Raw genomic sequence first — 47522 nt, forward strand, 5'->3', positions numbered from 1 at the left:
CTCCTCGACCGCCCAGGCCGCCGCCCAGTCGGCGACCCGGACCATCGCGGTCGGGCAGGTCAACCGGTTGGCGATGAGGACCTCGATGACCTGGCCGTGGGTCAGCCGGGCGTCCTCGCGGACCGGGCAGAGTCGGTCGACGACGCTGGCCACCCCAAGCCGGCGCAGGAAGTCCCGCACGACCGGCAGCGCGCCGAGCATCTTCTCCACGCTCGGAGGTCCATAACCCGCCACGACCGTCACAGGCGGGAACCGTGCCAGGCCCACCACTCCACCCCNCGGCAAACCCGACACGGAACAACCAAAAGATCACGGAACTGTCACATCGCACGAACGTGCGAAGGACAGGGCTAGCCGCCGCGGCCACAGCCCCCTCCGCCAACCCGAGAACGGGAACGACGCGCGCAGGGGGCTGCAGGGGCAAGGGTCCAGGCGGGTCTCTCTGTGGAGACAAACCGGACGCGATGCCCACCAGAAGGACCCCTGTAGCCGGCTTCCCACGCAGCCTCCCGCAAACGCCAAACGCCGCCCCGACCGTGGGAGCGGTCGGGGCGGCGTTTCGTCGTGCAGGCTGTACGGCGGCGGGAGGGCCGCCGCCGGGTCAGACCGTCAGACCTGGCGGACGGCGCGGATGGACTCCTTCAGCGAGCCCATCGTCGCCAGCACGGCCGAGGTCTCGTAGCCGCAGTGCGCCATGCAGTTCGCGCACCGCGGGTCCTTGCCGCGACCGTAGGAGTCCCAGTCGGTGGTCTCGACGAGCTCCTTGTAGGAGGAGACGTACCCGTCGCTCATCAGGTAGCAGGGCTTCTGCCAGCCGAACAGCGAGTAGCTCGGGATGCCCCAGGCGGTGCAGTCGAGCTCCTTCTTCCCCTCGAGGAAGTCCAGGAAGATCGGCGAGTGGTTGAGCCGGAACTTCTTGCGCCGGCCCTCCGCGAAGACCTTCCCGAACATCTCGCGGGTCTCCTGGACGGCGAGGAAGTGCTCCTGGTCCGGAGCCTTCTCGTACGCGTAACCCGGCGAGAGCTGGATCTGGTCGACCTTGAGGTCGTCGTTGAGGAAGGTCAGGATGTCGATGACGTCCTGCGGGCTGTCGTTGTTGAAGAACGTGGAGTTGGTGCCGACCCGGAAGCCGGCCGCCTTCGCCGCGTGGAAGGCCCGCACGCACTCGTCGAACGTGCCCTCCTTCTCCACCACCGAGTCGTGCCGCTCGCGCAGCCCGTCGATGTGCAGCACGAAGGTGAAGTAGGGCGACGGGGTGAAGTTCTTGAGCTTCTTCTGCAGCAGCAGGCCGTTCGTGCACAGGATCACGAACTTCTTGCGCTTCACCAGCTCGTTCACGATCTCGTGAATCTGCGGGTGCATGAGCGGCTCACCGCCCGCGATCGCCACGACCGGAGCGCCACACTCCTTGACCGCGGCAAGCGCGTCCTCGGGGCTCATCCGCTGCTTCAGGACGGACGCCGGATGCTGGATCTTCCCACAGCCCGTGCAGGACAGGTTGCAGGCAAACAGTGGCTCCAGCTCCAACACGAGCGGGAAGTGCTTGCGGCGCCGCAGTTTCTGCTTCGCCAGGTAGGTACCGATACGGAGCTGGTACCGCCACTCGACCGCCACGGCGTAGCTCCCCTCTCCTCAGGTCGCCGGTGGGATGACCGATGATCTCTGCACTGACCATACAGGCTGTACGTACAGCCTGCATGTGGATCGAGCGATGAACTGTCGCACAGCCGTGTCCCGTAGCCGACCCGACCGTCCGAGCAGCCGGTCGCGGAACGTATTCGGCCAGGTCAGAGCCCTCGCTCGACGGCTCAATGACGCCGATGACGGCCTCCACCGGCCTCGCATCGTCAACCTTCGACGAGGCGTCGGAGGTGTGGGGACAACCTCCAACTCGCCCGCAGGTTCCACTGGCCGGACGACGGGATGCCGGCGACGACACTGACCCGTCACGCAGCGTCACACACCTTGGGGTTCCCGGCGACCGGAGCCGTCTCAGGCGAGGATCAGGCAGCTACTGCTGGCCGTGGCAACAATCTTGCCGTCGTCGTCGCGGACGTCCCCCTCGGCGAAGGCCACCCGGCGCCCCGGCCTCGTGGTCCAGCCGTGCGCCGTCAGCCGGTTGGGCCGGCCCGCCGCGATCCGCACCGGCCGCAGGTAGTTCACCTTGATCTCGATCGAGGTGTAGGCGACGCCGGCGTCGAGCGTGGTCTGCACCGCGCAGGCGGCCGCGGTGTCGAGGATCGTGCAGAGCAGGCCGCCGTGGACCAGGCCGATCGGGTTGTACGCCGACTCGTCAGGCTGGCAGGTAAACACCACGTCGCCGCGCGCGACCTCGACCGGCCGGAAGTCGAACAGCCGGGAGATGGGCGGCGGCGGGATATGGCCGTCGCGCATCGCGGTCAGGAACTCCAGGCCGCTCAGGGTGGCTGCGGCCGACGCGACCCGGATCGGGTCGTACCAGGTGACGGACTTGCTACGCGGCTCGCCCCACAGCGCGGGGTCGGGCTCGGGAACGGCGGGCGCGGATTCCATCGCGGTCATGGTCAGCAGCCTAGGGAGACGCCGGGGGCGGGGATCGCGCACGGCGATCCCCGCCGAGCGGTCGGGCAACCGGCGGTCGGGACCGCGAGTCGGATTACGACGAGCCGGGTACGTGCGCCGGCGAGGCGGCGCCGGCCGCAGTGGCGCCGGCCGCAGTGGCGCCGGCGCGGCGCAGCTCCTTGGGCAGGTGGAAGGCGACCGTCTCGGTACCGACGGATCGGGTGGTCACGTCCGTCGTGCCGAGACCGGACAGCGCGGCGGTGAGTTCCTCCACCAGTGACGGCGGGGCCGAGGCGCCGGCGGAGATGCCGACCGTCTCCACCCCGTCCAGCCAGGACAGCTCCACGTCGCCGACGTTCTCGACGAGGTGGGAGGCCACCCCGTCGCGCCGGCTGACCTCCACCAGCCGCACCGAGTTCGCGCTGTTGGCCGACCCGACGACGAGGACGAGCTGCGCCTCCTGGGCGACCTTGCGCACCGCGTTCTGCCGGTTGGACGTGGCGTAGCAGATGTCGGCGGACCCGGGGCCGACGATCGCCGGGTAGCGCTCCTTGAGCGCGTCGACGACCTCCTCGGCCTCGTCCATCGCCAGCGTGGTCTGCATGAGGTAGGTGACCCGCTCGGGGTCGGGGACGTCGAGGGAGTCGACCTCCTCGGGCGACTGCACCAGCCGGATGCGCCCGGGCGCCTCGCCCAGCGTGCCGTCGACCTCTTCGTGACCGGAGTGGCCGATGAGCAGCACGGTGTCGCCTCGGGAGGTGAACCTGCGGGCCTCGGCGTGCACCTTCTCGACCAGCGGGCAGGTCGCGTCGATGACGGAGAGCTGGCGCCCGTCGGCCTGGTTCCACACCGCCGGGGCCACTCCGTGCGCGGAGAAGACCACGGTCGCGCCGGCGGGCACCTCGTCGAGCTCCTCGACGAAGATTGCTCCGCGGGCGGCGAGGTCGGCCACCACGTGGGAGTTGTGCACGATCTGCTTGCGGACGTAGACCGGCGCGCCGTGGAGCTCCAGGGCGCGCTCGACGACCTCGATGGCGCGCTCGACCCCGGCGCAGAACGCCCGCGGCTCGGCGAGCAGCACGGTGCGCCGGCCCACCGCCGCTGCCCAGGCGCCGATCGGCAGGCCGAGCCGGCGCATCGTGCGCAGGCCCAGCACGCCGCGGCGGACCAGGTCGAGGCGGCCAAGCGGCTCGTCGGCGGTGTCGACGATGACCCGCACCGCGGCGAACGGGACGTCCCCGACCCCCGCGGCGATCGGGGCGCTCTCCATGTCGACCGCGATGGCGCCGGTGGCGGCGAGCCGCGTGCGCTCGTCGCCGGTGGCGACCTTCGCCACGGTGACGATCGGGCCGACGTGGACGGTCAGGCCGAGCCGGCGCAGGTCACCGGCCAGCAGCGGGGCGGACGCGCAGCGGGCGGCGACCGAACCGTCGGCGGCGCGGACCTCGCTGGCGACGACGATGTCCCCGGGCTTGATCCCGGGGGCGAGGCCGCCGGACAGGCCCACGATGGCGGCGGCGTCGGGGCGCGCCTGACGGACCACCCGGGCGGCTCGGCCCGCCTTGTCGGGGCCCATCCCGGTGCGCACCATGACGGTGTCCGAGGGCAGGCCGGACCGGCCGGCCGCCATCGCCTCGAAGCGCAGCGCCGTCGCGACCACGAGCCGCCCGCGGCGGCGGGGCCGGGCCACGGGCGCGGCCGGCTCGGCGGGCCGCGGCGGCGCCTGCACGCCGCCGGCCGGCGCCCCGGCGGACGAGCCCACCGCGGCGGACGGGCCCACCGCGGCCGGGCCTGCGCCCGCCGGTGCCGGCGCGGTCGCGACGCTCGCCGAGCCGCCGCGGCCCGCCGCGGCGACGAGCGGCAACGCGGCCGGCGCGCCCGGCCGGCGCGCCCCGGCGGACGAGGGGACCGACGGCGACGCCGGGTCCTGGTTGGGGATCACGGCGGGTCCCCCCGCCGCGGCCGCCGGGGCCGTGCGGTCGGCGGGGGTCACGACAGCGTCGGGAGCGGTCCCGTCGCCGCCCGGGGAGGTGGAGGTGCTCATGGTGTGGCCACCCCGGTCAGGCCCACGTACCGGCCGAGCGCGGTCAGCGGGAAGACCAGCCGGTACAGGTGGTAGTTCAGGGAGAAGTCGCCGGGGAAACCGGTGCCGGTGAAGTAGGGCTCGTCCCAGGTGCCGTCCGGCCGCTGGGTCTCGCACAACCAGCGCACCCCGCGCTTCACGGCCAGGCTGTGCGGGTCCACCGCCAGCAGCGCGAGCAGCGCCCACGCCGTCTGCGACGCGGTGAGCTCGCCCCGGCCGATCCAGGCGGGGTCGGTGTAGGAGCGCAGGTCCTCGCCCCAGCCGCCCTCGGGCGACTGGTGCTCGAGCAGCCACCGCACCGCGGCGGTGATCGCCGGGTGGTCGGTGGGCACCCCGGCGCCGATCAGCGCCGGCACGACCGCCCCGGTGCCGTAGAGGTGGTTGACGCCCCACCGGCCGAACCAGGAGCCGCCCGGCTCCTGGTTGTCCAGCAGCCACTGCACCGCCCGCTGGGTGATCGGGTGGTCGGAGCGGCCGAGGTCGGCCAGCATCTCCACGATGTGCGCGGTGACGTCCGCCGACGGCGGGTCGACCACCTCGCCGAAGTCGCAGAACGGGATCTTCGTGGTGAGCGTCCGGACGTTGTCCGCGTCGAAGGCACCCCAGGCGCCGTTCGACGAGCGCATCCCGACGCTCCAGTCGACCCCGCGGGCCGCCGCCGCGCGCATCGCCGCGGCCAGCCGCGGGTCCGCGTCCTCGACGGTGTTCACCGAGGGGGCCTCGGCGCGGCCCTGCCGGGATGCCGGCGGGGCGACGTGCCCCGCGCCGAGCAGCCGCCGCAGCGCCAGCACCACCTCGGCGGTGTCGTCGACGTCCGGGTAGAAGTCGTTGTCGAACTCGAACGCCCAGCCGCCGGGGGCGAGCTCGGGGCGGCGCACCGCCCAGTCCCCGGCGACCCGGACCTCCTCGTCGACCAGCCACCGGCCGGCCTTCACCATCGCCGGATGGTCGCCGGGGACGCCGGCGTCGGCCAGCGCGACGACCGCGAGCGCGGTGTCCCAGACCGGCGACTGGCAGGCCTCGATCTGGCGGATCGGACCCTCCGGGGTGTCCCGGCGGATCACGTACCGCTCCATTCCGCGAAACGCGGTGGCGATCACCGGGTGGTTCAGCGGGTACCCCATCAGGTGCAGCGCCATGACGGAGTAGACCCAGGGCGGCTGGATGCCGCCCCAGCACCCGTCGGCCTCCTGCCGGGCGACGACCCACTCGGTGGCCCGCCGCAGCGCCAGGGTGCGCAGGAGCTTGATCGGCCGGCGCTCGTAGCGGTGCAGCAGCTTGTCGAGTCGCTCGAAGGCGCCCTCCCAGCTTCGCAGCGGGGCCGGCTTGCGCCCCGCCGCCGGCACCTTGAGCTCGTCGATGGTGAAGCCGAGGTCGTGCGACGGCCGCAGGGAACCGACGATCGTCAGCGCGACGATCGTCTGGCGCGCCCAGCAGGCGAAGTCGTAGACGTTCAGCGGGATCCACGACGGCAGGAAGATCAGCTCCGGCGGGATGACCGGCACGTCGTCCCAGGACCACTGGCCGAGCGCCGCCAGCCAGATCCGGGTGAACACCCGGGAGGCGGCCACCCCGCCCTGCGCGCGCACGAGCTCCGCGGCCCGCGCCATGTGCGGGGCGTCGACCGCGTCGCCGGCGAGGCGCAGCGCGATGTACGCCTCGATGGTGGTGGACAGGTCGGCCGGGCCGCCGTAGAAAGTGGGCCAGCCGCCGTCCGCGAGCTGCTGGGAACGGATCCAGCGGGCGGTCTGCTCGGTCTCGTCGTCGCCGCGAATGCCGAGGAACTGCTTCATGAACAGGTCCTCGGCGTCCATCGTGACGTTCGTCTCGAGGTCGCCCTTCCACCAGCCCTCATCCGACTGCAGCGCGAGGAGATGGTCCCGCGCGCGGGCCGCGGCGACGCCCGCGTTGATCGGGCCGGCCGTGTGCGGCCTGCCGGTACCGGCGGGCAGCGGNGGTGAGGACCGGGAGATCCCGTAGGCGTCGGCCGTGGCGGGCACCGGGATGGTGGGCCGCTTCGGGCTCTTCTCGGCAGTCGGAGCAGCCGGGGACGGGTCCGAGGTCAGGCTCATCGACGACTCCCCTCGTCGTACGTGCGATGGTCAAGCGGGCGATCACCAGGCTGATCGCCGGTCTGTCCGGCGTCGCGGCGGCCCGGTGGGGCCGCCCGCCGGTCGAGCCGTGGCGGGGCGCCGCCCGGCCTCCCGGCATCACCCCGGCCTGGTACGGGGCGGCGGGTGGACCAGGCGGCATGGGCGCCTGTGCTCACCTGCGGCCTCCTCAGCGATCGCGCTCGGTCACGAAGCGGGCGAGGGCGAGCAGCTCCGCCTCGACCGCGGCCGGCATCGACAGCGAGCGCAGCACGTTCTCGCACGCCTTGAGCTGCCGGTCGGCCTCGGCGGTGGTCCAGTCCCGCCCGCCCGCCTGTTCGACCAGTTCGGCGATGTGCGCGAGTTCCGCCTCACTCGACTCCCCGGTGCCGACGAGGAAGGCACGCAGTTCCTCGGCGGCGCCGCCGCCGGCCTCCAGCGCGACCACCACCGGCACGGACTTCTTGCGGGAACGCAGGTCCGACAGCACCGGCTTGCCGGTGACCGCCGGGTCGCCCCAGATGCCGAGCAGGTCGTCGATGAGCTGGAAGGCCGTGCCGAGGCGGGAGCCGTACTCGGCGAGCGCGTCGACCATCTCGTCGGCGGCGCCGGCGAGCACGGCGCCGAGCGACGCCGAACAGGCCAGCAGCGCGCCGGTCTTGCCGTCCTCCATCCGCAGCGTGTCGGCCACGGTGACGTCGGACCGGCTTTCGAACATCAGGTCCTCGGCCTGGCCGCGAACCAGGTCCTGGACGCCGGCGCCGAGGATCAGCGCCGCGCGCCGCGCGGCGTCCCCCTCGACCTCCAGCAGGACCTGGGTGGCGAGCCCCAGCAGGGCGTCGCCCGCCAGGATCGCGCCGTCGGCACCGAAGACCGTCCAGGCCGTGGGCCGGTGGCGGCGCTCGGTGTCGCCGTCCATCAGGTCGTCGTGCAGCAGCGAGAAGTCGTGCACGAGCTCGACGGCAACCGCGGCCGGCAGGCCGACCTCCGCCGGCGCGCCGGCCGCCTCGGCGGACAGCAGCGCCAACGCCGGGCGCACGAGCTTGCCGCCGCCACCGGGCAGCGGTTCGCCGGCGGCGTCCACCCAGCCGCGGTGGTAGGCGACGACGTGGCGAAGGCGCGGGTGCAGGCGGTCCACCACGGCGCGCAGCGCCGGCACGGTGAGGGTCCGCCCCCGCTCGATCGCATCCGGAACCGTCATGGTCATACCGGGAATCCCCCTGTGGATGAGTGCCCTGGCTGGCCGGTGGGCACCGGCCCGGTGACCGCCTTCGTTGCGGCGGTCACCNTGTTCTCCCCCCGTGGATCCGGAGAATCCGACGAATCCGATGCATTCGGTGCAACCGCTGTATCCAGCACAAGCGATGGGTCTGATGAAGGTGTGGTGCTCGTGGCGGACGCCCCGTCGGCGCCCTGCCGCGGAAGGGCGCGAGCCGATGTCGGTGATGGTCCGGCGGCCCCCCGGTCTCCCCCGGCGGACCCGGCCAACCCGTTGACGACGACCCCCATGCCGGCCAGGCTCTCACGGGTTGCAGCGAGTCCGCTACGCACAGCAGATTCCATGGTCGCTGGCCACCCGGTGTCGGTCCAGGTGCCGGCCAGAGCAAAGCCGGGCAGTCCGGTCGAGGTACCCGGACGCAATGCGAGCGAACCGGGCGCCTGCCGGAAGGTGGCCGTGCGCTCCCGGGTCACGAAGACCTCGAGCGGCGCGGCCGCGCGGGCGGCCGGGAACAGCCGGGCCATCTCGTCGACGAACAACGTGCGCAGCTCGTTCGCCGACCGGTCGATCCACGGCTCGGCAGCCGACTGGGACAGCGCCAGGTACTGGGCACCCGGCGGGCCCGAGGCGGCCAGGCCGGAGGAAATCGTCCGGTCGAAGATCCACTGGATCGGCGAGTCGACGACGGCCAGGAACGGCCCCTCGATCACCTGCCGTGGATAGATCATGTGCACGTTGATGATCGGCGAGTCGCCCAGCTCGCGCAGCCGCTCGGGCCGCGGGCCGGCGCCGGCCGGCAGCAGGTCCGCCGCCGCCGGTGGCGGCACCGCGAGGACCACGGCGTCGGCGCGCAGCCTGCCCGCGGCGTCGGTGCCGGGCACCGCCTCGCCGCGGTTGGTGCCGCCGGCGGTGACCGCGAGCTCCCAGCCGCCGCCCGCGGCGGTGATGGCGCGGACCTTGGCCCCCAGGTGCACGTCGGCGCCGGCTGCGGCCAGGGCGGCCATCGCCGCGTCGCCGTGCAGCCGGGCCAGCGGGACCTCCGCCCAGCCGAGGTCGCCGGCGTCGGCGCCGTCCAGCAGGCCCGTGCGCACGACCTTCGCCGCCAGGCCCAGCGAGGCCTCGGCGGCCGGCGCGTTCAGCGTCGCCACGGTCAGCAGCTCCCACAGCGCCTTCGTCGCTGCCGGGCCCTGGCCGTGGCTGGTCAGCCACGCACCGAACGACCGCTCGTCCACCGCCGCGGAGCGCTGGTCGAGGCGGCCGAGCTGGAAGGCCGCGAGCCCGGCACGCAGCCGCTCGGCGAGCGGCAGTGCCCGGTAGCCCAGCAGCGCCGGGGCCAGGTGCAGCGGCGCGGGCAGGCGCACGCTGGTGCGCCGCAGCCGGGTCCGGGTGAGCGAGTCCCCGAGGAGCACCGGGACGTCCAGGCGGGGCTGCAGGGTGGTCAGGTGCTCCACCCCGAGGCGCGCCAGCAGCCCGCGATAGGCGGTGCAGCAGCGCATGAACACGTGCTGACCGGTGTCGATCCACAGGTCTCCCCGCCGGAACGACGTCGTCTGGCCGCCCAGGCGCGGCCGGGCCTCCAGCAGCGTCACCCGCGCGCCGCTGTCCACGGCGAGCAGCGCCGCGGCCATCCCGGCGAGACCGCCGCCGACGACGACCAGGTGTGGTCGGGACTCGTCCCGACCCGCCGCCACAGCCGCGCCGGCCACCCCGGCCGCCTCGCCCATCCCGCGTGCCCCGGAAGTCATGCGGCGCTCGTCTCCGGTCGCCCGGCGAGGCTGCGGGCGGCGACGACCGCCTTCTGCCACCCCGGCAGCGCCAGCCGACGGTCCAGCACAGCAGCCGGTTCGTTCTTGATCCGCCGGTTGAGCCGCAGGTAGATGCCGGCCATCGCGCCGCAACAGGCCGCGCTGCGCCGGTCGAGCAGGTCGAGTAGCACCATGCCGCGGTCGTACCATTCCTCGGCCCGCTGCGCCGAGGACCGCAGGTAGCCCAGCAGTGCCGTCGGCGGCCCGCCGAGACGACCGCTGGCGTCCACGGCGAGCTCGATCCCGGCGGCCTTGAGCTCCTGCGCCGGCAGGTAGATACGCCCGCCGAGCAGGTCCTCGCGGACGTCGCGCAGGATGTTCGTCTGCTGCAGGGCCACCCCGAGGGCGTCGGCGATGGCCGGGGCGGAGCGGTCGGAGGCCGCCTGCTCGGTGCCGAAGATGCCCAGCGAGAGCCGGCCGATCGTGCCGGCGACGAGCCGGCAGTAGCCGACCATGTCGTCGAACGTGTCGTACGTGGTGCCGTGCACGTCACTCTCGACGCCGTCGGCAAGCTCGATGAACGCCTCCAGCGGGATCGGGAAGCGCCGGGCGGCGTCGTCGAGGGCGACGTACATCGGGTCGGAGCTACCCGCGCCCAGGTTGTTGACCTCGGCCCGGACCTGGGCCAGCCCGGCGAGCTTCTCCTCGGCCGGCAGGTCCCCGTCACCGATGTCGTCCAGGTGGCGGGCCAGCGCGTAGACGGCGCTGAGCGCGCCCCGTTTCTCCGGGGGCAGCAGCCGGATGCCGTACGAGAAGTTCCGCGCCGCCTCCTTGGTCAGAGCCTCGCAGGCGGCGTACGCCTCGGCCACGGTCGGCCGGCGCGCCGAGTTCGACGCCGGGCTGTTCATCGACCCTCCTCCGAGCCGCGTCGGGCCGCGACGCCGGTCGCGCTGGTCGCGGTCGCCACCGCCGCGGCGGTGCGGGCCGCCGCCGGCGCTCCCGGAGCCACCGACTGCGCGAGCGCCACCAGAGCGAAGCGTGCCATCCGCGGCTTGGGTGCCTTGGGCGGGCCGCCGAGCACGTCGTAGCCAGCGCGGCGGATCGCGTCGAGCGCCGCGCGGCCGCCGCCGACGAAGCCGGCCAGCGCCAGCCTCAGTCTGCCCGGCACCATCGAGACCAGCGGCGCGCCCTGGTCGATCACGGTGCGGGCGCGGCTGACCTCGAAGGCCATCAGATGGCGCACCGCCGGGCTCGCCACCTTCGCCCGCAGGTCGTCCTCGGTGACCCCGAAGGTGTCGAGGTCCTCCTGCGGCAGGTAGATGCGCCCGGCGGCGAGATCCTCGGCGACGTCCTGCCAGTGCTCGGCGAGCTGCAGCGCGGTGCACACCCGGTCGGAGAGCACGACCCGGTCGGGGGTGGCGAGCCCGAACACGCCGAGCACCATCCGGCCGACCGGATCGGCCGACAGGGTGCAGTAGCGGACCAGGTCGTCGAACGTCTCGTAGCGGGTGACCCGCTGGTCCTGGCGGTTGGCCTCGACGAGCCGCTCGAAGGGCTCGGCGGGCAGGTCGCAGGTGTGCACCGTGCGCGCGAGCAGGCGCAGGACGGGGAGCTCCGGCTCACCGCCGGCCCAGATCACCGACAGATCGTCGGCGAGGCGGTCGAGCAGGATCAGCCGATCGCCCGCGGCCTCGTCGCCGATGTTGTCGACGAACCGACTGAAGGCGTACAGGGCGTTGAAGTGGGCGCGCACGGCCGCGGGCAGCACGATCGGCGAGACCGGGAAGTTCTCCGCCGGCGCGGCGCGCAGGAGGTGTTCGGCGGGAGTGGACAGGCCCGTCGCGCCCGACAGCGCAGGCGTGCGTGGTGGGCCGGTTGGGGCGTCGATGGCGGTCATACGCCTCTCCTTCGATGACGGTCTGCACTCCGGGCGCGGTGTGCCGGGATGGGGGTCCCCGCGGAGGCCGCGGCCGGCGCCAGAAACCTGGACAGCGCCGGGACCTTGGTCGGCGCCAGGACCTTGGGGCAGCGCCGAGGCTCGGCGGGTTCTGCGCTGGCGACGACCCGGTCCGCCGACGGGACCAGGGCGCCCGTTCGCACCGGAGGTCATGGGCGCGCCTCACGCGGACCTGCTCCGCAGGTCCGGACGGACCGGCTCAGGCGACCGGTCCTGGCAGGCGCGCCATGGTGCCACCCGGGGTTCCGGCGGCGCGGGGCCGACGGCGCCATGCGCCGCCGGCCCCACCCGGCGCGTCTGCCGCCGACGGCCCGAAGGCCGCCGGAGCTGTGGTCGGTGTCACTCACCCCCAATTGGCGACACAGGCCAGCCGGCAGCACGCTCCCGGTACCGGATCATCCGAAGACACCCGCCAACCTGCGGTACAGCGACGGCACCGCGCCGTGGATCCGCACCGCGCCGAGCAGCCAACCTGGCACCCAGACCTCCGCGCTGCCCCGTCCCGCCGCCGCCAGCATGCGCTCGGCGACCAGCGCGGCCGGGATCGGCCGCGGCCATCGCCGAACGTACGGCGCCCCGCGGCGGTGGAAGAACGGGGTGTCTACGACGCCAGGTAAACACAACGTCACCGTGATGCCACGTCCGGCGACTTCGGCCCGCAACGCGTCCGCGAAGCCGACCATCGCCGCCTTCGTCGCGGAGTAGGCCACCTCGCCGCGCACGCCGAGCGCACCGGCGATGCTGCCGACGATCAGGATGCGCCCCTGCCCACGATCGAGCATGGCCGGCAGCATGGCCCTGACCAGCGCCATCGGCGACAGGACGTTGACCGCGACGAGTTCCGCGATCGCCTCCGGCGACATCACGTCGAACGGGCCGGCGGCGCCGAGCCCCGCCGAGCACACCAGCAGATCGACGTCGCCGAGCAGCTCACTGGCCCGGGAGGCGACCGCCACCTCCGAGCCGGCGGCCGACAGGTCGACGGAGATGCGGTGACCCTCCGTGGCGGCGGCGACCTCATCCAGCGCCGCGCCGTTACGGCCGACCAACAGCGAGCGGCAGCCGCCGGCGGCCAGCAGCAGGGCGGCCTCCCGGCCGATGCCGCTGGATGCGCCGGTCACGACGGCCGTTCGAGGCGGCCAGGTGGCGGGGGCTGTGCCCGTTCGCGCGGTCCGGTTGGTGAGGACGGTCAACCCTCCCTCACGGAAAGCAGGCCGGGACCGTGTGCTCATGACACACCACTTCCGGTCGTTCCTTTCACGCAGTTCTCCCCCGCGGGCACTGGTTGCACGTCACCTGCTGCTTTCCCCACTCATCTCGCCCCGCGTCGCGAGGTGGCCCGACCGAGCATGATCGGCATGGTCCGATGGCACGAGCTCTCCCGTCGGACCACCGCTTCGACCACACTCGATGGCCGTGCCGATCCGGACAGCTACTGCTTCTCAAGCGTCGGACTCCAGGACCCCGGGCGCGCGAGCGCCACCAGGTCCACGACTCCCACCATTTCACCGTCCCGCAGTCGGATCGTCCATGGTCAGATGGGCGACATCGGGGCGGGCGGATCACATGCGCGGCTCCGGACTCCCTATCACACTCCCTCTATCGTCACGACCCCCGCTATCGGAGCCGTCCCGCTATCGCCGACCGCGGGTGCGGTCCGATTTGGCGGTCGTACGATGGATTCGGGATCTTCTGCTGGGACGTGCGAACCGCTTCCCACGGCCGGCCCGGGTATTGGGGTGATTTCCCACCGCATTGCCCACGCCGGAATTGCCCGGCGACGACCCGCGGCAGGGCCGTCACCACGACATCACAACCGGCGGGCACAGGCCCGCCACCTCCGCCGTCAGTACCCTGCCGTCAGTCCGATCGGGTCGCCACCAGAGCAGCCCCGTCGGCGCCCAGGTTCATCCGTGGATCGTTCCCGCGCCGGGTCGGGCCGGTCTGTGACGTACGCCGGACAGGCTGGTGGGGCATCGTCCGAGCACTGATCCATCCTCCACACGACGACCACCCTACCGCCTTCGACAAACGTGATCGAAAGCGGCATTTCTCCGAACCTAATGGACGGACCACCGGGCGGGGATATCACCCGCCACGGTGACATCCGACACATGGGCCCCGAAGATGCATCACGGGAGGTCCGACAGTGGTCGCCGGCACGACGACGGAGGCACGTTCGGTGGCTACCGGGGGTGCCGACTACCCCAATCGGACACTCAACCGCACCAGTCGATCACCCGTACGAATGCCGGTTCAATCCACCCATCCATCCAGCGGATGGACTACCCCGGGTGGATGCCCGAGGGATTCACCCCACCGATCCGGGTGATCCCAACTCCGCGCACACCGGGAAGCGCGGATGGGGAAGAAACCGACGGCACGGACAGCGCCCCGGATGTCGCGGATTCCACGCACGATCCGGTGGCCCCGGGGGACCGGGCACCCTCGCCCGCACCGGGGCAGCAGACGGATCCCGACGACCAGGGCGCCGGTTCCTCGGCGCCGAGAGCGGCGAGCGCGGCGGCCACGATCTCGCGCCGCTCGGTGGCGGAGACCAGCGGGCGCATGCTCTGCGGCAGCCGGGCCGCCACGGTGCGCAGCGCCGCCGAGCAGAGCGGCTCCCCGCGGCCGGGCGCACCGGTCAGATCGGACCCGCCGAAGGCGACCCGCGCGTCACCGGGAACCGCCCCGGCGCCGTCGGCGTCCTCAGCCCGGGCCTGGGCGTGGGCGCGCTCGAACGCCATCCCGAGAATCCCCGCGCGCAGCGCGCCGACCGCGCAGTGCGCCCGCAGCAGCCGCAGGTCCGACGGCGCCGGACCGGCGAGCGCCCCGACCAGGGCCTGCTGCAGGGAGAGCATGTCGCTCTTGCCGATCTTGCGATGGATCACCGAGGGATCGTTCACGAAGGCGAGCAGGACGCCGCCGGGGCCGGCCATGATGTCCACCAGCCGCTCCAGCAGGACCCGGGCGCTCGGCGGCGGCGACTGCCGGACCAGTTCGACCAGCCGGCCCAGTTCGGAGACGAAGGGCTCCAACAGCGCGTCGAGGATCGTCTCCTTCGACGGAAAGTGGTAATAGAGTGCTGCCTTCGTCACGCCGAGTCGCTCGGAGATGTCCCTCACAGAAGTGCCGGCATACCCTTGCTCTCCGAAGAGGCTCACCGCGGCGGCAAGGATCCGCGACCTGGTATCGCTCGCTGACCCGGGTGACGTCGACTCGACCATGGCAGCCCTGCACCCCTCCGATCGAGTCCGCGACGAATGTTACCCTCAAGCTTACCTACTAAACGACCGGTAAGTTCCCAGGTAGCAAGCAACGGACCGCTGCCGATCAAGACGTCGCAGGTGACGACACCGACCGATCATCAACGCTCGAGGGGAAACCGTGGCTTCGCTCGCCCGATGGTGCTTCAGGCACCGCCGGCTCGTACTGCTCCTGTGGATCGCCGCGATTGCCGTCCTCGGAGGGGTCAGCCAGGCGGCCGGAAGCGACTACAAGGACGCCTTCTCCCTGCCCGGCACCGACTCGCAGAAGGCGATCGACCTGCTGCAGCGCGACTTCCCGGCGGCTTCGGGAGACAGCGCCACCATCGTGCTGCACAGCAAGAACGGCGTCGCCGTCACCGACCCGGCCCTGAAGGCGCCGGCGACGGAGATGCTCGACAAGCTGGCCAAGGTCCCGCACGTCTCGGACGTCGGCAGCCCCTACGGCCCGCGCGGGGCCTCGCAGATCAGCTCCGACGGGCACACCGCCTTCGCCACGATCGACTTCGACGAGCAGGGCATCGACCTGCCCAAGGACGACATCCAGCAGCTCGTCGACACCGCCCGCGGCTACGACTCCAGCACCCTGCAGGTCGAGGCCACCGGTCAGGTCGTGTCGATCACCGAGCAGCAGCAGCAGAGCTACAGCGAGTTCATCGGCATCGCCGCCGCGGCGATCATCCTGTTCATCGCCTTCGGCTCGCTGCTTGCCATGACGCTGCCGCTGATCACCGCTATCGTCGCGCTCGGCGTCGGCAGCCTGCTGATCATCCTGCTCTCGCACGTGCTCACCATCGCCGAGTTCAGCCCGATCCTGGCGACCCTGATCGGCCTCGGCGTCGGGATCGACTACGCGCTGTTCATCGTCAACCGGCACCGCATCGGCCTGCGGGCCGGCAAGTCTCCCGAGGAGGCCGCGGTCACCGCGGTGAACACCTCGGGCCGCGCCGTGCTGTTCGCCGGCATCACGGTCTGCATCGCGCTGCTCGGCATGTTCGCCCTCGGGGTGAGCTTCCTGTACGGCGTGGCGATCTCGGCGGCGGTGGCCGTCGCGATGACCATGGCGGCGGCCGTCACGCTGCTGCCCGCCCTGCTGGGCTTCTACGGCATGCGGGTGCTCAGCAAGCGCGATCGGCGCAAGCTCGCCGACAGCGGCCCGGAGCATGAGAACACCGGAGGCTTCTGGTGGCGCTGGGCCAAGGGCATCGAGCGCCGGCCCCAGTTGTTCGCCGTCATCAGCGCCGTGGTGATCCTCATCATCGCGATCCCGTTCTTCTCGCTGCGGCTCGGCTCCTCCGACCTCGGCAACGGCGACAGCTCGAAGACCACCAAGCGCGGGTACGACCTGCTCGCCGACGGGTTCGGCCCCGGCTTCAACGGCCCGTTCACGATCGTCGCGGAGATCAAGTCGCCGCAGGACACGGCCAACCTGAACGCCGTGGTGAAGGCGGCCCGCGCCACTCCGGGCGTCGCGTCGGTGTCGGAGCCGCGGCCGAGCCCGAACGGCCAGGCGGCGATCGTCTCCCTGTACCCGACGACCAGTCCCCAGGCCGAGGACACCTCGAAGCTGCTGAAGAAGCTGCGCGACGACGTGGTCCCACAGGCCAACCCGTCCCACACCGGGATCTACGTCGGCGGCATCACGGCCATCTTCGAGGACTTCTCCAGCACGCTGTCGAGCAAGCTGCCACTGTTCATCGGCGTCGTGGTCGTGCTCGCCTTCCTGCTGCTGGTGGCGGTCTTCCGCAGCCTGCTGGTGCCCTTGACCGCCTCCGTGATGAACCTGCTCGCGGTCGGCGCCGCCTTCGGCGTCGTCGTCGCGGTGTTCCAGTGGGGCTGGGGTTCGTCGCTGTTCAGCATCACCGGCGGCCCGGTCGAGGCGTTCATCCCGGTCATCCTGTTCGCGATCCTGTTCGGCCTGTCCATGGACTACGAGGTGTTCCTGGTCAGCCGGATGCACGAGGAGTGGACCGCGCGCCGGGACAACCGGCTCGCCGTCTCGCTCGGGCAGGCCGAGACCGGCCGGGTCATCTCCGCCGCCGGCGCCATCATGACCCTGGTGTTCGCCTCGTTCATCCTCGGCGACGAACGCGTGATCAAGCTGATGGGCCTCGGGCTCGCAAGCGCGATCGTGATCGACGCGTTCATCATCCGGACCGTGCTCGTGCCCTCGCTCATGCACGTCTTCGGCAAGGCGAACTGGTGGGTGCCGGCCTGGCTCGACCGGATCCTGCCGCGGATCTCCGTCGAGTCCGCCGAGGACATCGAGGAGCTGCAGCACACCCCGCTGCCCCCGGACGCGCTGACCTCCGCCGGCCAGCCGGTCGGCACCGGCGGTCACGTCCGCCAGGTCCCCGGCCAGCCGGGACGGGAGGAGGGCAGCCCCCGCGCGGGGGAACCCACCCACTGAGGCGACCCGCCAGGTCCGCCCGCGAACAGGGGGCGTCCCCACGCGGACCGCTGAACTGACGAACCGGGGCCCCGGCAGGCACGTGCCTGTCGGGGCCCCGGCGCGTGCGGTCAGCCCGTGGTGAAGCCGTCGGCGACCGTCAGCGCCTCGTCGAGGATCGCCAGCCCGGTGCGCGCGTCCGCCTCGGAGATGGTGCACGGCGGTACCACGTGCACCCGGTTGAAGTGGGTGAACGGCCACAGGCCGCGCTCGCGGCAGGCCGCGGCGACCGCACCCATCGGGGCCGCGGCCGGGCCGGCGGCGTTGAACGGCACGAGCGGTTCGCGGGTGGCGCCGTCGCGGACCAGCTCCAGTGCCCAGAACACACCGAGCCCGCGGACCTCGCCGACCGAGGGATGGTTGGCTGCCAGCTTCGCCAGCTCCGGCCCGATCACCTCGGTGCCGAGCCTCCGCACATGGTCGAGAATCCCCTCCGCCTCGAACGCCTCGATCGAGGCGACCGCGGCGGCGCAGCCCAGCAGGTGCCCGGAGTAGGTCAGCCCGCCCGGGTAGGGGCGCTCGGCGAAGGCGTCGGCGAGGTGCGGGGCGAGGATCACCCCGCCGAGCGGGACGTACCCGGAGTTCACGCCCTTGGCGAAGCAGATCAGATCCGGGACGACCCCCCAGTGGTCGACGGCGAACCACTCGCCGCACCGGCCGAAGCCGGACATCACCTCGTCGGCGATGAACACGATGCCGTGGGTGTCGCACAGCTCACGCACCCCGGCGAGGTACCCCGGCGGCGGTACCAGGATCCCGTTGGTGCCGACGACCGGCTCGACGATGATCGCCGCGATCGTCGCCGGGCCCTCCAGCGTGATCACCTCCGCGAGGTGGGCGAGCGCGCGGTCGGACTCCTGGGCGGCGTCGGCGGCGTGGAACGGCGAGCGGTACGGGTAGGGCCCGAAGAAGTGCACCACGCCGGGGATCCCCGGCTCGCTGGGCCAGCGCCGCGGCTCCCCGGTCAGGGTGATCGAGCCGCCGGTCGCCCCGTGGTAGGAGCGGTAGGCGGCGAGGATCTTGTGGCGGCCGGTGGCGAGCCGGGCGATACGCACCGCGTTCTCGGTGGCCTCGGCCCCGCCGCTCGTGAAGAAGACGCGGTCGAGGTCGCCCGGCGCGCGCTCGGCGATGAGGCGCGCGGCGCGGGAGCGCACCTCGTGGGCGTGGAACGGCGCGACGGTCGTCAGCGAGCGGGCCTGCGCGACGATCGCCTCGACCACCGCCGGGTGCTGGTGGCCGATGTTGGCGTTGACGAGCTGCGAGGAGAAGTCCAGGTAGCGCCGGCCGGACTCGTCCCAGAACCAGCTCCCCTCGGCGCCGGCGACGACCACCGGGTCGAGGCTGGCCTGGGCCGACCAGGAGTGGAACATGTGCCGACGATCGTCGAGGTACGCCTCGCTGCGGCCGGCGACGCCCGGGGTGCCGGGGGTGGCGGAGGTGGCGGGGGTGGCGGGGGTGGCGGGGGTGGTCGTCAAGGGATCGGGTCCTCTCCTCGTCGTCGGCGTCCCGCGGGTGGGACCGCCCGGTCCGGGCGGACGCGCCGCGCGCCACCGACCCACGGTCGGGCCGGCGGGCGCGCGGCGGCGCCACGGACCATCGGATCTCACCGGCGCCGGGAGCGGGGGCGCCGTCGGTGTGACGGCGGAGACGGGGGGACGGGTCAGCCGCCGCCCGGGTTCAGGGTGACGGTCAGCGGCTTGAAGCTCGACCCCGTGACGTCGACGCCGTCACCCTTGAGCGCCGACAGCGCCTGCTCGACGTACTGATTGGTGTAGGCGAGCCCCTCGGGGGCCTTGGTGAGGACGGTCTGGCCGTCGGCGTTCTTCGTCGCCCTGGCGATCTGGACGGTCCGGTCCCAGGCCGCCTTGTCGACCATGCCGATGCCCTCCGGCGACGGCCAGACCAGCTTGTTGACCTCGTTGGTCTGCCAGAGCTGGTGGCTGGCGCCGAGCTTGGAGCCGGCGGCGACGACCAGGTCACGGCACTCCTGGGCATGGTCGCGGCAGTAGATCCAGCCACGCAGCGAGCCGGTCAGGAACTTCGTCGCGGTCTGCTGGTACGCCCGGTCGTTCTGGAGCTTGTCGGTGGAGGCCCACACCGCGTCCTGGAGCATGGCGGTGCCGACGTCGTTCCAGTCGACGACGGTGAAGTCCGACGGCTTGTACAGCTCGCCGGTCTTCGGGTTCTTCGCCTCCAGCACCTGGGCGTACTCGTTGTAGCTCATCGCCTGGGCGGCGTCGATGTCGCCGGAGAGCAGCGCGTTCATGTCGAACTGCTGCTGGACGAGGGTGACGTCCTTGCCGGGGTCGAGACCGGCCTTGGTCATGCCGGCGAACAGCTCGTACTCGTTGCCGAAGCCCCAGTTGCCGACCTTCTTGCCCTTGAGGTCGGCCGGCCCGCTGATGCCGGCGTCGGCGAAGCTGACCTGCCGGGTGCCGGAACGCTGGAAGATCTGCGCGATGTCGGTGATCTGCGCGCCCTGCTCGCGGGAGGCCAGCGCCTTCGGCACCCAGGCGACGGCGAAGTCGGCCTGCCCCTGGGCCAGCACCGTCTGCGGCACGATGTCCGTGCCGCCCTCCAGCAGTTTGACGTCGAGACCGGCGTCGCGGTAGAAGCCCTTCTCCTTCGCGGCGATGTAGCCGGCGAACTGCGCCTGGGTGAACCACTGCAACTGCAGCTTCACCGGGGTGAGCTTCGCCCCGGTGCCGGTCGTCGACGCATCCGAGCCGCTGCTGCCCCCGTCCGAGCCGCAGGCGGCCAGGGCCAGCACCGCGGCCAACCCGGCCGCGAGCCCACCCAGCGTCCTTTTCCTTCTCATATCGCTCCCGTTACCCCTTGTGAATAAATGCCGGATTCCCGGTTGGTGGCATTACCGACCGGCGTGTCGGCGCCAGGGCATCGCCGCCCTCTCCACCGCCAGGACGACCAGGTAGAACAGCAGGCCCAGCAGGCAGGCCGCGACGACGAACGCCCACGCCCGGGGGTAGGCGCTGTTCGCCGCCGCCGAGGTGATCCGTGAACCGAGGCCGTTCTGCCGGCCGCCGAAGTACTCGGCGACGACGGCGGCGATGACCGCGAGCGACGAGGCCAGCCGCAGCCCGGTGAAGAAGAACGGCAGCGCCCCGGGCAGCGACACGGTCCGGGCGAACCGCCACGGCCCGACCGCGAGGCTGCGCATCAGCTCGCGGTGCACCGGGGCGACCTCGCGCAGCCCGCGGGCGGTGTTGACGAACACCGGGAAGAACACGACGACCGCGACCACCGCGCGCCGCGGCACCGACGACGTCGTCGAGAACATCGCGTTGAACAGCGGGGCCAGCACGATGATCGGGATCGCGTTCATCGCGGCGGCGACCGGGGCGAGCATCCCGTCGATCAGCCGGGAGCGCGCCGCCACGATCGCCGCGACCAGCCCCGCGACCGCGCCGAGGGCCAACCCCACCGCCGCGTTGACCCCGCTGACCCATGCCGCCGACCGGATCGGACCGACGTGCTCGCGAAACTGGTGGGCGATCGCCGATGGGCTCGGCAGCAGGTAGGGCTGCACGTCGCCCAGGTCGACGAACGCCTGCCAGGCGCCGAGGACGACGACCGCGACGACGAGCGGTGGCAGGATCGCCCGCCCGCGGGCCAGCACCCGGGCGGTCGGCCGAACCCCGCTCACGAAGCCCCGACTCCCGCCGGACCGACTCCCGCCGGACCTCCCCCCGCCGGACCGACTCCCGCCGGACCTCCCCCCGCCGGACCTCCCCCCGCCGGACCTGCCCCCGCCGGCGCGCCGCCGCCCGACGCAACGCGCAGCAGGGCGGACTCGCCGGCGCGCAGCGCCTCGCGCACGGCGGTGACCGCGGCGAAGAACTCGGGCTGCTCCCGCAGGTCGGTGCTGTCGACGCCGCGGCCCACGCCGGCCCGCGCCGCCAGCTCCACCGGGACCATCGCCGTGATCCGCCCCGGCCGCGCCGACATGACCGCCACCCGGTCGGAGAGGAACACCGCCTCGGGGATCGAGTGGGTGACGAGGATGACGGTGGTCCCGGTCTCCCGCCGGATGCGGGCGAGCTCCGCCTGCATGCGCTCGCGGGTCATCTCGTCGAGGGCGCCGAACGGCTCGTCGAGCAGCAGCAGCCGGGGCCGCTCGGCGAGGGCGCGGGCGATGGCCACCCGCTGCTGCATGCCGCCGGAGAGCTGGCCGGGCCAGTGGCCGGCGAAGTCCGCGAGCCCGACCAGGTCGAGCAGCTCCCGGGCGCGGGCCCGGCGTTCGGCCTTGCGCATCCCGTGGACCTGCAGCGGCAGTTCGACGTTGCCGAGCACGGTGCGCCAGCCGAACAGGCCGGCCTGCTGGAAGGCGATGCCGTAGTCCTGGTCGAGGCGGGCCTGGCGGGCCGGCCGGCCGCCGACGAGGATCTCCCCGCGGGTCGGCGGGATCAGGTCGGCGACCAGCCGCAGCAGCGTCGACTTCCCGCAGCCGGATGGCCCGATCAGCGAGACGAACTCGCCGCGGGCGACCGTCAGGTCGATGTCCGTCAGTGCCACGGCGGGCGCCGCCCCGGCGACGTCGAACGCCTTCGTCACCCCGCGCACCACCACCGCCGCCTCCTCCTCCGCCGCCGCCACCGCCTCCACTACCGCCTCCGCCGTCATGCCGCTCGTCCTCGCTTCCGTGCGCCGCCCGCGCGGCCCGTCAGGCATGACGGCCCCACCGGCGGCCGACCGCCGCTTCCAACAGCGCCACCGCGGCGGCCATGACCAGCCCGATGGCCGCGGCGCCGAGCACCGCGTCGTACAGCCGGGTCGCGTCGCTGCTCGCCGACATGGAGTAGTCGATGATCAGTCGCCCGACGCCGCCGCGGGTGCCGGTGGAGATCTCGGCGACGACCGTGCCGATCACCGCCGAGGCCGCCGCGAGCCGCAGCGCCGGCATCAGGTACGGCACCGACGCCGGCAGCCGCAGCCGGATCAGCGTCTGCCACCATGACGCCGCGTAGCTGCGCATCAGCTCCACCGACTCCGCCGCCGGCGCCTGCAGCCCGCGCAGCATCCCGACGGCGACCGGGAAGAACGCCAGGTACGCGGCGATCAGCGCCACCGACATCCAGCGCTGCCAGGCCAGACCGCCCAGGTGCAGCCGGCCGCCCCAGCCGGCGACCAGCGGGGCGAGCGCGACCAGCGGGATGGTCTGGCTGGCGATCACGTACGGCAGCAGCCCGCGCTCCAGCACCCGCAGGCGGGCCATCGCGACGGCGAGCAGCACGCCGACCCCGACCCCGACCCCGAAGCCGGCGAGCGCCACCCGCAGCGAGAACCACATCCCGCGCAGCACCGACTCCCCGACGGTGCGGTCGTCGCGCAGGCTGAGCTCGGGCCGGCCCAGCTCCGCCAGCACCGACCAGACGTGCGGCATGGCCGCGTCCGTGGTCCGCGGCAGCACCGGCGCGCCCCACAGCCGGGTGCCCTGCGGCGACCCGACCGCCTTGTAGCCCTCCCACACGGCGCACAGCAGCACGAGCGCGACGAGCGCGAGGACACCCCGGCGCAGTCGGTCCCGCGCCGCCACGCCCGCGGCCTGCCGCCGCGGCGGCAGGCCGAGCGGGTCGGGGCCCGCGGGGTCGCCGGTGGGCGTGGCCCCGGTGGCGGGACCGGCCACGGTCGCCGCCGCGGCCGTCGACAGGGCGGCGTCGGTCATCCGCCGGCCGCCGGAGTCGGGTCCGCTGGCGGCCCTGCAGGAGACACCGCGGGCGGCGTCGCCGACGGCGCCCCGGTCGCCGGGGCGACCGGGGCGGGGGGCTGGGTGCCGGCGGAGGTGGCGCGCACCGTGCCGGCGACGGCGGGGATCACCGTCTCGCCGTACGCCTCGAGGGTCGCGAGCTTGGCGTCGTGCTGCAGGTAGACGGCGAACTGGTCGACGCCGAGCTCGGCGAGCTGCGCCAGCCGCTCGATGTGGGCCTCCGGCGGGCCGAGCAGGCAGAACCGGTCGACGATCTCGTCGGGGACGAACGTGGTGTGGGCGTTGCCGGCCCGACCGTGCTCGTTGTAGTCGTAGCCCGTGCGGCCGGCGATGTAGCTGGTCAGCGCGGTCGGCACGGAGCCGTCCGCGCCATAGCGGGCGACGAGGTCGGCGACGTGGTTGCCGACCATCCCGCCGAACCAGCGGCACTGGTCGCGCTGGTGGGCCAGCGACAGCGGGTCCGCGGCGCCGATGTAGGCGGGCGCCGCGACGCAGAACTTCACCGCCGCCGGGTCCCGCCCGGCCCGCTCGGCGGCGCGGCGCACCGCCCGGATGGTCCAGGCAGCGATGTCCGGGTCGGCGAGCTGGAGGATGAACCCGTCGCCGATCTCCCCGGTCAGCGCCAGCGCCTTCGGCCCGTAGGCGGCGATCCAGACGTCGAGCCGGCTCGCCGCGCCCCACGGGAAGCGCACGGTGCTGCCGTCGACCTGCGCGCTGCGCCCGTTCGCGAGCTCGCGCACGACCTCGATGCACTCCCGCAGGGTGGCCAGGGACGTGGGCTTGCCGTTGAGGACCCGCACCGCCGAGTCGCCCCGGCCGATCCCGCAGATCGTCCGGTTGCCGAACATCTCGTTGAGGGTGGCGAACAGCGACGCCGTGACCGTCCAGTCGCGGGTCGCCGGGTTGGTCACCATCGGCCCGACCAGCACCTTGCGGGTCGCGGCGAGGATCTGGCTGTAGATGACGAACGGCTCCTCCCACAGCAGGTGGGAGTCGAAGGTCCAGACGTGGCTGAAGCCCAGGTTCTCCGCCTGCCGGGCAAGGTCGATCACCCGGGAGGCGGGCGGGTTCGTCTGCAGCACCACTCCGACGTCCACCGCGTCACCGCGTCCGGGGGAAGCCGAGGTCGACCGAGCTCGTCGCCGGGTCGGGCCAGCGGGAGGTGACGACCTTGGTCCGGGTGTAGAAGCGGATCCCGTCCGGGCCGTACATGTGCAGGTCGCCGAACAGCGAACCCTTCCAGCCGCCGAAGCTGTAGTAGGCGACCGGCACCGGGATCGGCACGTTGACGCCGACCATCCCCGCCTGCACCTCGGCGGTGAACCGCCGGGCGGCCCCGCCGTCGCGGGTGAAGATCGCCGCGCCGTTGCCGTACGGGTTGTCCTCGATCAGCCGCAGTGCCTCGTCGTAGGTGGCGACCCGCACGACGGCGAGCACCGGCCCGAAGATCTCGTCGGTGTAGACGGCACTGGTCGGCCGCACGTGGTCGACGAGGCTCGCGCCGAGGAAGAAGCCGGGGCCGCTGGTGGCGGGGTCGGTGCGGCCGTCGACGACGACGCTCGCCCCCTGGGCGGTGGCGGTGTCGAGGTAGGCGGCGACCCGGTCCCGGTGCGCCGCGGTGATCAGCGGCCCCATCTCGCTGGCCGCGTCATACCCGGGTCCCACCCGGATGCCGCGCACCCGCGCGGCGATCGCCTCGACCAGCGGGTCGGCGGCCTCCCCGACCGCCACGACCACCGACACCGCCATGCAGCGCTCGCCGGCCGAGCCGTAGGCGGCGGAGACCGCGGCGTCCGCCGCCGCGGCGATCTCCGCGTCGGGCAGGACGACCATGTGGTTCTTCGCCCCGCCGAGGGCCTGCACCCGCTTGCCGGCGGCGGTGGCGCGTTCGTAGACGTAGCGGGCGATCGGGGTCGAGCCGACGAAACTCACCGCGGCGACGTCGGGATGGTCGAGCAGCGCGTCGACGGCGACCTTGTCGCCCTGCACCACGTTGAGCACGCCGTCGGGCAGCCCGGCGCGCCCCAGCAGCTCGGCGAGGAACAGCGCCGGGGACGGGTCGCGCTCGCTGGGCTTGAGCACGAACGCGTTGCCGCAGACCAGCGCGTTCGCGAGCATCCACAGCGGCACCATCGCCGGGAAGTTGAACGGGGTGATGCCGGCGACGACGCCGAGCGGCTGGCGCACCTCGTGGACGTCGACGCCGGCGGAGACCTCCTCCGAGTAGCCGCCGCGCAGCAGGTGCGGGGCGCCGCAGGCGAACTCGACGTTCTCCAGGCCGCGGGCGATCTCGCCGAGCGCGTCGTCGAGGGTCTTGCCATGCTCGGCGGTCAGCAGCCGGGCGACCTCCTTGCGGCCGGCGTCGAGCAGGTCGCGGAAGCGGAACATCACCTCGGCCCGGCGGCCGAGCGGCGTCGCCCGCCAGCCCGGGGCCGCCGCGCGGGCGACGCCGACCGCGGCGCGCACCTCCTGCGCCGAGGCGAGCGCGACGCGGGCCTGCTGCTCGCCGGTCGCCGGGTTCCACACTGGCGCGTAGCGACCGGCGGCGTCCGCCGCCTCGGCCCCGCCGATGAGATGACCGATCGTCCGCATCGCCGCACCTCCTCTTCCGTGTCAACGCAGGTCAGCGCAGGTCAGCGCAGGTACTGGGACAGGCCGCGGGGCACGTAGCGGCCGTGGCCGGCACGGCCGCTGAACTGCCCGCCGGAGACGACGACGGACCCGCGGGAGAGCACCGTGTCGACCTTCCCGGCGATCTCGAAGCCCTCCCAGGCCGAGTGGTCGAGGTTCATGTGGTGGGTGGCGGCGCTGATCGTCGTCGTCGCGTTCGGGTCGTAGACGACGATGTCCGCGTCCGAGCCGGGGGCGATGACGCCCTTGCGCGGGTAAAGGCCGAACATCCGCGCCGGGGTGGTCGCGCAGGTCTCGACCCAGCGCTGCAGTGAGATCTTCCCGGTGACGACGCCCTGGTAGATCAGGTCGATGCGGTGCTCGACGGTCCCGATCCCGTTCGGGATCTTCGAGAAGTCGCCGCGGCCGAGCTCCTTCTGCTCCTTGAGGCAGAACGGGCAGTGGTCGGTGGAGACGACGGCGAGGTCGTCGGTGCGCAGCCCCCGCCAGAGGTCGTCGGCGTGCGGGGCGGTGTTCGTGCGCAGCGGCGGGGAGGCGACGTACTTGGCGCCCTCGAAGCCGGGGGCGCCCAGGTGCTCCTCCAGGCTCAGGTACAGGTACTGCGGGCAGGTCTCGGCGAACACGTTGCGCCCGGCGGCCCGGGCGGCGCTGACCACCCCGAGGGCCTCGGAGGCGGACAGGTGCACGAAGTACAGCGGGGGGTTGCCGGCGACCTGGGCGAGCACGGACGCCCGGTGGGTGGCCTCGCCCTCCAGCGCCGACGGTCTGGTCAGGCCGTGGTGGATCGGGTCGGTGTCGCCGCGGGCCAGCGCCTGCGCGACGAGGACGTCGATGGCCAGGCCGTTCTCCGCGTGCATCATGATCGTGGCGCCGGAGTCGGCGGCGCGCTGCATCGCCCGCAGGATCTGGCCGTCGTCGCTGAAGAACACGCCGGGGTAGGCCATGAACAGCTTGAAGCTGGTGACGCCCTCGTGGGCGACGAGGGAGTCCATCGCCTTGAGCGCGGCCTCGTCGACCCCACCCATGATCATGTGGAAGCCGTAGTCGATCGCGCACTGCCCCTCGGCCTTGGCGTGCCAGGCGGCCAGGCCCTCCTCGACGACCTCGCCGGTGCGCTGCACGGCGAAGTCGACGATCGTGGTCGTGCCGCCCCAGGCCGCGGCGGCCGAGCCGGTGGCGAACGTGTCGGAGGCCGCGGTGCCGCCGAAGGGCAGCTCCATGTGGGTGTGCACGTCGACCCCGCCCGGGATGACGTACTTGCCGGTGGCGTCGATGACCCGGTCGGCGTCGACCGCCGGGCGGCCCGCGCCGCTCGCCGCCGGCCCGCCGCCGGCCGCACCCCGGGCGGACGCACCGAGCGCGGCCGGCGGGGCGAGCAGGGCGGCCACCGTCTCGCCGTCGACGAGCACGTCCGTCGGGGCCGCGCCGAGCGGTCCGACCAGCGTCCCACCCGTGATGAGCGTTCTCATGCGTCAGATCCCTCCTTGCGGCGGGGNGGGGNCAGGGGGCGGTGAGGTCGCCGTAGGCGTCCGGCCGGCGGTCCCGGTAGAAGGCCCAGCGGTTGCGCACCTCGGCCAGCAGGTCCAGGTCGAGGTCGCGGACCATCAGCTCGGGCTCGTGCGCGTCGCCGGTGCCGTCGACGAACGCGCCCTCGGGGTCGACGAAATAGGACGTGCCGTAGAAGTCGTCCTCGCCGAGGTCCTCGATCCCGACCCGGTTGATGGCGCCGATGAAGTACTCGTTGGCGACCGCCGCGGCCGGCTGCTCCAGTTTCCACAGATAGTTCGACAGGCCACGCGACGTCGCCGATGGGTTGAACACGATCTCGGCGCCGTTGAGGCCGAGCGCCCGCCAGCCCTCGGGGAAGTGCCGGTCGTAGCAGATGTAGACGCCGACCCGCCCGATCGCGGTGTCGAAGACCGGGAATCCCAGGTTTCCTGGCCGGAAGTAGAACTTCTCCCAGAACCCGGTCACGTGTGGAATGTGGGTCTTGCGGTACTTGCCGAGATAGCGGCCGTCGGCGTCGAGGACGGCCGCGGTGTTGTACAGCACGCCGGGCTGCTCCTGCTCGTACATCGGCAGCACCATGACCAGGCCGAGCTCCGCGGCCAACGCCTGGAAACGCTCGGTCGTCGGCCCGGGAATCGACTCGGCGTAGGCGTAGTAGGCGGGGTCCTGCACCTGGCAGAAGTACGGGCCGTAGAACAGCTCCTGGAAACAGATCGCCTTCGCCCCGGCGGCGGCGGCGGAGCGGGCGTACTCCTCGTGCGCCTTGATCATCGTTTCCTTGTCGCCGGTCCAGCGGGCCTGGACGAGAGCGGCTCGAATCACCCTGGACATGCCTGCACCACCCCTGTCGCCGGCCGGCCGGGCCGCTGCGTGTTCGCCCGACGGTCTGCCGTAGAAATTTGTCGTGTCAGATCCGCCGTGCACCGGTTCGGCGCACCGCCGCGGGCCGGTCCGGCGCCATTCGCCTTACCCCGCCGCCGGTCCGCGCACGCCGGAGGATCGGTTTTGCTTGACCGCAGACTACTGTCACACTTCAACCCGGACAATTGTCCTGTTGTTACCATTTGTTACAGGCAGGGGACGAACGCCATGCTCGAACTGATCGCCGCCGCGGTGGACGACCGCTCCGCGCGGGGCATCGCCGGGGCGGTGAGCCGGCTGGTCTCCGCGGGGAGCCTGCCCGGCGGGGCCCGGCTGCCCACCGTGCGGGAACTGGCTGCGATCCTCGGGACGAGCCCGACCACGGTGAGCCAGGCCTGGCGCACGCTGGCGCGCGCCGGGGTCATCGTGCCGCGCGGGCGGGCCGGGACCTTCGTGCTGGAGAGCGCCGCGCCCACCGTCGGCGGGGCGCGGCGCTACCGGCGGGTGACCCGCAGTCCCGGCCGGATCGGGCGGGACTACTCCACCGGAACGCCCGACCCGGCGCTGCTGCCCGACCTCGCCCCCGCGCTGGCCCGGATCGCCCGCGGCAACCTGACCACCAGCTACCTCGACGACCCCGTGCTGCCCGAACTGGAGAAGGCACTACGGGCCCGCTGGCCGTTCTCTCCCGAGGCGATCACGGTGGTCGACGGGGCCATGGACGCCCTCGACCGGGTGACCGGCTCGCTCGTCGGCTACGGCAGCCGGGTGCTGGTGGAGAACCCCTGCTTCCCGCCGCTGCTCGACCTGCTGGAACTGGTCGGAGCGGAGGTCGTCGCGCTTCCGTCGGACGCCGCCGGGGTGCGTCCCGACGCGGTGCGCGAGGCCCTGACCACCCGCCCGGTCGCGCTGTACCTGCAACCGCGGGCGCAGAACCCGACCGGGGTGAGCATGACCGAGCACCGCGCCCGCGAACTCGCCGAGCTGCTCGCCGGCACCGGGGTGACCGTGATCGAGGACGACCACGCCGGCGACGTGGCCCTCGCGGCGCCGGTGAGCCTCGGCCGCCACCTGCCGGCATCCTGCGTGCACATCCGCAGCTTCTCCAAGAGCCACGGCCCGGACCTGCGCCTGGCCGCCGTCGGCGGGGTCGCCGCCACCGTCGAGGCGGTGGCCACCCGCCGCCTGCTCGGCCCGGGGTGGTCGAGCCGGCTGCTGCAGGCCGTCCTCGCCGAGCTGTTGGCGGACCCGGCGACCGAGCGGACGCTCGCCGCCGCCCGCGCCCGCTACACCGCGCGCCGGGAACGGATGCTCGCCGCGCTCGCCGCGCGCGGGGTTCACGCGGTCGGCGCGGACGGCATCAACCTGTGGGTCGACGTCGCCGACGAACAGGTCGCCCTGGTCGCGCTCGCCGCCCGCGGCATCGGGGCCGCGCCCGGCACACCGTTCGAGGCGGCCCCGCTGGACGGCGACCACCTGCGCGTCACCGTCGGGCTCATCGCCGACGAGCTCATCGAGGCGACCGCCGACGCGCTCGCCGACGCCGCCCAGGGCTGAGCCCTCGCCGATCTGGTCTACTCGACGCCGCCGCGGATGAGCCGGGCGGTCTCCCGGGCGATCCGGCTCAGCGACTCCTGCGGCAGCTCGGCCTCGGCGGTGGACGCGCTGACCTGCGATCCCGGGCGCAGGCCGAGGTAGGAGGCCGCGGCGAGGGCGGCGCCGATCGCCGGCGCCACGATGAACAACCACAACTGCCCGAGCGCCCAGCCCCCAACGAAGACGGCCGGACCCAGCGAGCGGGCCGGGTTCACCGAGGTGCCGTCGAGCGGGATACTGATCAGGTTGCACAGGACGAGGACCAGCCCGATCGCGAGTCCCGCGAAGCCGAACGGGGCCCGGACGTCGGTCGCGCCGAGCACCGTGAACACCAGCAGCGCGGTGAGCAGGATCTCGACGAGGAAGACGCCGCCGAGACCGTAGCCGCCCGGCGAGTGCACGCCGTAGCCGTTGGCGCCGAGCCCCTGCAGGCCGGGCGAGTACCCGAACGGCCCCGCGTCGGCGAGCAGCCAGACCGTGCCCGCGGCGACGATCGCGCCCACGCACTGCGCCGCCACGTAGCCGAGCGCGTGCCTCGGCTCGATCTTCCGGCACAGCAGCAGCCCGAGGGTCACCGCCGGGTTCACGTGGCAGCCGGAGATCGGCCCGATCACGTACACCAACACGAGCAGCGCAAGCCCGAACGCCAGCGCGACCCCGAGCACGCCCACGGCGTCGCGGGCCAGCACGGCCGTCCCCACCCCGCCGAGGACCAGCACGAACGTTCCGAGACCTTCGACCAGATACCTGCGCACACGGCACCCCCTCCGCCGCCGGGACCGCCCCGGCCGCGGCCGGAGGACACGTCCACCTAGTTACTCCAAGCGCATGAATCGTTTCACAGGGTCCTCAACCCCGCCAGATGATCATGTGTGAGCCATCGGTGGCCGGGCCGGATGTGCCGCGATGGGCCCGCCGCGCGCCCATACTCGCGCCATGGGCATGGCCACGGCACCGGCGGCGCCCGGCGACGACAGCTTCAGGGATGACGGCGGCAACGGCGGCGGTGGGCTCGAACCGGGCGCCGCGCTCGCCGGGGAGGCGGCGCGCTACGCGCGGCTCGGCTGGATGCGGGCGACCTCCGGCAACCTCTCGGTGGTCGTCGGGACGGATCCCGTGCGGATCCTCGTCACCGCGAGCGGCCTGGACAAGGGTGCCCTCGCCGCGACCGACGTCGTCGAGCTGGACGGCGCCGGGGTACCGACGGGACGGCTGCCGACCAGCGGGGCGCCGACCAGCGGGGTGCCGACCGAGCTGGCGCAGCCGCCGGGTGCGGGCAGGTCGCGAGCGGCGGGCGGCCCGCTGCGGCGGCCGTCGGCGGAGGCCGTCCTGCATGCCCGGCTGATCGCGCTGACCGGGGCCGGTGCGGTCGTCCACCTGCACACGGTCGCCTCGGTGCTGGCCGCCGACCGGTTCCCGGCCGGGCTGACCCTGCGCGACCACGAGATGCTCAAGGCGCTCGGCCGCGCCGCCGACGGCGATCCGGTCCGGCTGCCGGTCGTCGCGAACAGCCAGGACATGACCGTGCTCGCCGGGCGGGTGAGCGCGGCGTGGGACCCGGCGACGCCCGCGGTCCTCGTCGCCCGGCACGGGATGTACGTCTGGGGCACCGACCTGGTCGCCGCCCGGCACCGGGCCGAAGCGGTGGAGTGGCTGTGCGAGTGGGCCGTGCGCAGCGCGGAGCGGACGGTCGGGTGACGCCGAGACCATCCGGCGGAGCGGACGGTCAGGTGACCGTGGGGAGCGGGCCGCCGGGCCTCGCGCCGTCCTCGGTGACGAGGAGGCTGACCAGGTGGGCGGGGGTGACGTCGAACGCGGGATTGAAGCCGCGGACGCCCGGCGGCGCGATCGGGTGGCCGGCCAGCGTGAGTACCTCCGCGCCGTCGCGCTCCTCGATCGGGATGTCCGTCCCCGACGGGGTGTCCGGGTCGATCGTCGAGCGCGACGCGGCGACGACGAACGGGATGTCCGCGTAGGCGCAGGCGAGCGCGATCCCGACCGTGCCGACCTTGTTCGCGACGTCCCCGTTGGCGGCGATCCGGTCCGCGCCGACCAGCGCGACGTCGACGAGGCCGCGCAGGATCGCGCCCGCGGCGGCGCCGTCGGCCTGGATCCGGCAGTCGATGCCGGCCCGGGCGAGCTCCCAGGCGGTCAACCGGCTGCCCTGCAGCAGCGGCCGCGTCTCGTCGACGTGGACGACCTCGACGGCGCCGCGGGCGTGCAGCTCGCGGATGACGCCGAGCGCGGTCCCCCATCCGGCGGTGGCGAGCGAGCCGGTGTTGCAGTGCGTCAACACCCGCAGGGGGCGCCGGGTCGTGCGGGCGAGCACGCCGTCGGCGCCGTGCCGACCGATCGCCCGGTTGGCGGCCTCGTCCTCGGCGGCCAGCCGCTCGGCCACCGCCAGCACCGCCGGCAGGCCGTCGGGGATGCGCCGGGCGGCCGCGTCGACGCCGGCGGCGAGCGCCAGCGCGGTCGGCCGGGCGGCCCGCAAACGGCGCAGCGCCGCGTCGAGCCGCCCGGGTGCCCAGCCGTCACGCTCGGCGTTACGCAGCGCGAGCACGACGCCGAACGCCCCGGCGACCCCGAGCGCGGGTGCCCCGCGCACGGCCAGCCGGCGGATCGCGGCGACCAGCTCGTCCGGGTCGTCCACCTCCAGGTGGACCAGCGTCTCGGGCAACGCGGTCTGGTCGAGCAGGCGCAGCGAGGTGCCCGTCCAGACCAGCGGCCGCGGCTCGGGGTCGCCGGCATCTACCATGATCGGACCGTAACCGATGACCGTGGGTCGCGCCCGGCGAAACGACCGGGATACACCCGGTCGGCGGCACCGGACACCGGCCTTGACCCGCATCCCGGCCCGGCGGAACATTGACGGGCGATGACCTATCTCACGACGTGGACGGCCGATACCCGGCCGCGCCTTCTCGAAGAAACCGCCGATCCCGCGCGGATCGCGGCGGTATTGACCGGAATATCCGTGCGTTTCGAGCGGTGGCCGTTGGCCCCCGGGCTGCCGGCCGGCGCCGGAACCGAGGAAATCCTCGCCGCCTACCGCTCGCGGATTGACACGCTGACCGCCGCCGAGGGATTCGTCCTCGTCGACGTCGCCGCCCTGCACCCGACCGCGGCGGCCGACTGGCGCGAGGTGGCGGCCGCCGCGCGGGAGCGTTTTCTCGCCGAGCACACCCACGACGACGACGAGATCCGGTTCTTCGCCGCCGGCAGCGGCGTGTTCTACCTACACGTCGACGATCGGGTGCAGGCGGTGCGCTGCGAGGCCGGCGATCTGATCAGCGTGCCGAAGGGCACGACCCACTGGTTCGACATGGGCGTCGATCCGGATTTCGCCGCCGTCCGGTTCTTCCGCGCCGAGGACGGCTGGGTCGGCGCGTTCACCGGCAGCGACATCGCCACCCGGATTCCTGATTTCGACGCCCTCGCCCGGCGGGCCGCGAGCGCCGCCCAGCCGGCGGCGGAAGCGCCGGCCACCGGAGCGCCGGCCACCGAAGGGCCGGCCGCAGCCTCGTGAACCCGCCGCGCCTGAGCGCCGGGCTCGCCCTGCTCGACATCGAGGGGACGACCAGTCCCACCGCCGCCGTGCTGGGCACCCTGTTTCCGTATGCCCGGGCGCGGCTGGGGCCGTGGGTCCGCGAGCACGGTGATGATCCCGAGGTGCGCCGGATCGTCACCGAGGCACGGTCGCTGCTCGGTGAGGCCGACGCGCCGGTGGAGCGGGTCGTCGCCGCGCTCGCCCGGTGGAGCGACGATGACCGCAAGGTGGCGCCGTTGAAGGCGCTGCAGGGGCTGATCTGGGCAGCGGGTTTCGCGGCCGGGGAGCTCGACGGTGAGCTGTTCGACGATGTCGCCCCCGCGTTGCGGCGCTGGCACGCGGCGGGGGTCCGGCTGGCGGTGTTTTCGTCGGGTTCGGCCCGCGCCCAGCGGGCCTGGTTCGCCGCGACCCCGGCGGGCGATCTGACCAGCCTGTTCGACGGATACTTCGACATCGACAGCGCCGGGCCCAAACGCGATCCGGCCGCCTACCGCCGGATCGCCGCCGAGCTCGCCGTGACGCCGCCGCGCGCGGTGTTCCTGTCCGACGTGTCCGCCGAACTCGACGCCGCGGGGGCCGCCGGGTTCGCCACCGTCGCTGTCCTGCGGCCCGACGAGCCGCACCACGTCGCCGGCACTCATCACTGCGTCGCGTCGTTTGCCGAGTTGGCCATCGACCCAGCCTGACTCGCCGCCGACCCCGACTCGCCGCGGGCGCAGAGCGGGCCGAGCCCACGGATCGGGCCGAGCCCACGGATCGGTCAGCCGTGGCTCTCCCGGGTGTTGACGGACAGCGCACCGAGATCGGCCGGCCAGTCGGCGAGCTCGGGACCGGGCGCGGGGTCGGGAGGACAGCGCACCGCGCTACGCCCAGCCGTCCCACGCGCCAGGGTCTGGACGGGAATCTGCTCGCCGTGCTCCAGGTAGCCGGCCCGGTGCGGGGTGCGCCGCAGGCGGGCGGCCGCGGCGACCCGGCGGGCGTGCAACGGCGGGAGCAGCCGGTCGACCTCGTCCACCGGCACGAAGGCGAAGTTGACGAGCTCATCCATGTCGAGCCGGATGCGCTCGCGCCAGGCGGCGGGCAGCAGGCCGCCGTCGAAGACGAACAGCAGCATCTCCCCCTCCAGCCAGCCGTCCTTGGGACGCGGGGCCCAGTCGACCGCGAGGAGCTCGCCGATCGGCGGGGNGATGCCGAGTTCCTCCTCCACCTCACGCACGCAGGCGGAGTACGGAGATTCTCCGGGCTCGACAAAACCGCCCGGAATGTCCCACCCGGGCTTGTAGGACGGCTCGACGAGCATGACTCGGCCGTCGTCGTCGAAGAACAGGGCGCCGGCGGCTACATAGGGCCGCGCCATCGGCGGGATCTCGCCACTGGAGGCCGATCGGGTCACGGTGGGCACTCCACCGTCCACCACATAGTCTGCCGCCCCCTCCGGCGAGCGCTGTTCGCGTCCGACGAAATGCGCTCCGTTATAAGATCCGCTTCCGTCCGTCATACTGGAACTCTCACGATCTTCATTCATGTCCGTCCCCATCTGGCGCAGGACTGACGATCAGGCCGGCAGCCACGAAGCGGACCGCCTGCGCAGCCGCATCACCGATACCCGACCACGAAATGGCCGGCCTCGCCAGCGATTCGCGGCGACCTCGGGGAAGACCACGCGCCGGAAGCATGAACTTCCAGGCGAGCATAATCCACGAGATCCCGCGTTCATTTCGTTGACATCTGCGGCGACCCGAGCATCCGGGACGAGCTGTTGTGCCAACTAAGGCGGGCAGTGTCGACGATACGGAAGGATGCCACCTTCCGACCGGACCGCGATGAACGGCGCAGTCCGCCCAGGATCCTCACACCCCACCCGAAAACGAAGATTACGGATCCGCAAAAGCGGAGCATTCTGCTAAAAATAAACGCATCTACGTGTGCCAGAACGCATCTTGATCCGTAGATGCGGATGCACGCACGAAGCTGCACAGCAGGGACATCCGGGACCGTCCCGGCCGACCGTCGACATCGCCCCCGGTCGCAGACCGATGCGGCCGCAACCGTTCGGCCACCGTAGAGACCCCGCACGCCTCCAGGTCGACCACCGTGAGTAACGGGCAGCCCCGTCGCTGGGCACCGGCCGCCGGAGCGGTGTGATTCCTGTCATCCCGACCGATCAGTCGCCATTTCCCCTTTTTCGGTCGGGTTAGTGAAGGTTGCTCGGGAACGAGTCACTTTTCCGGCGAACGCGCAGGATCCGTCCGCCCGAGCAACCGCGGAGCCGGAAAGCGGCCCGAAAAGCCACCGTGACGGTTCATCCGCACACCATTGGTGACTGCCTGACGCGCAGGGTGGACGGGCGACCCCACCTCGCCCGGCGGAGTGGTCGGCTGGTGGCGGACCGGCGACGCCCGCGGCGGGGCGTGACCGTCGTTCGGGCAGGTGGCGGGCGCGGCGGGCCCACCCGGCGGCCGCGATGCCCCGGCCCGCCCCGTCCGTCACGGTTCTCTTGCCAACGCCGTTAGGTTGCCCTAACTTAGCTGAGGTTAACCGCAGGTGACGGGCCGCACATCCGCAAGGCCGGGAAGTCGCGGGCGAACAGAGACGGAGGCAGGGTTTGCTTCCCACGTTTGTGATCGGCCTTCGGGAGGGCCTTGAGGCGTCGCTGATCGTCGGCATCGTCGCGGCCTTCCTCCGGCAGCGGGACCGCCGGGACGCCCTGCGCCAGGTGTGGCTCGGCGTCTCGCTCGCGGTGCTGCTCTGCCTGGGCATCGGCATCGCGCTGCACGTCCTGGACCGCGAGCTGCCCCAGCGCAAGCAGGAGGGGCTCGAAACGGTCATCGGACTCATCGCGGTGGCCATGGTGACCTACATGGTGGTCTGGATGCGGCGTCACTCCCGCGACCTGCGGGGGTCGCTGGAGTCGGCCACGGCGTCGGCGCTGGAGACCGGCTCGACCCGGGCGCTGGTGTTCATGGCCTTCCTGGCCGTGCTGCGCGAGGGATTCGAGACGGCCGTGTTCCTCATCGCGGCGTTCAACGCGAGCAGCTCGCCGGGCACCGCCGGCGGGGGCGCGCTGCTCGGCGTGCTGGTGTCCGTGGCGGTCGGCTTCGGCATCTACCGCGGCGGCGTGCACGTCAACCTGGCGCGTTTCTTCCGCGTGACGGGCCTCGTCCTCGTGCTGATCGCGGCCGGCCTGCTGGCGACCGCGGCGCATACCGCGCACGAGGCGGGCTGGCTCAACATCGGCCAGCAGCGGACGTTCGACCTGTCGTGGCTGGTCCGCCCGGGTACGCCGCTGGCGAGCGTGCTGACCGGAGTGCTGGGGTTGCAGCCCCGACCCGTGGTCGCCGAGGTCATCGCCTGGCTCGTGTACCTGGTGCCGCTGACCGCGTACGTCGCCTGGCCGGCCCGTCGCCGCCCGCCCGCCGCCCCTCGGCCCACGACCACCGCGGAGCGGGACGCCACGGGCGCGCCGGCCACCGACCCGGCGCCCGCGGCCCAGTGACCGCCCCCGGGCCGCCGGTCAGGTCCCTGCCGTCACATGGGACCAGTCGCCATGCATATCCATTTCACTGATCCGGAAGAGAGAAGAGTGGGGGCACACGTGCGCCGCGCACCTGTCGCGTATAGCGCCATCGCCGTTGTGATCGCGACGGGCGCCGTCGCCTGCGGGGGAAGTGACTCGGGCAGTTCCGGGGGCTCGGGCGCCGCCGCCGGGGCGAAACAGACGGTCAACGTCACGATCACCTCGAAGGCGTGTACGCCGGACGTGTCGACGATTCCGTCGGGCCCGACCATATTCAAGGTGGTCAACAAGGGCGCGGATGCCGTCACCGAGGCCGAGCTGGTCGACGGCGACACCATCATCGGCGAGAAGGAGAACATCACCCCCGGCCTGTCCGGGACGTTCTCGCTGAATGTGAAGGCCGGCAAGTACCAGCTCTACTGCCCCGGCGCGGACACGGAGAAGGTCGACTTCACCGTCACCCAGGCCGCCGGCTCGGCCCCCGCCGCGACCCACAGCGCCGAGGTCACCACGGCGCTGACCACCGCGACCACCGGCTACGCCACCTACGTCCGCCAGCAGGTCGCGGACCTGGTCACCTCGACCGGTGCGCTCGTGACCGCGGTGAAGGCCGGCGACCTCGACCGGGCGGCCACGCTCTACGCCGCGCCGCGGCTGGCCTACGAGCGGATCGAGCCGGTCGCCGAATCGTTCGGGGACCTCGACCCCGCGATCGACGCGCGCATCGACGACGCCCCCGACGCCGCGAGCTGGACCGGCTTCCACCGACTGGAGAAGGCGATCTTCGCCGACCGTTCGCTGGCGGGCACCGGGCCGATCGCCGACAAGCTCAACACCGACGTCGGCAAGCTCAACACGCTCGTGGCGAAGACGACCTTCCAGCCGGCGCAGATCGCCAACGGCGCCACCACGCTGCTCGACGAGGTCGGCAAGACGAAGATCACCGGCGAGGAGGAGCGGTACAGCAAGCTCGACCTCGTCGACATCCAGGGCAACGTCGAGGGTGCGAACAAGGCGTTCACGCTGCTGGAGCCGGCGCTGAAGTCGCTCGACCCGAAGCTCGCCAGCACCGTGCGCACCCGCTTCACCGCGATGGACAAGGCGCTGGCCCCGTACAAGGAGGGCACCGGCTACGTCAGCTACGACAAGGTGACGCAGGACCAGCGCCGCGGACTGTCCCAGGCGGTCGACGCGCTGGCCGAGCCGCTGTCCCAGGTCGCCGGCGTCGTCGTCAGCTAGGCCGCGCCCCGGCGAGAGCCGGGCCGCAGAACAGGCAGGGCGGTGCGCGGGCGGCCGTGCACCGCGAACGACCAGGTCAGAGGGGTCGGGGGGCGGGCGGAAGCCTGACCCCTCGGCCCGTGGGAGAACCCCCTGACCCACGGGAGAAGGGGTATCGACATGGCCGAGCAAGTCGCGTTGTCGCGCCGGCGGGCGCTGTTCGGCGCCGCGGGCCTTGCCGGGGCAGGCGTGGTCGCGGCCACCGCCGCGGGCTGTTCGGACGACTCGTCGTCCGCGACCGCCGCAGCGCCCCGGGGCGTCGTGCCGTTCCACGGCGCGCAGCAGGCCGGGATCACCACCGACGCCCAGGACCGGCTCGCCTTCGCCGCCTTCGACGTCTCCGCCGGGGTGAGCCGGGACCAGCTACGCGAGCTGCTCGTCGGATGGACCGCGGCCGCCGCCCGGATGGCCGCCGGGCAGGCCGTCGCCGACGACGCCGCCGCGCCGCACTCGCCGCCGCGGGACACCGGCGAGGCGATCGGGCTGACCGCCGGCAACCTGACCATCACCTTCGGAGTCGGGCCGAGCCTGTTCGACGGACGCTTCGGCCTGGCCGGGCGCAGGCCCGCGGCGCTCGCCGACATCCCGCCGCTGCCCGGCGACAACCTCGACCCGCTACGCAGCCGCGGCGACCTGTGCGTCCAGGCCTGCGCCGACGACCCGCAGGTCGCCTTCCACGCCGTGCGCAACCTGCGCCGCCTCGCCCAGGGCACCGCCGTGCTGCGCTGGTTCCAGCTCGGCTTCGGCCGGACCAGCACGACCAGCAGCGGCCAGGACACGCCGCGGAACCTGATGGGCTTCAAGGACGGCACGAACAACGTCAAGCGCGAGGACACCGCGTCGCTGGACAAGCATGTCTGGGTCGGCGCGGACGGCGACCAGGCGTGGATGCGCGGCGGCACCTACGTCGTCACCCGCCGCATCCGGATGCTGCTGGAGTCCTGGGACCGCGACTTCCTCCTGGACCAGGAGCAGGTGTTCGGGCGGACGAAGGCGAGCGGCGCGCCGCTGGGGGCGGCCGAGGAGTTCGACCCGGTCCCGCTGACCGCCAAGGGGGCCGACGGCGAGCCGGTCATCCCCGCGGACGCCCACATCCGGCTCGCGGCCGCGTCGACCAACGGCGGCGCGACGATCCTGCGCCGCGGCTACTCCTACACCGACGGCGTCAACCAGGAGACCGGGCAGCTCGACGCGGGCCTGTTCTTCATCGCCTTCCAGCGCGACCCCCGCACCGGGTTCCTCCCGATCCAGCGCCGGCTCGCCGCGTCGGACGCGCTCAACGAGTACATCGTCCACACCAGCAGCGCCGTGTTCGCGATCCCGCCCGGCGTCCGCGACCCCAAGGACTTCTGGGCCAGCAGCCTGTTCACCGCCTGACGCCGCCCGTTCCTACTCAACGTCCGCCCCTTGCTGTCGCTGTGCGCCGACCGCCGGATAAGAGCACCGAGGATGTAGCCGCTCACGCGGCTGCGGCGGCCCGGTACGCAGCGGGCGCATCAACAGCAGCCTGACCGAGAACGGCGACCGGATCACGCTCGTCGCCCACGTCGCGCAGTTGCCCGGCAAGATCATTGAGCACAGCCGCGATCTCCGGGGACGCCGGGTAGAGGCCCACAGAGTCCCGCACCCAGGCGAGCGCGGCTGCATGCGCATGCAGGACCGCAACGACCCGGTCGGCAGCATCATCCGGCTGCTCGAGCAGTCGATCGACCAGCACCTGAGCCTGTGCGCGTTCATCGATCCCCGCCAGGCGCATGATCTTATCCTGTGGGGACCGGCAACAACCTCCTTCCGCGTCGCATCGTTGTGGCGGTGCGTGGCAGAACCTGCACGTGGAGGCGCATGCGATACCTGGGTGTTCGATGCTGAATACGCGGATCGAAACGCATCATCAGGCGAGGCGTGAAGCATTCTTCGCTGGGAAGGCGGGGCGGCGATGGGCATCAGCGTGGCGTCGGCCGTGGGAGAGAATGACTGCTATTCGTGTGCGGGCAACGCGGCGCTGGCCGGGCTGCCGCCGCGGGAGCGGGTGCTGATCGGGACGGGCTGGCGGGCGGCGCACGCGATCCGCACGGCGCTGCCGGGGTGGCTGGTCCTGGTCAGCCGGCGGCACGTCACCTCCCCGGCGGAGCTCACCGAGGCCGAGGCCGCCGAGCTCGGGGTCCTGACCTGGCGGCTGAGCCGGGCGCTGGTCGAGGTGACCGGCTGCGTGAAGACCTACGTGGCCGCGTTCTCGGAAGCCGCCGGGTTCGAGCATCTGCACATCCACGTCGTGCCGCGCGCCGCGGATCTGCCCGCCGCGGCCCAGGGCCCGGACGTCTTCACGTTCCTGCGCCGTCCGGAGGCCGAATGGGTGCCGCCGGCGGTGATGGACGACCTTGCCACCAGGCTCACCGCAGCGCTCGGCGCCGCGCCCTGACGCCTCCCGGCTACTGGTACAGCCCGGATGCCGGGATACCCGGATGCCGGGGATACCCGGAGCCGGCTCAGTCGACGACGGCCGGGGCGGTGGGGTCGTCCAGGTAGCCGAACATCATGGCTAGCTGGCCGGTGGTGTTGCGCTTCTCGGACAGCGGCGGCAGGGCGTCGCGCGGGAACCAGCCGACCTCGGAGGTCTCCAGCCCGCCACCGAGGCTCCCGCCGACCACCCGGCATCGGATGAAGATCTTGTAGGTGTCGTTCGGGTACGGCGGGTGGGCGTGGCGGCGCTTGTCGAGGACGGCGAGCAGGCGCTCCGGCTCGGCGCGCAGCCCGGCCTCCTCGAAGATCTCCTTGACGACGACCTCGGCCGGGGTGAGGCCGACGTCGGCCCAGCCGCCGGGCAGCGACCAGCCGCCATCCTCCTTCTCGCGGACGAGCAGGATCCGGTCGCCGTCGAACAGCACCCCGCGCACGTCGACCTTCGGCGTCTGGTAGCCGACCTCACCGCCGAAAAGGCCCTCCGCAGCCTCGACGGTGACGACGGTGCAGTGGGCCGCGATCTCGTAGCTGAGCCGCCGGAGCTGGGAGAACCGTTCGAGGTCGTACGGGTCCTGGGAGTAGGCGAGCCCGGCCTGGGCGATGGAGTGCAGCTCACGCACCCACGGCAGCCACTCGGGATTGCGCGCCCCCACCTGCTGCCAGGACGACTCTGGCTGGGCAGGCGGCTCTGGCTGGGCAGGCGGCTCGGACCGGGCGGGTGGCTCGGACTGGACGGGCCCCGCGGGCGCGGGGTGCGGCGGTGCGGCGTCCTCGGTCATGGCCTGATCCTCTCCTCCGGCCGGGCCCCGACGGGGCCCGGCCCGCGGGAACGTCGACGCGTCGGGCGGGCGGCGTCGAGGTTTCCGGCGATGCGTGCCGATTTCGGCGTGTCCATCGCGATGATCGGCGATCCTCGGGGGGTGAGCTCCTTTGCGGACGAGCCGTTCTCGGCCTTCCAGGCCTGGGCCGCCGAGGCCGGGGCGGACGGCCCTCCGGAGAACGTGGTTCCGGGCGTCGTCCCGGTCACGGCGGTCATCGGTCGGACGGCCGACACCGTCGTCGTGCTCGCCGGGCTGGCCGCCTGCGCGGACGGTGTCGCGGTGTCCGTCGAGGTGCTGTTGCGGCGGGGGGATCCCGGCGAGGCCGAGCTGTCGCCGAACCGTGGTTGGCTGCACGGGGCCCCGGTGCGGGTGCCCCTGCGGGTACGTTTTGCCGACGGTACCGAGACGACCGGCCCGGATTCGCCCCTCGAGCTGCCCCCGGGTCTCGGCCCGGACGCGACCGGCCCGACGCCCGTTGCGACGCTCACCTTCGGCGGCTCCTCGAGCGTCCCGGGCCGGACCCGGCTGCGCTACTGGCTGCGACCGCTGCCGCCGCCCGGTCCGGTCACCTTCACGACCTCGCTGGCGGCCCGGGGCCTGGCCGAGTCCACGCTGACCGTCGACGGCACGCTCATCCGCAGCGCCGTGGAGCGGGCGATCGAGCTGTGGCCGTCGGGTCCGGCGGTCGACGCCGACCCGGCGCCCGCCTAACGTCTTCAGGTCGTGCCCCAGGTGATCGCGGTGACCTGCGCCTGCGCCGCGGTCTTGGCAGCAGCGCCGGTCCGATGGCACAACGACATGCGTGCAACCGGCCGCGGTCACACGTACCGCGACCGGCTGTCACACCATGGAGCCGCCTACGATGCGGCCGTTCCGCGGTAGCCCACCGGGCCCTCGTTCGGGAACTGGGCCGTGCCCTGGAACGAGACGCCGTCGTTGAAGAAGGTCACGCTTCCGTTCCCCTGCGGGCCCGACCAGGACACCTGGGTCCCGGTGGCGGGCCGGCCCGACTGGGGCACGACGCCGTTCCGGTTGCTGATGACGATCTGCAGATCGCTGTCCTTGTGCCAGTCCGCGCCCGGACCGCCCCACTGGATTTCGGTGTGGTAAAGGGACATTTTTCCACCTTTCCTGTCCGCACGGCCGCATCTCGGCCCATGCAAGAATCCGACCGGCGAAAGAGAACAGAACAACCAGCCGGGCCCGTCCCGCGAGACAGCCCACAACGGTCGGCGGCCCATCGCACCGACGCAGAAAGTGAACCCCCGTGATTCAGCCGGCTGCCCGAAAAGGCGCATCTCGAACCGGCGCAGGGGAAGCGTAACGATCCCGGAACCTGGTGACAACACCCAGGTACGGCAAAATACCGTACCGAGTTACCAGAACCCATTATGCCCGTATTGCCCCGTCGGCACGGCTATCCAGGAAGAGACGGTGTCGTACGGGAAGATCCGTTCACCTCCCGGTGCCACCAGACCCGTCACGCGGACTGTGCCGCGGCCCGCAGCGCCGCGACCGCGTGCCGCACCGCCGGGCGACCCGCGTTGTCGGCGCGCCAGACGGCGTAGATGCTCCTGCCCAGGACCGGGCGCAGCGGGAGCACGCGGACCCCGGCCGGCACCGGACCCTGACCGAGCCGAGGCACCATCGCAAGCCCCATGCCCGCGGCGACCATCGCGAGCTGGGTCGAGTACTCGATCACAGTGTGCTCGATCCGGGGCTGGGCATCGTGGGCCCGCAGCGTGTGGATAAGCCAGTCGTGGCAGGTGGAACCCACGGTCCGGCTGATCCAGCGCTCGCCGAGCACCTCGTCGACGGCGATCCAGTCCCGGCCGGGCCCGGCGAGCGGATGGTCGGCGGGCAGCGCCACCTCCGCGACGTCCGCCATGAGCGTGGCGCGGTGGAGTCCGTCCGGCAGGGTCATCGGTGCGTTTTCCCAGTCCTGCACCAGGCCCAGGTCCAGCTCACCCCGACCGACCCGCACGAGGGGACTCTGGAAGTCCATCTCCTCGACCCGGACAACAAGGCTGGGATGCCCCTCTCCCAGCAGGCGCAGCGCGGCCGGCAACAATCCGCGGGCCGCGGTCGGGAACGCGCCGACAGTCAGCGTGCCGACCACCTTGCCGAGCTGCGCGTGAAGGTGCGCCTCCGCCTCGCTCATCATCGACAGGATGCGCTCGGCGTGGTCCACCAGCAGGGTCGCCGCAGCTGTGAGCCGGACTCCCCTGCCGTGGCGGAGCAGCAGGTCAGTGCCCGTCTCCCGCTCCAGCTTCGCGATCTGCTGGGAAACCGACGAGGTGGTGACATGAAGCATGTCCGCGGCTGCGCCGACCGATCCGTACCTGGCGACCAGGCACAGGACCCGCAATCGTTCCAGGTTCAACATATAAGCAATGCTACGCGGTGCTCATTAGTAGGTTTACCTTGTTCTCTCCGCCGGGGCGCGCCAATGATGGGCCGATGCCGCCACCATTCCGTCATAGCCCGCAGGCGTCGCTCCCGGCCGCCGGGAGTCGTGGCCAGGCCGACGAAAAGCCCTTGTCCTCGCACGTCGCCGGCCGAGCACTGCCCAGGGTCGGCTGGCGGATGCGGTTCGGACTGCTGGCGACGATCTGGGGACTCAGCTTTCTCCTCGTCAAGGTAGGCACGCAGGGATTTCCCGCCCTGCAGGTCGCGTTCGGCCGGGTCGCCTTCGGGGCGGCCGCCCTCACCGCCACCCTCGTGCTCAGACGCGACCGGCTGCCACGCGGGCTCGGGCTGTGGGCGCACCTCGCGGTGGCGGCGATGTTCCTCAACGCGGCCTCGTTCGCCCTGTTCGCCTTCGCCGCGCAGCGGATCCCCTCGGCACTCACCGGGATCTGCAACGCGACCACGCCGCTGTTCACGACGCTCGCCTCGCTCGTCGCCCTCCCGGGTGAGCGGCCCGTCCGACGTCAACTCGCCGGCCTGCTGATCGGCTTTCTCGGCGTCCTGGTCGTGCTCGGCGTCTGGGATGGTACGGCGGGACAGAGCATCACCGGAATGGCCCTGGCCCTGGCCGCGGCGACGAGCATGGGCGTCGGCTGGGTGTACGTGCGGCGTTTCCTGACCGGTTCGGGGTGTTCGAGCCTGGCGCTCTCGACCGGTCAGCTTGCCGCCGGGGCTGTGGAACTCGTGGTCGTTACCGCCGCCTTCTCGGACCTCCCGACCCGCTTCCCCACGCGATCGCTGCTCGCGGTGCTGGTTCTCGGCGTCCTCGGCACGGGTGGGGCGTTCCTGCTCCAGTACGGGCTCGTCCGGGACGCGGGCGCGACGGTCGCGGCGACGGTCACCTACGTCGTCCCCGTCGTGTCGACGCTGGCCGGGGTCCTGCTCCTCGGCGAAAGCCTGACGTGGAACGAGCCGGCCGGCACGGTGGTGATCCTCACCGGCGCCGCCCTGTCCCAACGCGGGGTCGCCGCCGCGGCGACCGCAGACCCGACCGCGAACGGCTCGTCCGCCCTCGGTCCTGCTGCGGTGACCGGCGGCCGCGGCGACCGCGTTCGCGGACACGGTCACTCCTTCGCACCACGTTGGCACGCAGCGCACAGACGCCCATTAGGATCATTCGGGAGGGATCGTCGCAAAAGGTGAGGGGGCTGGTTGTGGTGTCGAGCGCGGATCTACCCGACCCGGTTGGCGAGCAGCCGACGGACCGGGCCACGACGGACCGGGCCACGACGGACGGGCAGTGGTGGAAGTCCCTCGCGGACGAGCACGTCCCGGTGGCGCTGAAGACCGACCAGCCGCACTCGGCCCGGATGTACGACTACTACCTGGGCGGGAAGGACAACTTCCCCGCCGACCGGGAGGCCGCCGAGCAGGCCCTGTCGGTGTTCCCGAACGCGCGCATCGCCGCCCGCCAGAACCGGGAGTTCATGATTCGGGCGACCCGGTACCTGGCCGGCGAGGTCGGGATCCGTCAGTTCCTCGACATCGGTACGGGCATCCCCACCAGCCCGAACCTGCACGAGGCCGCGCAGAGCATCGCGCCCGACGCCCGGGTCGTCTACGCCGACAACGACCCGATCGTCCTGACCCACGCCCGGGCCCTGCTCACCGGCACCCCGGCGGGGCGGACCGCCTACATCGACGCCGACCTGCACGACACCGAGCGCATTCTGGACGCCCCGGAGCTGCGCGAGACGCTCGACCTGTCCCGCCCGGTCGCCCTGTCCCTGATCTCGATCTTCCCGTTCATCCCGGACACCGACGATCCGCACGGCATCCTGCGCCGGCTCCTCGATGCCCTGGCGCCCGGCAGCCACCTCGTCCTCACCCACCTGTCCGCCGACTTCGATCCCCCCGCCGCGTCGCGGCTCATGGACACCTACCACCGGCAGGGCATCCCGCTGCAGCTACGGAGCCGTGCGGAGGTCGAGGGGCTGTTCGCCGGCCTGGACCTGATCGACCCCGGCGTGCAGATCGTGCACCGCTGGCGTCCCGACGGCAGCGCGGCGGACCTGACCGACGTCCAGGTCGCCGGCTACGGCGGCGTCGCCGTCAAGCGCTAGCTGGGCTCCGGGCTTACCTCAGTTCCCGGGTTCCTGCCTGGTCAGGGGCACGGGGATCGCGGCCGCCTCCGTCAGTTCCGCGTCATCCGGGTCGGCGGATGGGTGGCCCGCCCCCGGACGGTCGGCAACGTCTCGAGGTGCCTTGACGAGGGTGGGCGATTCGACGAGGGCGGGCGGTTCGGTGGAGCCGTGGGCGAGGACCTGGCGCATGCGTTCGGTGTCGAGGACGCCTTCCCAGCGGGCCACGACGAGGGTGGCGAGAGTGTTCCCGCAGACGTTCGTCAGTGCCCGGCATTCGGACATGAATTTGTCGATGCCGAAGATGAGCATGATGGCGGCCACCGGAATCGTGTCGACCGTGGAGAGGGTGGCGGCGAGGACGATGAATCCGGAACCGGTGACGCCCGCGGCGCCCTTCGAGGTCAGCAGGAGCACACCGACGATGGCGAGCTGTTGGCCGATCGACAGGTCGGCGTCGACGGCCTGGGCGAGGTAAAGGGCGGAGAGGGTCAGGTAGATGCAGGTGCCGTCGAGATTGAACGAGTATCCGGTGGGCACGGTCAGCCCGACGACCTGTCGGGGGGCGCCGAGCGCTTCGAGCTTGCGCATGAGCTGGGGAAGCACCGGCTCCGAGGAGGAGGTGCCCAGGACGATCAACAGTTCCTCGCGGATGTAGCGCAGCAGCCGCAGAATGTTGACGCCGACGGCGGCGGCGATCGCGCCCAGAATGACGAGGACGAAGAACACCGAGGTGCCATAGAAGATACCGATGAGCTTGCCGAGGCTGGTCAGGGTGTCGACGCCGTACTTGCCGATGGTGAAGGCCATGGCCCCGAACGCGCCGACGGGAGCCGCGTACATGATGATCCGCATCACCTGGAACATCGCGGTACCGACCCGCTCGATCCCGGACGCGATGCCGGTGCCGGCGGACCCGATGAGGTTCAGGGCGATCCCGAACAACACCGCGAAGAACAGCACCTGCAGGATGTCGCCGTCGGCGAAGGCGCCGACCACGCTGCCCGGCACGATGTCGGACAGGTAGTGGCCCCAGCCCTCGCTCCTGCCCTGCTTGATGTAGCCGCCGACGGTGTCGTTGACGGCGAGGGCGGCAGGGTTGGCGTGCACCCCGTCGCCGGGTCGGAACACGTTCATCACGACCAGGCCGAGCAGGAGCGCGAGGCTGGTGACGGCCTCGAAGTAGACGATGGACTTCAGGCCGACGCGGCCCACCTTGCGCAGGTTGTCGACCTGCGCGATGCCACCGACGACGGTGCAGAACACGATGGGCGCGATGACCATTTTGATGGCGTCGACGAAGGTCGTGCCCAGCGGCTGGAGGCGGACCGCGAAATCCGGGGCGAGCTGACCCACGACGATGCCCGCGGCGATACCGGCGAGGACCCACACGTACAACTGGCGGTACCACGGACGGCGGACCCGCGGGGCCGGTGGAGCGGGCGCGGTCATCTAGGCCTCCTCGCCGGGCGGGAAAACCTTTCCCGGTGGTGTCGATGTTCGCGACCACACTGCTCAGCACCGGACCTCGTGTCACGGTTCTGCTCATATTCTCCAGACACGGCACCATGGTGCCCGTGCTCAATACCAGGAACTTAGGTTCTGATCGTGTAGGTTCGAGGGGTGCCGAGACGCGGTCAGGTGAAGGAGAAGCCCGAGGACCGGTTGGTGGACCGG

General features: G+C 72.5%; 38 protein-coding genes and 3 pseudogenes. 12 read left to right on the top strand and 29 right to left on the bottom strand.

Annotated elements, in window-relative coordinates; translation table 11 throughout:
• From FF36_RS23860 to FF36_RS23910, 11 genes and pseudogenes are all read right to left on the bottom strand, one after another.
• On the bottom strand, positions 1-243 hold a 243-nt coding region (locus FF36_RS23860; protein WP_199865480.1), incomplete at its 3' end, for a DUF4277 domain-containing protein.
• 366 nt (positions 244-609) lie between these two features.
• Positions 610-1614, bottom strand: a complete 1005-nt coding sequence (gene hpnH / locus FF36_RS23865; RefSeq protein ID WP_009740212.1) for an adenosyl-hopene transferase HpnH — start codon at positions 1612-1614, stop codon at positions 610-612.
• Between the two features lie 378 nt (positions 1615-1992).
• On the bottom strand, positions 1993-2541 hold the full coding sequence (locus FF36_RS23870; RefSeq protein WP_044887404.1) for a PaaI family thioesterase: 549 nt from the start codon (positions 2539-2541) through the stop codon (positions 1993-1995).
• Between the two features lie 94 nt (positions 2542-2635).
• Positions 2636-4585 (bottom strand): 4-hydroxy-3-methylbut-2-enyl diphosphate reductase, encoded by a 1950-nt coding sequence (gene ispH, locus FF36_RS23875; RefSeq protein ID WP_044887405.1) that lies wholly within the window; start codon positions 4583-4585, stop codon positions 2636-2638.
• Positions 4582-6579: terpene cyclase/mutase family protein (locus tag FF36_RS23880; RefSeq protein ID WP_242422791.1), on the bottom strand; the 1998-nt coding region annotated here is incomplete at its 5' end. The genes FF36_RS23880 and ispH, both read right to left, overlap by 4 nt.
• 325 nt (positions 6580-6904) lie before the next feature.
• Complete coding sequence (locus tag FF36_RS23885; protein ID WP_044887407.1) at positions 6905-7921, bottom strand: polyprenyl synthetase family protein; 1017 nt, start codon at positions 7919-7921, stop codon at positions 6905-6907.
• Positions 7922-8003: 82 nt separating this feature from the next.
• Positions 8004-9678, bottom strand: a pseudogene (hpnE, locus tag FF36_RS23890) (hydroxysqualene dehydroxylase HpnE); the annotation flags it as partial.
• The gene (hpnD, locus tag FF36_RS23895; protein ID WP_044887409.1) at positions 9675-10586 is read right to left on the bottom strand and encodes a presqualene diphosphate synthase HpnD; all 912 of its coding nucleotides are present in this window, start codon (positions 10584-10586) and stop codon (positions 9675-9677) included. The gene hpnD and the pseudogene hpnE, both read right to left, overlap by 4 nt.
• On the bottom strand, positions 10583-11575 hold the full coding sequence (gene hpnC, locus FF36_RS23900; protein WP_044887410.1) for a squalene synthase HpnC: 993 nt from the start codon (positions 11573-11575) through the stop codon (positions 10583-10585). The genes hpnD and hpnC overlap by 4 nt, the downstream gene beginning before the upstream one ends.
• Positions 11576-12030: 455 nt before the next feature.
• Positions 12031-12867 carry an SDR family NAD(P)-dependent oxidoreductase gene (locus FF36_RS23905; protein ID WP_044887411.1) on the bottom strand — a complete coding sequence of 279 codons (837 nt, stop codon included), beginning with the start codon at positions 12865-12867 and terminating at the stop codon, positions 12031-12033.
• A 1053-nt stretch (positions 12868-13920) separates the two neighbouring features.
• Complete coding sequence (locus FF36_RS23910) at positions 13921-14862, bottom strand: TetR/AcrR family transcriptional regulator (protein WP_044887412.1); 942 nt, start codon at positions 14860-14862, stop codon at positions 13921-13923.
• Between the two features lie 160 nt (positions 14863-15022).
• Here FF36_RS23910 and FF36_RS23915 point away from each other — a divergent pair, with 160 nt between their 5' ends.
• Complete coding sequence (locus FF36_RS23915) at positions 15023-17311, top strand: MMPL family transporter (protein WP_044887413.1); 2289 nt, start codon at positions 15023-15025, stop codon at positions 17309-17311.
• A 110-nt stretch (positions 17312-17421) separates the two neighbouring features.
• Here the strand turns inward: FF36_RS23915 and FF36_RS23920 are convergent, their stop codons facing one another.
• The 9 genes and pseudogenes from FF36_RS23920 to FF36_RS33260 form a co-directional block, all read right to left on the bottom strand.
• A complete protein-coding gene (locus FF36_RS23920) occupies positions 17422-18825 on the bottom strand; it encodes an aspartate aminotransferase family protein (protein WP_082122182.1) in 1404 nt (467 codons plus the stop codon).
• A 185-nt stretch (positions 18826-19010) separates the two neighbouring features.
• Positions 19011-20168, bottom strand: coding sequence for an ABC transporter substrate-binding protein (locus FF36_RS23925; RefSeq protein WP_044887414.1), 1158 nt, complete (start codon positions 20166-20168; stop codon positions 19011-19013).
• 51 nt (positions 20169-20219) lie between these two features.
• Entirely contained in the window at positions 20220-21014 is a 795-nt protein-coding gene (locus tag FF36_RS23930) for an ABC transporter permease (protein ID WP_044887415.1), read from the bottom strand.
• Complete coding sequence (locus tag FF36_RS23935) at positions 21011-21991, bottom strand: ABC transporter ATP-binding protein (RefSeq protein ID WP_242422793.1); 981 nt, start codon at positions 21989-21991, stop codon at positions 21011-21013. Before FF36_RS23935 ends, FF36_RS23930 begins: the two co-directional genes overlap by 4 nt.
• Before the next feature lie 40 nt (positions 21992-22031).
• Positions 22032-23033: an ABC transporter permease gene (locus FF36_RS23940; RefSeq protein ID WP_082122183.1), complete on the bottom strand. Its 1002-nt coding sequence runs from the start codon at positions 23031-23033 to the stop codon at positions 22032-22034.
• Positions 23030-24172, bottom strand: coding sequence for a TIGR03842 family LLM class F420-dependent oxidoreductase (locus FF36_RS23945; RefSeq protein ID WP_044887416.1), 1143 nt, complete (start codon positions 24170-24172; stop codon positions 23030-23032). Before FF36_RS23945 ends, FF36_RS23940 begins: the two co-directional genes overlap by 4 nt.
• A 4-nt stretch (positions 24173-24176) precedes the next feature.
• Complete coding sequence (locus FF36_RS23950; protein WP_044887417.1) at positions 24177-25667, bottom strand: CoA-acylating methylmalonate-semialdehyde dehydrogenase; 1491 nt, start codon at positions 25665-25667, stop codon at positions 24177-24179.
• Between the two features lie 41 nt (positions 25668-25708).
• Positions 25709-27175, bottom strand: a complete 1467-nt coding sequence (hydA, locus tag FF36_RS23955; protein ID WP_044887418.1) for a dihydropyrimidinase — start codon at positions 27173-27175, stop codon at positions 25709-25711.
• Positions 27176-27207: 32 nt separating this feature from the next.
• A pseudogene (locus FF36_RS33260) lies at positions 27208-28046 on the bottom strand (nitrilase-related carbon-nitrogen hydrolase); the annotation flags it as partial.
• A 258-nt stretch (positions 28047-28304) separates the two neighbouring features.
• On the opposite strand from FF36_RS33260, the gene FF36_RS23960 reads away from it, so the two are divergent.
• Positions 28305-29633, top strand: a complete 1329-nt coding sequence (locus FF36_RS23960; RefSeq protein WP_044887419.1) for an aminotransferase-like domain-containing protein — start codon at positions 28305-28307, stop codon at positions 29631-29633.
• A gap of 17 nt (positions 29634-29650) precedes the next feature.
• On the opposite strand, the gene FF36_RS23965 is transcribed toward FF36_RS23960, so the two are convergent.
• Positions 29651-30427 (bottom strand): aquaporin, encoded by a 777-nt coding sequence (locus tag FF36_RS23965; protein ID WP_044887420.1) that lies wholly within the window; start codon positions 30425-30427, stop codon positions 29651-29653.
• A gap of 151 nt (positions 30428-30578) precedes the next feature.
• Between FF36_RS23965 and FF36_RS23970 the strand changes: the two genes are divergently transcribed.
• A complete protein-coding gene (locus tag FF36_RS23970) occupies positions 30579-31370 on the top strand; it encodes a class II aldolase/adducin family protein (RefSeq protein ID WP_236706536.1) in 792 nt (263 codons plus the stop codon).
• Between the two features lie 28 nt (positions 31371-31398).
• Here the strand turns inward: FF36_RS23970 and mtnA are convergent, their stop codons facing one another.
• On the bottom strand, positions 31399-32427 hold the full coding sequence (mtnA, locus tag FF36_RS23975; protein WP_044887436.1) for an S-methyl-5-thioribose-1-phosphate isomerase: 1029 nt from the start codon (positions 32425-32427) through the stop codon (positions 31399-31401).
• 120 nt (positions 32428-32547) lie between these two features.
• On the opposite strand from mtnA, the gene FF36_RS23980 reads away from it, so the two are divergent.
• Both FF36_RS23980 and mtnC read left to right on the top strand, forming a co-directional pair.
• Entirely contained in the window at positions 32548-33198 is a 651-nt protein-coding gene (locus tag FF36_RS23980; protein WP_044887421.1) for a 1,2-dihydroxy-3-keto-5-methylthiopentene dioxygenase, read from the top strand.
• Positions 33195-33905 (top strand): acireductone synthase, encoded by a 711-nt coding sequence (gene mtnC / locus FF36_RS23985; protein ID WP_044887422.1) that lies wholly within the window; start codon positions 33195-33197, stop codon positions 33903-33905. Before FF36_RS23980 ends, mtnC begins: the two co-directional genes overlap by 4 nt.
• A gap of 74 nt (positions 33906-33979) precedes the next feature.
• Here the strand turns inward: mtnC and FF36_RS23990 are convergent.
• On the bottom strand, positions 33980-34404 hold a 425-nt coding region (locus tag FF36_RS23990), incomplete at its 5' end, for an NUDIX hydrolase (RefSeq protein ID WP_242422794.1).
• A gap of 1 nt (position 34405) precedes the next feature.
• Positions 34406-34756, bottom strand: a pseudogene (locus tag FF36_RS38870) (NUDIX domain-containing protein); the annotation flags it as partial.
• A 1068-nt stretch (positions 34757-35824) separates the two neighbouring features.
• On the opposite strand from FF36_RS38870, the gene efeU reads away from it, so the two are divergent.
• The 3 genes from efeU to efeB all read left to right on the top strand — a co-directional run bounded on the left by efeU (position 35825) and on the right by efeB (position 39391).
• A complete protein-coding gene (gene efeU, locus FF36_RS23995; RefSeq protein WP_044887423.1) occupies positions 35825-36715 on the top strand; it encodes an iron uptake transporter permease EfeU in 891 nt (296 codons plus the stop codon).
• Positions 36716-36814: 99 nt separating this feature from the next.
• Positions 36815-37975, top strand: a complete 1161-nt coding sequence (gene efeO / locus FF36_RS24000) for an iron uptake system protein EfeO (RefSeq protein ID WP_044887424.1) — start codon at positions 36815-36817, stop codon at positions 37973-37975.
• A gap of 159 nt (positions 37976-38134) precedes the next feature.
• On the top strand, positions 38135-39391 hold the full coding sequence (gene efeB, locus FF36_RS24005) for an iron uptake transporter deferrochelatase/peroxidase subunit (protein WP_044887425.1): 1257 nt from the start codon (positions 38135-38137) through the stop codon (positions 39389-39391).
• A gap of 82 nt (positions 39392-39473) precedes the next feature.
• Here the strand turns inward: efeB and FF36_RS24010 are convergent, their stop codons facing one another.
• The gene (locus FF36_RS24010; protein ID WP_236706535.1) at positions 39474-39770 is read right to left on the bottom strand and encodes a hypothetical protein; all 297 of its coding nucleotides are present in this window, start codon (positions 39768-39770) and stop codon (positions 39474-39476) included.
• Positions 39771-39950: 180 nt separating this feature from the next.
• Between FF36_RS24010 and FF36_RS24015 the strand changes: the two genes are divergently transcribed.
• Entirely contained in the window at positions 39951-40433 is a 483-nt protein-coding gene (locus FF36_RS24015) for an HIT family protein (protein ID WP_044887426.1), read from the top strand.
• A 67-nt stretch (positions 40434-40500) separates the two neighbouring features.
• On the opposite strand, the gene FF36_RS24020 is transcribed toward FF36_RS24015, so the two are convergent.
• Positions 40501-41253: an NUDIX hydrolase gene (locus FF36_RS24020; RefSeq protein WP_082122184.1), complete on the bottom strand. Its 753-nt coding sequence runs from the start codon at positions 41251-41253 to the stop codon at positions 40501-40503.
• A 90-nt stretch (positions 41254-41343) separates the two neighbouring features.
• Here FF36_RS24020 and FF36_RS24025 point away from each other — a divergent pair, with 90 nt between their 5' ends.
• Positions 41344-42006 (top strand): hypothetical protein, encoded by a 663-nt coding sequence (locus tag FF36_RS24025; RefSeq protein WP_044887427.1) that lies wholly within the window; start codon positions 41344-41346, stop codon positions 42004-42006.
• A gap of 146 nt (positions 42007-42152) precedes the next feature.
• Here FF36_RS24025 and FF36_RS24030 read toward each other — a convergent pair whose 3' ends face one another.
• Both FF36_RS24030 and FF36_RS24035 read right to left on the bottom strand, forming a co-directional pair.
• The gene (locus FF36_RS24030) at positions 42153-42413 is read right to left on the bottom strand and encodes a hypothetical protein (RefSeq protein WP_044887428.1); all 261 of its coding nucleotides are present in this window, start codon (positions 42411-42413) and stop codon (positions 42153-42155) included.
• 362 nt (positions 42414-42775) lie between these two features.
• The gene (locus tag FF36_RS24035; protein ID WP_044887429.1) at positions 42776-43681 is read right to left on the bottom strand and encodes a LysR family transcriptional regulator; all 906 of its coding nucleotides are present in this window, start codon (positions 43679-43681) and stop codon (positions 42776-42778) included.
• 152 nt (positions 43682-43833) lie between these two features.
• Between FF36_RS24035 and FF36_RS24040 the strand changes: the two genes are divergently transcribed.
• Together FF36_RS24040 and FF36_RS24045 are read left to right on the top strand one after the other, a co-directional pair.
• Complete coding sequence (locus FF36_RS24040) at positions 43834-44907, top strand: DMT family transporter (RefSeq protein ID WP_242422796.1); 1074 nt, start codon at positions 43834-43836, stop codon at positions 44905-44907.
• A 5-nt stretch (positions 44908-44912) separates the two neighbouring features.
• Positions 44913-45827, top strand: a complete 915-nt coding sequence (locus FF36_RS24045; protein WP_370657227.1) for an SAM-dependent methyltransferase — start codon at positions 44913-44915, stop codon at positions 45825-45827.
• Positions 45828-45845: 18 nt separating this feature from the next.
• Here the strand turns inward: FF36_RS24045 and dctA are convergent, their stop codons facing one another.
• Positions 45846-47297 carry a C4-dicarboxylate transporter DctA gene (gene dctA, locus FF36_RS24050; protein ID WP_044887430.1) on the bottom strand — a complete coding sequence of 484 codons (1452 nt, stop codon included), beginning with the start codon at positions 47295-47297 and terminating at the stop codon, positions 45846-45848.
• Between the last annotated feature and the right edge of the window lie 225 nt (positions 47298-47522).

The organism is Frankia torreyi, from assembly GCF_000948395.1.
GTDB lineage: Bacteria > Actinomycetota > Actinomycetes > Frankiales > Frankiaceae > Frankia > Frankia torreyi.

Coding starts and splice junctions, on each gene's coding strand:
- FF36_RS23870 (WP_044887404.1), bottom strand. CDS start 2,541: ATGACCGCGATGGAATCCGCGCCCGCCGTTCCCGAGCCCGACCCCGCG.
- ispH (WP_044887405.1), bottom strand. CDS start 4,585: ATGAGCACCTCCACCTCCCCGGGCGGCGACGGGACCGCTCCCGACGCT.
- FF36_RS23885 (WP_044887407.1), bottom strand. CDS start 7,921: ATGACCATGACGGTTCCGGATGCGATCGAGCGGGGGCGGACCCTCACC.
- hpnD (WP_044887409.1), bottom strand. CDS start 10,586: ATGAACAGCCCGGCGTCGAACTCGGCGCGCCGGCCGACCGTGGCCGAG.
- hpnC (WP_044887410.1), bottom strand. CDS start 11,575: ATGACCGCCATCGACGCCCCAACCGGCCCACCACGCACGCCTGCGCTG.
- FF36_RS23905 (WP_044887411.1), bottom strand. CDS start 12,867: ATGAGCACACGGTCCCGGCCTGCTTTCCGTGAGGGAGGGTTGACCGTC.
- FF36_RS23910 (WP_044887412.1), bottom strand. CDS start 14,862: ATGGTCGAGTCGACGTCACCCGGGTCAGCGAGCGATACCAGGTCGCGG.
- FF36_RS23925 (WP_044887414.1), bottom strand. CDS start 20,168: ATGAGAAGGAAAAGGACGCTGGGTGGGCTCGCGGCCGGGTTGGCCGCG.
- FF36_RS23935 (WP_242422793.1), bottom strand. CDS start 21,991: ATGACGGCGGAGGCGGTAGTGGAGGCGGTGGCGGCGGCGGAGGAGGAG.
- FF36_RS23940 (WP_082122183.1), bottom strand. CDS start 23,033: ATGACCGACGCCGCCCTGTCGACGGCCGCGGCGGCGACCGTGGCCGGT.
- FF36_RS23950 (WP_044887417.1), bottom strand. CDS start 25,667: ATGCGGACGATCGGTCATCTCATCGGCGGGGCCGAGGCGGCGGACGCC.
- hydA (WP_044887418.1), bottom strand. CDS start 27,175: ATGAGAACGCTCATCACGGGTGGGACGCTGGTCGGACCGCTCGGCGCG.
- FF36_RS23960 (WP_044887419.1), top strand. CDS start 28,305: ATGCTCGAACTGATCGCCGCCGCGGTGGACGACCGCTCCGCGCGGGGC.
- FF36_RS23970 (WP_236706536.1), top strand. CDS start 30,579: ATGGGCCCGCCGCGCGCCCATACTCGCGCCATGGGCATGGCCACGGCA.
- mtnA (WP_044887436.1), bottom strand. CDS start 32,427: ATGGTAGATGCCGGCGACCCCGAGCCGCGGCCGCTGGTCTGGACGGGC.
- FF36_RS23980 (WP_044887421.1), top strand. CDS start 32,548: ATGACCTATCTCACGACGTGGACGGCCGATACCCGGCCGCGCCTTCTC.
- efeB (WP_044887425.1), top strand. CDS start 38,135: ATGGCCGAGCAAGTCGCGTTGTCGCGCCGGCGGGCGCTGTTCGGCGCC.
- FF36_RS24010 (WP_236706535.1), bottom strand. CDS start 39,770: ATGCGCCTGGCGGGGATCGATGAACGCGCACAGGCTCAGGTGCTGGTC.
- FF36_RS24015 (WP_044887426.1), top strand. CDS start 39,951: ATGGGCATCAGCGTGGCGTCGGCCGTGGGAGAGAATGACTGCTATTCG.
- FF36_RS24020 (WP_082122184.1), bottom strand. CDS start 41,253: ATGACCGAGGACGCCGCACCGCCGCACCCCGCGCCCGCGGGGCCCGTC.
- FF36_RS24025 (WP_044887427.1), top strand. CDS start 41,344: ATGCGTGCCGATTTCGGCGTGTCCATCGCGATGATCGGCGATCCTCGG.
- FF36_RS24030 (WP_044887428.1), bottom strand. CDS start 42,413: ATGTCCCTTTACCACACCGAAATCCAGTGGGGCGGTCCGGGCGCGGAC.
- FF36_RS24035 (WP_044887429.1), bottom strand. CDS start 43,681: ATGTTGAACCTGGAACGATTGCGGGTCCTGTGCCTGGTCGCCAGGTAC.
- dctA (WP_044887430.1), bottom strand. CDS start 47,297: ATGACCGCGCCCGCTCCACCGGCCCCGCGGGTCCGCCGTCCGTGGTAC.